The organism is Paraburkholderia sp. D15 (assembly GCF_029910215.1).
Lineage (GTDB): Bacteria > Pseudomonadota > Gammaproteobacteria > Burkholderiales > Burkholderiaceae > Paraburkholderia.
Window position 1 is genome coordinate 2,813,679 of record NZ_CP110395.1, and the last position, 57,671, is coordinate 2,871,349.

52 protein-coding genes (2 of these 52 cut by a window edge) are annotated in these 57,671 nt (G+C 64.8%); 12 read left to right on the forward strand and 40 right to left on the reverse strand.

The features are described 5' to 3' along the window. Together mutS and LFL96_RS12075 are read left to right on the forward strand one after the other, a co-directional pair. Positions 1–790, forward strand: the 3' end of a protein-coding gene (gene mutS / locus LFL96_RS12070) for a DNA mismatch repair protein MutS (RefSeq protein WP_280995473.1). 1,901 nt of this gene lie to the left of the window's left edge; 790 of the gene's 2,691 nt are visible here — the last part of the coding sequence; its start codon lies beyond the left edge, outside the window; it ends in the stop codon at positions 788–790. After that, positions 777–2,144, forward strand: coding sequence for a hypothetical protein (locus tag LFL96_RS12075; RefSeq protein WP_280995474.1), 1,368 nt, complete (start codon positions 777–779; stop codon positions 2,142–2,144). Before mutS ends, LFL96_RS12075 begins: the two co-directional genes overlap by 14 nt. 107 nt (positions 2,145–2,251) lie before the next feature. Here LFL96_RS12075 and LFL96_RS12080 read toward each other — a convergent pair whose 3' ends face one another. Beyond that, positions 2,252–2,794, reverse strand: a complete 543-nt coding sequence (locus LFL96_RS12080) for a peptidylprolyl isomerase (protein WP_280995475.1) — start codon at positions 2,792–2,794, stop codon at positions 2,252–2,254. A 32-nt stretch (positions 2,795–2,826) separates the two neighbouring features. Here LFL96_RS12080 and LFL96_RS12085 point away from each other — a divergent pair, with 32 nt between their 5' ends. Continuing rightward, positions 2,827–4,068 (forward strand): cupin domain-containing protein, encoded by a 1,242-nt coding sequence (locus tag LFL96_RS12085; protein ID WP_281000718.1) that lies wholly within the window; start codon positions 2,827–2,829, stop codon positions 4,066–4,068. Between the two features lie 244 nt (positions 4,069–4,312). Next, positions 4,313–4,588, forward strand: coding sequence for a hypothetical protein (locus tag LFL96_RS12090; protein ID WP_280995476.1), 276 nt, complete (start codon positions 4,313–4,315; stop codon positions 4,586–4,588). A 238-nt stretch (positions 4,589–4,826) separates the two neighbouring features. On the opposite strand, the gene LFL96_RS12095 is transcribed toward LFL96_RS12090, so the two are convergent. The 3 genes from LFL96_RS12095 to LFL96_RS12105 form a co-directional block, all read right to left on the reverse strand. Continuing rightward, positions 4,827–7,103: an ATP-dependent DNA helicase gene (locus tag LFL96_RS12095; protein ID WP_280995477.1), complete on the reverse strand. Its 2,277-nt coding sequence runs from the start codon at positions 7,101–7,103 to the stop codon at positions 4,827–4,829. Between the two features lie 63 nt (positions 7,104–7,166). Continuing rightward, positions 7,167–7,385 (reverse strand): DUF465 domain-containing protein, encoded by a 219-nt coding sequence (locus LFL96_RS12100; RefSeq protein ID WP_280995478.1) that lies wholly within the window; start codon positions 7,383–7,385, stop codon positions 7,167–7,169. A gap of 111 nt (positions 7,386–7,496) precedes the next feature. Further along, positions 7,497–8,495 (reverse strand): hypothetical protein, encoded by a 999-nt coding sequence (locus tag LFL96_RS12105; protein ID WP_280995479.1) that lies wholly within the window; start codon positions 8,493–8,495, stop codon positions 7,497–7,499. 287 nt (positions 8,496–8,782) lie between these two features. Between LFL96_RS12105 and LFL96_RS12110 the strand changes: the two genes are divergently transcribed. Continuing rightward, on the forward strand, positions 8,783–11,125 hold the full coding sequence (locus LFL96_RS12110; protein ID WP_280995480.1) for a Tex family protein: 2,343 nt from the start codon (positions 8,783–8,785) through the stop codon (positions 11,123–11,125). A gap of 178 nt (positions 11,126–11,303) precedes the next feature. Here the strand turns inward: LFL96_RS12110 and LFL96_RS12115 are convergent, their stop codons facing one another. From LFL96_RS12115 to ndk, 17 genes are all read right to left on the reverse strand, one after another. Further along, entirely contained in the window at positions 11,304–13,190 is a 1,887-nt protein-coding gene (locus LFL96_RS12115) for a potassium transporter Kup (protein ID WP_280995481.1), read from the reverse strand. A 259-nt stretch (positions 13,191–13,449) separates the two neighbouring features. Next, complete coding sequence (locus LFL96_RS12120) at positions 13,450–14,040, reverse strand: phosphoribosyltransferase (RefSeq protein ID WP_280995482.1); 591 nt, start codon at positions 14,038–14,040, stop codon at positions 13,450–13,452. Positions 14,041–14,043: 3 nt separating this feature from the next. Further along, entirely contained in the window at positions 14,044–15,390 is a 1,347-nt protein-coding gene (locus LFL96_RS12125) for an adenylosuccinate synthase (RefSeq protein ID WP_280995483.1), read from the reverse strand. Between the two features lie 204 nt (positions 15,391–15,594). Next, positions 15,595–16,746, reverse strand: coding sequence for an ATP phosphoribosyltransferase regulatory subunit (locus LFL96_RS12130; RefSeq protein WP_280995484.1), 1,152 nt, complete (start codon positions 16,744–16,746; stop codon positions 15,595–15,597). Between the two features lie 265 nt (positions 16,747–17,011). Further along, positions 17,012–17,203 (reverse strand): DUF2065 domain-containing protein, encoded by a 192-nt coding sequence (locus tag LFL96_RS12135; RefSeq protein ID WP_035546416.1) that lies wholly within the window; start codon positions 17,201–17,203, stop codon positions 17,012–17,014. Positions 17,204–17,246: 43 nt separating this feature from the next. After that, complete coding sequence (gene hflC, locus LFL96_RS12140; RefSeq protein WP_280995485.1) at positions 17,247–18,149, reverse strand: protease modulator HflC; 903 nt, start codon at positions 18,147–18,149, stop codon at positions 17,247–17,249. 12 nt (positions 18,150–18,161) lie between these two features. Next, a complete protein-coding gene (hflK, locus tag LFL96_RS12145; RefSeq protein ID WP_280995486.1) occupies positions 18,162–19,562 on the reverse strand; it encodes an FtsH protease activity modulator HflK in 1,401 nt (466 codons plus the stop codon). Positions 19,563–19,621: 59 nt separating this feature from the next. Continuing rightward, complete coding sequence (gene hflX, locus LFL96_RS12150; RefSeq protein ID WP_280995487.1) at positions 19,622–20,809, reverse strand: GTPase HflX; 1,188 nt, start codon at positions 20,807–20,809, stop codon at positions 19,622–19,624. Between the two features lie 58 nt (positions 20,810–20,867). Next, positions 20,868–21,104: an RNA chaperone Hfq gene (gene hfq / locus LFL96_RS12155; protein ID WP_006051315.1), complete on the reverse strand. Its 237-nt coding sequence runs from the start codon at positions 21,102–21,104 to the stop codon at positions 20,868–20,870. A gap of 164 nt (positions 21,105–21,268) precedes the next feature. Then, positions 21,269–22,606: a ribosome biogenesis GTPase Der gene (gene der / locus LFL96_RS12160; RefSeq protein WP_280995488.1), complete on the reverse strand. Its 1,338-nt coding sequence runs from the start codon at positions 22,604–22,606 to the stop codon at positions 21,269–21,271. Between the two features lie 528 nt (positions 22,607–23,134). After that, positions 23,135–24,280 (reverse strand): outer membrane protein assembly factor BamB, encoded by a 1,146-nt coding sequence (gene bamB, locus LFL96_RS12165; RefSeq protein WP_280995489.1) that lies wholly within the window; start codon positions 24,278–24,280, stop codon positions 23,135–23,137. 85 nt (positions 24,281–24,365) lie between these two features. Beyond that, positions 24,366–24,995 (reverse strand): tetratricopeptide repeat protein, encoded by a 630-nt coding sequence (locus tag LFL96_RS12170; RefSeq protein WP_280995490.1) that lies wholly within the window; start codon positions 24,993–24,995, stop codon positions 24,366–24,368. A gap of 92 nt (positions 24,996–25,087) precedes the next feature. Further along, positions 25,088–26,437: a histidine--tRNA ligase gene (gene hisS / locus LFL96_RS12175; RefSeq protein WP_280995491.1), complete on the reverse strand. Its 1,350-nt coding sequence runs from the start codon at positions 26,435–26,437 to the stop codon at positions 25,088–25,090. 20 nt (positions 26,438–26,457) lie between these two features. Beyond that, positions 26,458–27,777: a flavodoxin-dependent (E)-4-hydroxy-3-methylbut-2-enyl-diphosphate synthase gene (gene ispG / locus LFL96_RS12180; RefSeq protein ID WP_280995492.1), complete on the reverse strand. Its 1,320-nt coding sequence runs from the start codon at positions 27,775–27,777 to the stop codon at positions 26,458–26,460. 98 nt (positions 27,778–27,875) lie between these two features. Then, positions 27,876–28,991 (reverse strand): helix-turn-helix domain-containing protein, encoded by a 1,116-nt coding sequence (locus LFL96_RS12185; protein WP_280995493.1) that lies wholly within the window; start codon positions 28,989–28,991, stop codon positions 27,876–27,878. Positions 28,992–29,221: 230 nt separating this feature from the next. Further along, positions 29,222–30,373: a 23S rRNA (adenine(2503)-C(2))-methyltransferase RlmN gene (gene rlmN, locus LFL96_RS12190; protein ID WP_280995494.1), complete on the reverse strand. Its 1,152-nt coding sequence runs from the start codon at positions 30,371–30,373 to the stop codon at positions 29,222–29,224. Between the two features lie 173 nt (positions 30,374–30,546). Further along, positions 30,547–30,972 carry a nucleoside-diphosphate kinase gene (gene ndk, locus LFL96_RS12195; RefSeq protein ID WP_280995495.1) on the reverse strand — a complete coding sequence of 142 codons (426 nt, stop codon included), beginning with the start codon at positions 30,970–30,972 and terminating at the stop codon, positions 30,547–30,549. A gap of 362 nt (positions 30,973–31,334) precedes the next feature. Here ndk and LFL96_RS12200 point away from each other — a divergent pair, with 362 nt between their 5' ends. After that, the gene (locus LFL96_RS12200) at positions 31,335–32,033 is read left to right on the forward strand and encodes a Bax inhibitor-1/YccA family protein (RefSeq protein ID WP_280995496.1); all 699 of its coding nucleotides are present in this window, start codon (positions 31,335–31,337) and stop codon (positions 32,031–32,033) included. Positions 32,034–32,205: 172 nt separating this feature from the next. On the opposite strand, the gene LFL96_RS12205 is transcribed toward LFL96_RS12200, so the two are convergent. The 10 genes from LFL96_RS12205 to LFL96_RS12250 all read right to left on the reverse strand — a co-directional run bounded on the left by LFL96_RS12205 (position 32,206) and on the right by LFL96_RS12250 (position 41,505). After that, a complete protein-coding gene (locus LFL96_RS12205) occupies positions 32,206–32,979 on the reverse strand; it encodes an MBL fold metallo-hydrolase (protein WP_280995497.1) in 774 nt (257 codons plus the stop codon). Between the two features lie 7 nt (positions 32,980–32,986). Next, positions 32,987–34,126, reverse strand: a complete 1,140-nt coding sequence (gene bamC / locus LFL96_RS12210; RefSeq protein WP_280995498.1) for an outer membrane protein assembly factor BamC — start codon at positions 34,124–34,126, stop codon at positions 32,987–32,989. 127 nt (positions 34,127–34,253) lie between these two features. Further along, entirely contained in the window at positions 34,254–35,183 is a 930-nt protein-coding gene (gene dapA, locus LFL96_RS12215; RefSeq protein WP_280995499.1) for a 4-hydroxy-tetrahydrodipicolinate synthase, read from the reverse strand. 43 nt (positions 35,184–35,226) lie between these two features. Then, complete coding sequence (locus tag LFL96_RS12220) at positions 35,227–35,826, reverse strand: methyltransferase domain-containing protein (RefSeq protein WP_280995500.1); 600 nt, start codon at positions 35,824–35,826, stop codon at positions 35,227–35,229. A 117-nt stretch (positions 35,827–35,943) separates the two neighbouring features. After that, positions 35,944–37,146: a tryptophan--tRNA ligase gene (locus LFL96_RS12225; RefSeq protein ID WP_280995501.1), complete on the reverse strand. Its 1,203-nt coding sequence runs from the start codon at positions 37,144–37,146 to the stop codon at positions 35,944–35,946. A gap of 6 nt (positions 37,147–37,152) precedes the next feature. Beyond that, complete coding sequence (locus LFL96_RS12230; RefSeq protein ID WP_280995502.1) at positions 37,153–37,815, reverse strand: site-2 protease family protein; 663 nt, start codon at positions 37,813–37,815, stop codon at positions 37,153–37,155. Between the two features lie 47 nt (positions 37,816–37,862). Further along, positions 37,863–38,498: an L-threonylcarbamoyladenylate synthase gene (locus LFL96_RS12235; protein ID WP_280995503.1), complete on the reverse strand. Its 636-nt coding sequence runs from the start codon at positions 38,496–38,498 to the stop codon at positions 37,863–37,865. A 157-nt stretch (positions 38,499–38,655) separates the two neighbouring features. After that, the gene (locus LFL96_RS12240; protein WP_280995504.1) at positions 38,656–39,486 is read right to left on the reverse strand and encodes a 3',5'-nucleoside bisphosphate phosphatase; all 831 of its coding nucleotides are present in this window, start codon (positions 39,484–39,486) and stop codon (positions 38,656–38,658) included. Positions 39,487–39,645: 159 nt separating this feature from the next. After that, positions 39,646–40,530 (reverse strand): alpha/beta hydrolase, encoded by an 885-nt coding sequence (locus LFL96_RS12245; protein WP_280995505.1) that lies wholly within the window; start codon positions 40,528–40,530, stop codon positions 39,646–39,648. Positions 40,531–40,650: 120 nt separating this feature from the next. Then, positions 40,651–41,505: a ferritin-like domain-containing protein gene (locus LFL96_RS12250; protein WP_280995506.1), complete on the reverse strand. Its 855-nt coding sequence runs from the start codon at positions 41,503–41,505 to the stop codon at positions 40,651–40,653. Here LFL96_RS12250 and LFL96_RS12255 point away from each other — a divergent pair. The 4 genes from LFL96_RS12255 (at position 41,504) to LFL96_RS12270 (ending at position 43,990) form a co-directional block, all read left to right on the forward strand. Next, positions 41,504–41,680: a hypothetical protein gene (locus LFL96_RS12255; RefSeq protein ID WP_280995507.1), complete on the forward strand. Its 177-nt coding sequence runs from the start codon at positions 41,504–41,506 to the stop codon at positions 41,678–41,680. The genes LFL96_RS12250 and LFL96_RS12255 overlap by 2 nt on opposite strands. Before the next feature lie 232 nt (positions 41,681–41,912). Then, a complete protein-coding gene (locus LFL96_RS12260) occupies positions 41,913–42,437 on the forward strand; it encodes a gamma carbonic anhydrase family protein (protein WP_280995508.1) in 525 nt (174 codons plus the stop codon). A 64-nt stretch (positions 42,438–42,501) separates the two neighbouring features. Beyond that, positions 42,502–43,452, forward strand: coding sequence for an Hsp33 family molecular chaperone HslO (gene hslO, locus LFL96_RS12265; RefSeq protein WP_280995509.1), 951 nt, complete (start codon positions 42,502–42,504; stop codon positions 43,450–43,452). A 127-nt stretch (positions 43,453–43,579) separates the two neighbouring features. Beyond that, a complete protein-coding gene (locus tag LFL96_RS12270) occupies positions 43,580–43,990 on the forward strand; it encodes a hypothetical protein (protein ID WP_280995510.1) in 411 nt (136 codons plus the stop codon). 55 nt (positions 43,991–44,045) lie between these two features. Here the strand turns inward: LFL96_RS12270 and ftsB are convergent, their stop codons facing one another. From ftsB to LFL96_RS12315, 9 genes are all read right to left on the reverse strand, one after another. Continuing rightward, the gene (gene ftsB / locus LFL96_RS12275) at positions 44,046–44,480 is read right to left on the reverse strand and encodes a cell division protein FtsB (protein WP_280995511.1); all 435 of its coding nucleotides are present in this window, start codon (positions 44,478–44,480) and stop codon (positions 44,046–44,048) included. 82 nt (positions 44,481–44,562) lie between these two features. Beyond that, positions 44,563–45,846 (reverse strand): phosphopyruvate hydratase, encoded by a 1,284-nt coding sequence (gene eno, locus LFL96_RS12280; RefSeq protein ID WP_280995512.1) that lies wholly within the window; start codon positions 45,844–45,846, stop codon positions 44,563–44,565. A 240-nt stretch (positions 45,847–46,086) separates the two neighbouring features. Further along, positions 46,087–46,941: a 3-deoxy-8-phosphooctulonate synthase gene (kdsA, locus tag LFL96_RS12285; protein WP_280995513.1), complete on the reverse strand. Its 855-nt coding sequence runs from the start codon at positions 46,939–46,941 to the stop codon at positions 46,087–46,089. Then, positions 46,938–48,611, reverse strand: coding sequence for a CTP synthase (locus tag LFL96_RS12290; protein WP_280995514.1), 1,674 nt, complete (start codon positions 48,609–48,611; stop codon positions 46,938–46,940). The genes kdsA and LFL96_RS12290 overlap by 4 nt, the downstream gene beginning before the upstream one ends. A 232-nt stretch (positions 48,612–48,843) precedes the next feature. Further along, the gene (locus tag LFL96_RS12295; protein ID WP_280995515.1) at positions 48,844–49,647 is read right to left on the reverse strand and encodes an alpha/beta hydrolase; all 804 of its coding nucleotides are present in this window, start codon (positions 49,645–49,647) and stop codon (positions 48,844–48,846) included. A 129-nt stretch (positions 49,648–49,776) separates the two neighbouring features. Next, positions 49,777–52,551, reverse strand: coding sequence for a DNA internalization-related competence protein ComEC/Rec2 (locus tag LFL96_RS12300; protein WP_280995516.1), 2,775 nt, complete (start codon positions 52,549–52,551; stop codon positions 49,777–49,779). Positions 52,552–52,748: 197 nt separating this feature from the next. Then, entirely contained in the window at positions 52,749–53,537 is a 789-nt protein-coding gene (locus LFL96_RS12305; protein ID WP_280995517.1) for a TatD family hydrolase, read from the reverse strand. A 179-nt stretch (positions 53,538–53,716) separates the two neighbouring features. After that, a complete protein-coding gene (lolD, locus tag LFL96_RS12310; RefSeq protein WP_280995518.1) occupies positions 53,717–54,460 on the reverse strand; it encodes a lipoprotein-releasing ABC transporter ATP-binding protein LolD in 744 nt (247 codons plus the stop codon). Continuing rightward, the gene (locus tag LFL96_RS12315) at positions 54,453–55,706 is read right to left on the reverse strand and encodes a lipoprotein-releasing ABC transporter permease subunit (RefSeq protein WP_280995519.1); all 1,254 of its coding nucleotides are present in this window, start codon (positions 55,704–55,706) and stop codon (positions 54,453–54,455) included. The genes lolD and LFL96_RS12315 overlap by 8 nt, the downstream gene beginning before the upstream one ends. 215 nt (positions 55,707–55,921) lie before the next feature. Here LFL96_RS12315 and LFL96_RS12320 point away from each other — a divergent pair, with 215 nt between their 5' ends. Together LFL96_RS12320 and recJ are read left to right on the forward strand one after the other, a co-directional pair. Next, a complete protein-coding gene (locus LFL96_RS12320; protein ID WP_280995520.1) occupies positions 55,922–57,115 on the forward strand; it encodes a regulator in 1,194 nt (397 codons plus the stop codon). 28 nt (positions 57,116–57,143) lie between these two features. After that, a protein-coding gene (gene recJ, locus LFL96_RS12325) for a single-stranded-DNA-specific exonuclease RecJ (RefSeq protein ID WP_280995521.1) crosses the window boundary here: on the forward strand, positions 57,144–57,671 show its beginning. 1,179 nt of this gene lie beyond the right edge of the window; 528 of the gene's 1,707 nt are visible here — the first part of the coding sequence; it begins with the start codon at positions 57,144–57,146; its stop codon lies beyond the right edge, outside the window.

Here is a 57,671-nt window from a genome sequence, read left to right on the forward strand (position 1 = left end):
GAACATGGGTGGTAAATCGACCTTCATGCGGCAAACCGCGCTGATCGCGCTGCTCGCCTACGTCGGCAGCTACGTGCCGGCGAAGCGTGCGGCGTTCGGCCCGATCGACCGCATCTTCACGCGGATCGGCGCGGCGGACGACCTCGCGGGCGGCCGCTCGACCTTCATGGTGGAAATGACCGAGGCCGCCGCGATCCTCAACGACGCGACGCCGCAAAGCCTCGTGTTGATGGACGAAATCGGCCGCGGCACGTCGACTTTCGACGGTCTTGCGCTCGCGTGGGCGATCGCGCGTCATCTGCTGTCGCACAACGGCTGCCACACGCTGTTCGCCACGCACTACTTCGAACTCACGCAGTTGCCGGCGGAGTTTCCGCATGCGGCCAACGTGCATCTGTCGGCGGTCGAGCATGGGCACGGCATCGTGTTCCTGCATGCCGTCAGCGAAGGGCCGGCGAATCAGAGTTACGGGTTGCAGGTCGCCCAGCTGGCCGGCGTGCCGAACGCGGTGATTCGCGCGGCGCGCAAGCATCTCGCGCATCTCGAACAGCAGTCGGCCGCGCAACCCGCGCCGCAACTCGATCTGTTCGCGGCGCCCGCGCCGATGCAGCTCGAAGACGCGGACGACGACCGCTACGCCGAGCCGCAACCCGCCGCCTTGCCGCCCGCGATGCAGGCGCTCGCCGAGCGTCTGCGCGGTATCGATCCGAACGATCTGCGCCCGCGTGAAGCGCTCGATCTGCTGTACGAGCTGCACGAGCTGGCAAACGCGCCGGATGCGGATCATTGACTCGCATAGACCCTCGCGGCGTCCGCGCGCACGTCGCGCGGCGCTGACGCTCGCGCTCCTGCCGCGTCTCGGCAGACTGCTGCATTTGCCGCGCCTCGCTCGTTTGGCGATGCGCGGCCTCGTCCCGCTCGCGAGTCTCCTGCCGCTCGCGCAACCCGCGCACGCCCAGGCGCCGCGTTACGCGTTCGCGGTAATCGCCAACACCCTGCAAAACACCGCCGACGAAGCCGCGACCCAACGCCTGATCGACGCGATCAGCCGCGAACGCGACGTCGCCTTCATCGTCTACGACGGCAATCTGAAGGGCGCGAAAGAAGCCTGCCGCGATGCGCTCTACGAGCGGCGTCACACCTTGCTCGAAACGGCCCGGCCAGCGCTGTTCTTCATTCCCGGACAACACGACTGGGCCGATTGCGGCACGGCGCAAGCCGGCGCGTTCGATCCGATCGAACGCCTCGACCTGCTACGTCAGACGCTGTTCGCCGATCCGGTTTCGATGGGTCAGAACCCGATCACGCTGACGCGCGAAAGCGAAGTGTCGCGCTTTCGTCCTTATCGCGAGAACGTGCGTTGGCAGGTAGGCGATACGGTGTTCATCGGCATGAACGCGCCGAGCCCGAACAATCACTATCTGACCGCCGGCGGGCGCAATGGCGAATTCGAAGACCGCGTGATCGCCAATGCCTTCTGGCTCGAACATGCGGGCGAATATGCGAAACGTCGCGATGCGCGCGCGATCGTCGTCTTTATTCAAGGCGACTTCGATCCGGAGCGTTACGAACGGCCGGACCGCTTTGCGTGGCTGCGCTTTGCACGCAGCACGCGACGCGATGGTTTTCTGGAATTCAAACGCAGCCTCGTCAAACTCGCGCAGACGTTTCGCGGGCCGGTGCTCGTCATTCATTGCGACGACGAACGCGCGAGCGGCGGCTTCCTGATCGATCAGCCGTTACGCAATGACAAAGGGGCGCTGGTCGCGAATCTCACGCGCATCGCAATCGCGCCGCGTGACCGTCTGAACCAGTGGATTCGAATCGAAGCGGATCTCGGCAGAAAACCGCCGTTCCGTGTGAGTGTGCGTGATGTGCCGAGGCAGATTCCATTGCCCACCACGCCGCCGATATTGCAGCACGAGGAGCCGGCGGCGTCGATGCCCGCGGTGCCCGCGCTCGGTCCGGCTTCGGAGTTGCCGCCGCTGCTGCCGTCGCCCGGCGATGCGGCTTCGTCACCCGATCAACAGCCGCGACTGCCGGCGGACCAGGGTGGCGGCGACTATGGCCCCGCCATGTCGACGCCGCCTGCTTCCGCTACGCTGCCACGCGGCGCCTCGGGTTCAACGATGAACACGAACTAGAACCCGGGCCGGATGCAGACGGTGCAGACGGTGCAGACGGCGGCTGATCCAGCGGTGGGCCCGCAGGCGCCCCGGGTACGTCAGGCGCCCCGGGTGCCTCAGGCAATTCAGTGCAGCGTAGGCCCTGACTTGTCGTCTTCGTCCTCGTCTTCATCGTCGTCGAGAACTTCGAGGCCGTCCGCGCCGTGCGCGTGTTCGTGCTGGATTTCGTCTTCGGTAGCGGGACGCACGTCCCTCACGGTCAGCGCGAAACGCAGCGCCATGCCCGCGAGCGGATGATTGCCGTCGAGCACGACTTTGTCTTCCGCGACGTCGGTCACCACGTAGACCAGCGAATCGAGATCTTCGTCGCCTTCTTCCGGCGTGCCTTCGAATTGCATGCCGACTTCAAGCGGTTCAGGGAAGCGATCGCGCGGCTCGATCTTCACGAGGTCGGGATCGTACTCGCCGAACGCGTCTTGCGGTTCGAGCTGGATCTGGGTCTCGAAGCCGGCCTCGTGGCCGTCGAGCTCTTCCTCGATCTTGGGGAACGTGCCATCATAGCCGCCGTGCAGATAGACCATCGGCTCGTCGCTTTCCTCGATCAGGTTGCCCTGCGCATCCGACAGCTTGTAAGCGACCGACACGACGGTGTTCTTTGCGATTTTCATTCGATTCTCCAGAATACAACTCACATTATACGATGCCCAGGCGGCCCACTGACCACCCTGCCGATGCAGCTTCGGCACGGAATTCTTCGCCGGTCGCAAGGCCGGTTCTTCCGCCTTCGCCGGACACGCCCACAGCCTTGCTCGGCAATCTGACGCCGTCGCAATTCATGCGCCGGTACTGGCAAAAAAAGCCGCTGCTGATCCGTCAGGCGATCCCGAATGTCGAGGCGCCGCTGTCGCGCGACGAGTTTTTCGAGCTCGCCGATCGTGACGAAGTCGAAGCGCGTCTGATCACGCATTCGCGCAACAAGTGGCAACTCGAACACGGTCCCTTCGCCGCCGACGAACTGCCGTCGCTCAAGCAACGCGCATGGACTCTGCTCGTGCAGGGCGTCGATCTGTACGACGATCGCGCGCGCGCATTGCTCGACCGCTTCCGTTTCGTCCCGGACGCGCGACTCGACGACCTGATGATCTCCTACGCAAGTGACGGAGGCGGTGTCGGCCCCCACTTCGATTCCTACGATGTGTTTCTTTTGCAAGTAAAAGGTAAGCGCCGCTGGCGCATCAGTGCTCAGAAAGATCTGACACTGCAAGAAGGTTTGCCTTTGAAAGTTTTACAGAACTTCGAGCCGGAACAGGAGTGGGTGCTGGAGCCGGGCGACATGCTTTACCTGCCGCCGCACATCGCCCACGACGGGGTGGCCGAAGGCGAATGCATGACCTGCTCGATCGGCTTTCGCGCGCCCTCGGCAAGCGAGCTGACCGCGCAATTCCTCTACCATCTGGCCGAGCGCGGCGAGTCGGCGGGACAGCCCGGCGCGCTGTACCGCGATCCGCGACAGCCTGCCGTCGAGCGTCCGGCGGAGCTGCCGGCGGCGCTGGTCGAGCGGGTTGGCGCAATCCTTGCTCAGATCAAATGGAATGAGCAGGATATTGCGTCGTTCCTTGGCACGTACCTCAGCGAACCGAAGCCGAGCGTCGTCTTTGATCCGCCGCAACGGCCGCTCAACGAAGCCCGTTTCATCAGTCACGCATCGAAGTCAGGCATCAGGCTTAACCGCAAGACCAACCTGTTGTACAACCGCCGTTTTTTCTTCGTAAATGGAGAGGAAACGTTATTCGATGGCGCAAAAAAGTGGTTAATTGATCTCGCTGACCACCGGTGTATGAGTGCGAAACGCTTTGTAACACTCTCACACGATTCGTCGGTGACAGCATTGCTGCACGAGTGGTATTGTGCGGGCTGGATAGAAGTGGGCGAGCTTGCGTAAGCCTTTACGCAACTCTGTCCACCTGCTATACCGTACTTTGAAATTTTGTATGAGAAAGACAACGTATTGACCCCGGATTTATGGATTGTCAGTACGAAAGTGCATATAATTTCCGCCCAAGCCGTAGGGAAGATTCCAGCTCGTCGAAAGAGCGTCTCCACCAGCGGCCCAGGTCGGTGTTGGAGCACATTACCGGTTTTATTTTGCGCTGTTGCTTACCTTTAAACCATAAAAGGACGTGATCATGAAGAAATCCCTCCTCGTAGCATCCCTGTTGGCAGCTGTGGCACTGGCTGCATGCAACAAGAGCAACGACCAAGCCGCTGCCCCGGCTAGCGACGCAGCTGCTGCTTCGGCACCGGCTGCTGCAGCTTCGGATTCGGCTGCTGCTGCTTCGGGCGCTGCTGCTGCTGCGAGCGACGCTGCTGCATCGGCTACGGCTGCTGCATCGGACGCAGGCGCTGCTGCTTCGGACGCATCGGCTTCGGCTGCTGCTCCGGCTTCGGGCGCAAGCCAGTAAGCTGTCGCTTAGGGTTCGCCTCTGGGCGAAAACTGCACCGGGAGATCTTCTTGATTTCCCGGGCAGTAAAACAAAACGCCACGGATTCACATCCGTGGCGTTTTGTCGTTAACGGGGTGTTTTCCGTTAAGAGGTTGCCTGCTTTAGTCGGTAGTCTTTTTAGAGCCGCTATGCATTCGTCATTCAGGCGCCGTCTTTCACGACGGCGCCCATGCAAATCATCGACGCTTGAAGCGCATCATTCCGCCTGCGTCGCGCTCTCTTCGAAGAACTCGCGTACCACCTCGATCTCGCGTGTGCGCTTGAAAGGCGGCAGGCTCTGCCAGATACGGCGCCCATACGGTTTATCGACGAGACGGGTATCGCAGATCATCAGCACGCCACGATCGGTCTCCGCGCGAATCAGGCGCCCCGCGCCCTGCTTCAACGTGATGACGGCCTGCGGCAACTGATGCACCGCGAACGGACTGAGGCCCTTCTTCGTCAGCGCATCGAGACGTGCGGACAATACCGGGTCATCCGGCGGCGCGAACGGCAGCTTGTCGATCACCACCAGCGACAACGCATCGCCGCGCACATCGACGCCTTCCCAGAAACTCTGACTGCCCACCAGAATCGCATTGCCGTACGAGCGGAAACGGTCGAGCAATTCCGTGCGGCTCGCATCGCCCTGCACGAGCAGCGGATAGTCCCAGCCGCGCGCTTCGATCGTGTCGCGCAACTTCGCCGAGATCCGGTCGACCGCGCGCAGCGTCGTGCACAGCATGAACACGCCGCCGCCCGACGCTTCGATCGCGGGTAGCGCGGCGTCGAACACCGCGTCGGTGAACATCGGCGAGGACGGCTGCGGCAGATTGCGCGGCACGTACAGCAAGCCCTGCGTCGGGTAGTCGAACGGGCTCGGCAAGGTCATCGAGCGTTTGGCGTTCAGACCCATTTGCGCGGCGTAGTGCGTGAAGTCGCCGCGCACCGACAAGGTCGCCGACGTGAAGATCCACGCACGCGGCACGCCGGCGCGCTGCTTCGCGAAAATCGGCGCGACCGACAGCGGCGTTTCGTGCAACTGCACGGTGTGCGAGAAAACTTCGATCCAGCGCACCTTTTCGTTCGGATCGGCGCGTTCGCTCTTGCCATCGGCCGAGGCATGCTGCGTGCGATCGGCGGCCTCGCGTTCAGCCTCCGTGGGCGGCGTGGTCCAACCCGCGAGCACGCCTTGCAACTCGCGCGCGCGGCGCAGACACGCGCCGATCGACTCCGCGCGCTCCGCCTGGCCTGCAAGCGCGGATGCCAACGCATCGAGTTCGGTTTCGAGCGTTTCGAGCGCCGGAAACAGCGGATGGTCGTCGGGCAACTGGCCGATCGACAGACGCACCGAGTCTTCCTTGAACGCGAGCCGCACGTCGCGCGCCGCACGTTCGAGCGTCGAGCCGAGCTTCACCCAGTCGACGGTTTCGCGCGCATGCCCCAGTCCTTCCGCGACCGAGTCGCGCGCGAGTTCGAGAAACTGCGTGGTCGACAACGTCTCGCCGAAGAACAACGTGGCGGTCTCCGGCAACTGATGCGCTTCGTCGAAGATCACCGTATTCGCCGTGGGCAGCAATTCGGCCATGCCGGTATCGCGCAGCATGATGTCGGCGAAAAACAGATGGTGGTTCACCACCACGATATCGGCCTGCTGCGCCTCGCGGCGCGCCTGCATGACGAAGCAGTCCTTGTAGTGCGGACACTCCTGGCCAAGACAGTTTTCGCGCGTGGACGTCACCATCGACCACACCGCCGCCGTTTCCGGCACGCTCGCGAGTTCGGCCTTGTCGCCGGTGCGCGTGATCTTCGCGAAGCGCACGATGTCCTGCAGATACGAGGTTTCCTGGCGCGACGGCAAGCGGCCGTTGTCGGCCGTGCGTTGCAGATAGTAGTGACACAGGTAATTCGCGCGGCCCTTGAGCATGGCCACCGACACCGGCACCGCGAGCGCGTCGCGCACGGTCGGAATATCGCGCTGAAAGAGCTGGTCCTGCAGGTGCTTGGTACCCGTGGAGACGATCACCTTGCCGCCCCACAGCATGGCCGGCACGAGGTACGCATAGGTCTTGCCGGTGCCGGTGCCCGCTTCGACGATCAGCGTGTTCTCGGCGCCGTCGAGCGCGGCCGCTTCGTCGTTCTCCGCCGCGGCCGGCGCCTCGCCGCCCGCCTGCGCGCCGAGCTTGCGCGCCGGCCGCTTCTGCGCCTCGAACATCGCGGGCTCGGGCATCGCGCGGCCCGACGCTTCCATCGCGGCGGCGACCGCGCGCGACATCTCGATCTGCGACGCGCGCGAGCGATAACCGTCGATCTGACGCGCGAGCAAACCGTCGTCGGCGAAAATCTCGTTGAGTTCGGCGACGCGGCGCGGATTCAGCGACGCGCTCAACGCAGACGTGGACCCAGACGCACTCGCGCGCGGCGCCGGCATGCCGTTTCCTGATGCAGCGTCGCTAGCGGCGTCGCGGGATGAAGTGTCAAGCGGTGAATTCAAGGCAAGCGTTCCTGCAAAATCCGGCTCGCGCGGCGCGCGCCCGGCGCCTGCCAGGCCGCGAACTCAGGCGCGTACGTCCGGTTCGAGCTGCAATTGCAGCAAGATGATGGTGTCCTTGACTTTGAGTTTGCGCTTTTTCAGGCGCTGCAACTCGAAGTCGTCGATGCCGGGCTCATCCGACATCCGGTCGATCAAGCGATCGAGCCCACTATGCTCCGATTCCAGTTGCAGAATTCGGTCGCGAAGTGTGTTCGCGTCGATGACGTGACGTTGGTCGCGCATGCTCGCCTCCTCTCGTCGACGGCAGGAACCGCGAGTACGGCCCACTGCCTGAGGTTGCTGTCCGGCTTGAAACGCGTTACGGCGAGCGCGGTCCGTACCACCGCGATTCGCTTACTGTTGCTGCTGTTGCAGCTTCTGCTGCTGTTCGAGTTCCTGCTGCTGCTTCAACTGATCCTGGCGCTTCTGCTCGGCCTTGTCGGCGGCCTGCTTCTGGCGCGACTCGACGTCGACCTTATGCTGCGCGGCGTCGGCCTGCTTCTTCTCGAAGCTCTGCTGCTTCTGCACGCGCTCCTGCGCTTTTTGCGCGCCCTGCTGACGCGCCTCCTCCAGCTTACGCTGGAAGTCGCCCTGCTTCTGATCGTACGCCTGCTGGTTGGCCGCCGCCTGCGACGGACTCACGCCGCGCTGCGCCTGATCCAGCGCATGCTGGCGCTGCTTGTCCGCGTACGCCTGCGCATTGGCCGTGCGCTGCGGCGCCTCGGCGGCGCGCTGCGCCTGATCGAGCTGATGCTGACGCTGCTTGTCCTCGAAGGCCTGCGCGTTGCGCGCGTCGTCGGCGGCGCGCTGCGGTGCGCTCGCTTCGTCCTGCGCGCGTTTGATCGCGGCCTGCTCGTCGCGCTCGCGGGCACGTTGCGCGCGCTGCTCGCCGTCCAGCGCCAACTGTTCCTTGCGGATGTCCGCCTGCACCACGCGCATGCTGTCGCGCGCCTTGTTCAGGCAGTAGTTGACGAAGAACTTGCCGTAGCAGTCGTGTTCGGCGACCGCGTAACGGTAGTTGTTATCCGCGGCGCGCTGGTCGAGGACTTTCTGGCGCGCGTCGAAGGCGTTGTCCTGTGCAGCGTTGCTGGTTGCGCTGCCGGTTGCATCGGTAGCGCCGGCCGCGACGGTCTTGCCCACGTTGCCTTTGTCTTCGTCCGCGCTCGCATTGGCTGCTGCCGCACCGCTCGCCACAGCCGCCGGCGCCGATGCCTGCGCGACACGCTGCTGCGTTGCGTCCGGCGTCACGCCCTGCGCGGCCGCCGGCGCCGCCATGCCCAGTGCGGCAACGAAAACCGCCGCCGCGCACGACGCGGCAACGATGCCATCAAGGGCGAACACGGACTTGAACATGGCGCGCGTCACCTGCATGAACGGCGTGCGCGGCGTGCGCGGCGTGCGCGACATCATGTGCGGCGTACGCGAAAAAAGCGGCGAATGAGGCAAGCGAGAGACCAAGCGGAAGCCCAGGCGGTTGAGGGACAAGGAGGTTGGCAACGTCGTAGGAGGTCAGCGGAACATGCCCGAAATTCTATCACCGCGCGGTTGAGCCCTTTGGCATTTATGGCAAAATGCCCCGCTCCAGCAACCCGGCCGCCGCGCGCGGCCGTCGACAGAGTCCGCAGGAACATCAAGAGCTTATGACGGAAACCGTAGCACTCAAGATCGTACAGCGCATCGCCACCGAACTGTCCGTCCAGCCGCGCCAGGTCGCGGCCGCGGTGCAACTTCTCGACGAAGGAGCGACTGTTCCGTTCATCGCCCGCTACCGTAAGGAAGTGACCGACAATCTCGACGATACGCAACTGCGCAATCTCGAGGAACGCCTGCTGTATCTGCGCGAGCTGGAAGACCGGCGCGCCGCGATCATTTCCAGCATCGACGAACAGGGCAAGCTCACCGACGAGCTGCGCAACGCGATCGAAGGCGCGGACAGCAAACAGGTGCTGGAAGACCTGTATCTCCCGTACAAGCCGAAGCGCCGCACGCGCGCGCAGATCGCCCGCGAGGCCGGCCTGCAGCCGCTCGCCGACGCGCTGCTCGGCAATCCCCTGCTCGACCCGCAAACCGAAGCCGCCGCCTACGTGGACGCCGAGAAAGGCGTCGCCGACGTGAAGGCCGCGCTCGACGGCGCACGCGACATCCTGTCCGAGCAGTTCGGCGAAACCGCCGAGCTGCTGGGCAAGCTGCGCGATTACCTGTTCAACCAGGGCGTGGTGTCGTCGAAGGTGGTCGAGGGCAAGGAAAATGCCGAGGAAGAGAAATTCCGCGACTACTACGACTACGCGGAAACCATCCGGACCGTGCCGTCGCATCGCGCGCTGGCGCTGTTCCGCGGCCGCAACGCGGGCGTGCTGATGGTCAAGCTGGGCCTCGGCGAAGAGCTCGACGCGCAGGTGCCGCATCCGGGCGAAGCGCTGATCGCGCGTCACTTCGGCATCGCCAACCAGAATCGGCCGGCGGACAAGTGGCTGTCGGACGTGTGCCGCTGGTGCTGGCGCGTGAAGGTGCAGCCGCACATCGAAAACGAACTGCTGACCCATCTGCGCGACGAAGCCGAGCACGAGGCGATCCGCGTGTTCGCGCGCAATCTGAAGGACCTGCTGCTCGCCGCGCCCGCCGGCCCGAAGGCCGTGATCGGCCTCGATCCGGGCATGCGTACCGGCGTGAAGGTCGCCGTGGTCGATCGCACCGGCAAGGTGCTCGCCACCGACGTGATCTATCCGCACGAGCCGCGCCGCGACTGGGACGGCTCGATCGCGAAACTCGCGCGTATTTGCGCGCAGACACAGGCCGAGCTGATCAGCATCGGCAACGGCACGGCGTCGCGTGAAACGGACAAGCTCGCGAGCGATCTGATCGCGCGGCATCCGGAATTCAAGCTGCAGAAGATCGTCGTGTCGGAAGCGGGCGCGTCGGTGTACTCGGCGTCCGAACTCGCGGCGAAGGAATTCCCCGACATGGACGTGTCGCTGCGCGGCGCCGTGTCGATCGCGCGACGTCTGCAGGACCCGCTCGCGGAACTCGTGAAGATCGAGCCGAAGGCGATCGGCGTCGGGCAGTATCAGCACGACGTCAATCAGCGCGAACTCGCGCGTTCGCTGGATGCCGTCGTCGAAGACTGCGTGAACGCGGTCGGCGTGGACGCGAATACCGCGTCGGTCGCACTGCTCGCGCGCGTGTCCGGTTTGAACGCGACGCTGGCGCGCAATATCGTCGACTATCGCGACGCGAACGGTCCGTTCCCGTCGCGCGAGCATCTGCGCAAGGTGCCGCGCCTCGGCGACAAGACCTTCGAACAGGCCGCGGGTTTCCTGCGCATCAACAACGGCGAGAATCCGCTCGACCGCTCGTCGGTGCACCCGGAAGCGTATCCGGTCGTCGAACGGATGCTGGCGAAAATCAGCAAGCAGGTCGGCGAAGTGCTCGGCAATCGCGATGCATTGCGCGGCCTGTCGCCGGCTGAATTCGTCGACGATCGTTTTGGTTTGCCGACGGTGCGCGACATTCTGCTCGAACTCGAAAAGCCGGGTCGCGATCCGCGTCCGGAGTTCAAGACCGCGACCTTCCGCGAAGGCGTCGAGAAGGTCAGCGACCTGACGCCGGGCATGGTGCTCGAAGGCGTCGTCACGAACGTCGCGGCGTTCGGCGCGTTCATCGACGTGGGGGTGCATCAGGACGGTCTGGTGCACGTGTCGGCGATGTCGACCAAGTTCATCAAAGACCCGCACGAAGTCGTGAAGGCCGGCCAGATCGTCAAGGTCAAGGTGCTGGAAGTCGACGTCAAGCGTCAGCGTATCGCGCTGACCATGCGTCTTGACGACGAGTTCGGTGCGGCGGCCGCGCGCAGCGGCGGCGGCGCGCAACAGGATCGTGGCGGCGCGGGCCGCTCGGGCGGTGGACGCGGCGCGCCGCAGCGCTCGCGTGAACCGGAAGCCGGCGGCGCGATGGCGGCGGCATTCGCGAAGCTCAAGCAGAAGTAAGGTAGTGAGGTTGAACGTCTGACGACACGAACGAGGCGCGCGAGCGGTTCACGCGCCTCGCGATTCACGCAGGACGGCGCCTCAAATACGCAAAAGAGCAAATCAGCAAAAGAAAAAAGCCCACGCATTGCAAACGCGTGGGCTTTTTCTTTGCCTGCGCTGCGCAGGCAGCGCGCCATCAGATCTCGATCTTCGTCCCCAACTCCACCACCCGGTTGGCCGGAATGCTGAAGAAGTCCGTCGGCTTCGCGGCATTCTGATGCATCCACGCGAACACCCGTTCGCGCCACACCGACATGCCCGGCAATTGCGTCGGCACCACGGTTTCGCGCGCGAGGAAGAACGACGTGTCCATCAACTCGAACGTCATGTCGTGCGTACGGCCGACTTCGAGCAGCACCGCCTTCACGTCCGGCGTTTCGTTGAAGCCATAAGCCGCCTTCACGAGATACAGGCCGCCGTCGATATCCTTCACCGTCACGCGGTCCGCGTCGTTCACGTACGGAATGTCGCGCGTCACGAAGGTCAGGAAGATGGTCCGCTCGTGCAGCACCTTGTTGTGCTTGAGGTTGTGCAGCAGACTCACCGGCACCAGCGACTCGCTGCCGGTCAGATAGATCGCCGTGCCCGACACGCGATGCGGCGGATGCGCCAGCAGTCCCTGCAGGAACGGCATCAGCGGAATACCGTCGGCGGCCGTGCGTTCCTTGACGATCATCCTGCCCTTGAACCACGTCATCAGCAGGAAGAACAGCAGTGCGCCGATGCCGAGCGGCAGCCAGCCGCCCTCTTCGACCTTCAGCAGATTCGCGCCGAAGAAGCCGAGATCGACCGCCATGAACACGCCGATGATCAGCGCCACCAGCAGCTTGTTCCACTTCCACACGTTGACCATCACGACGCACGCGAGAATCGTGGTGATCACCATGGTTGCCGTCACCGCGATACCGTACGCGGCGGCGAGATTGTCCGAACTCTTGAACGCGATCACGATGCACAGAATGATGAACAGCAGCATCCAGTTCACCACCGGCACGTAGATCTGGCCAATCGCCAGTTCCGACGTGTGCAGGATCTTCATGCGCGGCACATAGCCGAGCTGGATCGCCTGGCTCGTCAGCGAATAGGCGCCCGAAATCACCGCCTGCGATGCGATCACGGTCGCCACCGTCGACAGCACCACCAGCGGCAGCAGCGCCCAGTCCGGCGCGAGCAGGAAGAACGGATTTTCGATCGCCTTCGGGTCGTGCATCAGCAGCGCGCCCTGGCCGAAGTAGTTCAGCACCAGCGACGGCATCACCAGCACGTACCACGCCATGCGGATCGGCTTCGCGCCGAAGTGCCCCATGTCCGCGTAGAGCGCTTCCGCGCCGGTCAACACCAGCACCACCGAGCCGAGCACCACGTAAGCCTGCAGCACGTGCGCGGCCATGAAGGTGTACGCGTAGTACGGATTCAGCGCGCGCACGACGCTCGGCGACTGCACGATATGCCACAGGCCGAGCGCGGCGAGCACGACGAACCACACGATCATGATCGGTCCGAACAGACGACCCACCATCGCGGTGCCGTGCCGCTGGATCCAGAACAGCAGCACGAGGATCACCATGGTGAGCGGCAGCACCAGATGCGACAGATTCGGCGCGGCAATCTCCAGACCTTCGACCGCCGAGATCACCGAGATGGCGGGGGTGATCACCGCATCGCCGTAGAACATGCAGGCGCCGAAGATGCCGAGCATCATCAGCAAGCCGGCCATTTTCGATTTCTGGTCGATGGAGCGCAACGCCAGCGCCATCAGCGCGAGCACGCCACCTTCGCCGTTATTGTCGGCGCGCATCACGAACAACACGTACTTGACGCCGACGACGATCACGATCGCCCAGAACAGCAGCGAGATCACGCCCAGGATGGATTGGTCGGTTAGCGGAATGCCATGCGAGGGGCTGAAGGCCTCTTTCAGCGAGTACAACGGGCTCGTGCCGATATCACCGAACACCACCCCGATCGCGGCAACCGCGAGGGATGGCAGGGACTGTTTGTGCACGTGATTGTTATCTGTCATAAACGCGAGGAAATCCGTTCCCTGAGCGGAAAAAACGAGCGCTATTCTAAACTGCCCGCCTAGCGCCGCCCGGTCTGTTGTGGATACACCACGTGGATGGTCCGCGCAGTTTAGCACTGCGGTATGGGCGCGTCTGCGACAGAAGGGGTTTCGTTCGAAGCGGCGCGACACGCCAATAAAAAACGGAGCCGCATGGACTCCGTTTTTCAGGTACGGCCAATTGCCGGTGCGCCGGTCAAAGCGCCGCGGCCCAGCAACTTCACTGCCCCGACGATTCCTGCGCCTGCGCCATGCCGCGCTTGATCCACGCGCCGAGGTTATGCGGACGCACCGTGTCCCATTCCTCGAACGGTTGATGAATCCACGGATTGGTCGGCAGATACTGCACGTGATAGTCGGGCTTCACCTTCGAGCAGCCCTTGTACCAGAGCACCGCCGAACGCACGGCCGTAATCGCCGGATAGCGGTCTTTCAGATGCTGCTGCACGCGCGCCAGCGTCACACCCGAGTCGACCAGATCGTCGACCAGCAGCACGTTGCCTTGCAGTTCGCCGCGCGTCATCGTGATGTATTGCGCGATGTCGAGCTCGCCCTGCTCCGTGCCGGCCGCTTCGCGATACGAGCTCGTGGCGAGAATGGCCAGCGGCAGATCGTAGATGCGCGAGAGCTGATCGCCCACGCGCAGACCACCGCGCGCGAGACACAGGATCTTGTCGAACTTCCAGCCCGACTCGTGCACCTGCAACGCCAGCAATTCGATCAGCCGGTGATATTCGTCCCAGCCGACCCACAGGTTACGGTCGTCGTTACGCGGGTCTTTCATCGCAATCATGGGTACACCTTGAACCATGGCTTAAACCTTGAACGGATGACGCAGCAGGATGGTTTCATCGCGATCCGGACCGGTCGACACCATGTCGATCGGAATGCCCGCGACTTCCTGCACGCGCGACAGATAAGCACGCGCATTGGCCGGCAAGTTGTCCCACGCGTTGATGCCGACGGTGCTTTCCTTCCAGCCGGGGAAGGTTTCGTACACCGGCTCGCAGCGCGCCACTTCGGCGGCGCCGCGCGGCAGCAGGTCGAGCGGTTGACCGTCGACCGTGTAGCCGACGCACAGCTTCACTTCGTCGAGACCATCGAGCACGTCGAGCTTGGTCATGCACAGACCCGACACGCCGTTGATCTGGATCGAGCGGCGCAGCGCGGCGACGTCGAGCCAGCCGGTACGGCGCGGACGGCCCGTGACCGAACCGAATTCCTTGCCGACGGTGGCCAGCTCCAGGCCGATCGCTTCCTGACGCGCGGCGTTGTCCGCATCGTACAGTTCGCTCGGGAACGGGCCCGAACCGACGCGCGTGCAATACGCCTTGGTGATGCCGAGAATGTAGTTCAGCTTTTGCGGACCGACGCCCGCGCCAGCCGTGGCGGCACCCGCGACGCAGTTGCTCGACGTGACGAACGGGTACGTGCCGTGATCGATGTCGAGCAGCGTGCCTTGCGCGCCTTCGAACAGCAGATTGCTGCCGGCCGCGTTCGCGTCGTACAGACGGCGCGACACGTCGGTCACCATCGGCTTCAGACGGTCGGCATAGCTGAGCATCGTGTCGAGCGTTTGCTGGAAGTCGACAGCCGCGACGCCCAGGTATTGCGTCAACACGAAGTTGTGATAGTCGAGGTTTTCGCGCAGACGTTCGGCGAACGTCACCGGATCGAACAGATCCTGCACGCGCAGACCGCGGCGTGCCACCTTGTCTTCGTACGCCGGGCCGATGCCGCGACCGGTGGTGCCGATCTTGGCCGTGCCGCGGCGTGCTTCACGACCCTGGTCGATGGCGATGTGGTACGGCAGGATCAGCGTGGTCGCTTCGGAAATGAAGAGGCGATTCTGAACGTCGACGCCGGCGGCTTCGAGCTCACCGATTTCCTTGAACAGCGCTTCCGGCGACAACACGACGCCATTGCCGATGTAGCACGCGACGCCGGGACGCATGATGCCCGACGGAATCAGACGCAAGATGGTTTTCTTGCCGCCGATGATAAGCGTGTGGCCGGCATTGTGACCGCCCTGGAAGCGAACGACGCCTTGGGCGTGGTCCGTCAGCCAGTCGACGATCTTGCCCTTGCCCTCATCACCCCACTGGGTACCCACGACGACGACGTTACGCCCGGGGTTCACATTCACTGCGCTGGCAGACATGTTGTTTCGTAAGCTGGTTAAAAACGTATTTTACCTAGGTTCGCGGAACGTTCCGAATTTTTCCGTTTCCGCTCAACGGTATGCACGTTATGGTGGGTATATCGAAAACAGCGCGGCGAGTGGCCGCGCCAGGGTCCGGCGTCAGGTTGGACGCCTTCGGATGCGCGCCGGGGCAAGCCTCCGGACGGGTGTGAAGGAACGCGCTCAGGCGCGCGGTTCAACCACCCAGGCGCCATTGCGTTCGACCAGAATGCGGTCGAACGCGAATTCGTCGAGATCGTGTTCGTGGCCAGGCAACGCCTGAATCACCACTTCGCCGGCATCGCGCAACGCAGCGACGCTCACGCGCAGCGAATCGTCGTGCTGCCACGGTGCGAGGATCGCGCTGCTGCGCGCCTCGACCGGCGAGATGCGCGCCACTTCGCGCAGATCGAGCGAGAAGCCGGTTGCCGCGCGGGCGCGGCCGTATGCCTGACCGACGTGGTCGTAACGGCCGCCGCGCGCTACCGCGTTCGGCACGCCGTCCACGTAGGCGGAGAACATCACGCCGCTGTGGTACGCGTAGCCGCGCAGATCCGCCAGATCGATCATCACCTCGGCGCCGTCGACCTGGCTTGCGAGGAACGCGAGATCGTCGAGCGCACGGGCGATGGCCGGCGCATTCGGCAGACGCGCGCGCGCCTCTTCCAGCACCGCTGCGTCGCCGTACAGCGTGGGCAACGCGCGCAATGCGTCGCGCGTGACGGGCGTTAGATTCGCGGTCAGCTCGACGAGGCGCGGCACGTCCTTGCCGGCCAACGCGTCATACAGCGACTGCCCGAGTTCCGCGGCGGCGGGTTCCGCTTCGATCAGCGCGGCCAGCACGCCCGCATGGCACAGGTCGAGCCGTACTTTCGCTAGGCCCGCGAGACGCAGCGCGTCGAGCATCAATTGCTGGATTTCGAGGTCGGCTTCGAGGCCCGCATGGCCATAGATTTCCGCGCCGATCTGGATCTGTTCGCGAGTGGCGTGCAGTCCACGCGGCCGCGTATGCGCGACGTTGCCCGCGTAGCACAGACGCGTCACGCCCTGCCGGTTCAGCAGATGCGCGTCGATCCGTGCGACCTGCGGCGTGATGTCGGCGCGCAGGCCGAGCGTGCGTCCGGACAACTGATCGACCAGCTTGAAGGTGCGCAGGTTCAGATCGTGGCCCCCGCCCGTCAGCAGCGACTCGATGTATTCGAGCAGCGGCGGCATGACCATTTCGTAGCCGTACGAACGGAAGCGATCCAGCAGACGGCGCCGCAGTTCTTCGATCTTGCGGGCTTCCGACGGCAGCACGTCGGCAATATTCTCGGGGAGTAACCAGGTCGACATCGATACAGTCCTACGACGTTGAACACGGCGGCTGGGTGCGCCGGTAAATAAGGGTGAATGGCGGGCGAAGGCTCGATTCTGTCGGCTTGCGCCGACGCGCGCGCAACCCGCGTCAGGTGTACTTCAAGCGCTTTGACGCCAGCGCCGGCGGAACCGGCAGATCTGACGGATACCCGGCGCCGCCATCGCATGTTCGCGTTTGCGCCGGCGTTTGCGTTTCATGCCGGCCACGCCGCTTCGGATCACGCGATTCAGATCACGCAGGTCAAGTCACGATAAACAACAGGATCAGCCCGAGCGCCATCACGATCAGTCCGCCGACGCGAATCTGATGCGGCGGGCGTTCCGCTATTTTACGGAACGTGTCGCGCCAGGCGCTGGGGAAAACGAAGGGAAACATCCCTTCGATAATCAGCATCAGCGCGATCGCGAGCAGTAACGAGCCGGCAATATCCATGCGAAAAAGAGGCCGCGATGCGGATGCCGCAGCCTTCCGGTTATCAGTGTTTGCGCGGAACCGCGGGAGCGTCCGGGGCAGCGCCGCCGGTCGGGCCACGCATGAAGCGGAAGAACTCGCTGCTGGGATCGACCACGATCACGTCGCCCGGCTTGAAGGTGTTCTTGTACGCCTGCATGCTTTGATAGAACTGGTAGAACTGCGGATCGGCGCTGTACGCGTCCGCCGCGATCTGCGCGGCCTTGGCGTCGCCTTCGCCCTTGATGGTTTGCGCCTGACGGTAGCCGTCGGCGAGCACCGCCTGTTGCTGACCGACCGCGTCCGCCTTGATCTGATCGGCTTCGGCGGCGCCCTTCGCGCGCTCGTCGGCGGCGATCTGCTCGCGCGCGGCGATCATCCGCTTGTAGACGGAATCCGCCATCGCCGCCGGGAAGTCGACACGCGTGAGTTGCACGTCGACGATCGACACGCCGAGCGATGCCGCGGCCTTGTCCATCGCGCCGCGCGCCTCGTCGGCGACGGCCTGCTGTTTGGCCAACGCGTCGGGCAGCGTGACCTTGCCGAACGCGTCGCCGAGCGCGCTGCGCGAGAGCAGCGCGAGACGGTCCGGCAGGCTCTGCGTATCGCCCTTCGTTTCGGCGATCAGCTTCAGCGGATCGGTGACGCGATATTTGACGACCGGGTTGGCCAGCAGATCGGTTTTGTCGGACGTGACGTAACGGTCTTCGTCCGGCGCGTCGAGCGACTGGATGCGGCTATCGACCAGCGTGACGGTTTGCAGCGGCGGCGGCAGCTTGACGTGCAGGCCCGGGCCGAGCAATGCCGGCGCGGTATCGCCATGCGACGACAGCACCGCCATGTGCCGCTGATCGACGACGAACACCGTCGACGACGCCGCGAACAGCACGATAACGATAGCGACGACGAGCGCAATGATCTTGTTCATGATGTGCGCCCCTTATTGAACGTCGTCTTCACGCATGCGGCTGCGGAAGGCATCGCGCGAACGCAGCGCGTCGCTGCTAGCGGCGGCCTGACTGGCCGGCGTGGCGGCGGCCGGCGCACTGCCCGGCACCACGGCGGCCGGCGCGGTGACCGACGCCGCCGCGGACTGCGCCGCGGCACTGCTCGCGGCTTGCGGCGCGGCCGCGCCCGCCGTTGCGCCCGACGCACCGGCGGCAGCCTCGGCCGCCCGCTGACGGGTCTGCTCGACCAGCTTGTCGAGCGGCAGATACAGCACGTTGCTGCCGCTCTTGCTGTCGACGTACACCTTGGTCGTATTCGAATAGATCTGCTGCATGGTGTCCAGATACATGCGCTCGCGAATCACCGCGGGCGCTTTCGAGTACTGCGCGTAGACCTGCTTGAAGCGATCGGCGTCGCCCTGTGCCTGCGCAACGGTTTTGTCGCTATAGGTCTTCGCCGCGTCGATTTCGCGCGCGACGTCGGCTTGCGCGCGCGGCAGCAGATCGGCCGCATAGGCCTGCGCGTCGCGCTTCGCGCGGTCGTTTTCCTGACGGACCTTGGCGGCGTCGTCGAACGCGGCCTGCACCTGATCGGGCACCTGCACGCCCTGGATCGTCACGCCAGTGACGGCGAGGCCGGACTGGTATTCGTCCAGCGATTGCTGGATCGACGCCACCAGTTGCTGACGGATCGTTTCGCGATCCTGATCGAGAATCTCGCTGGTGCTGCGCGCGCCGACGATGCTGCGCACCGCCGCCTGGGCGGCCTGCATCACGCTCTGATCGGGATCGGCGCCGCGGAACAGATAGTCGGTCGGCTTGCGCACCCGGTATTGCACGGCGAAACGCACGTCGACGATATCGCCGTCATGCGTGAGCATGGATGCGTCTTTCACGTTGGCGAGACGCACCACGTTGTTGCGGCCGATTTCCACCTGGCGGATCTGGCCGATATTGACGAGCTCGTGCGCCTCGAACGGATACGGCAAACGCCAGTGCACGCCCTGCCCGGCCGTGTAGCGATACTTGCCGAACTGCATGACAACGCCGGCCTGACCGTCCTGCACGACGAACACGCCGCTGCCGAGGTACACGGCGATCAGCACGCCGATCACGATACCCACGCCGATGCGCGCGCCACGGCCATTGTCCGGACGGCCGCCGCCAGCACCGCCGCCGCCCTTGCGTCCGAACACCCGGCTCAGGCGACGGTTGAAGTCGCGCCACATTTCGTCGAGATCGGGCGGGCCTTCGCCGTCCTTGTTCTGCGGACGCTTCGGTTCGTTCGGCCGTTGCCGGTCGCCATTGCCGTCGCCCCGGCCCCAGCGCGGATCGTTCAGTGAAAGCATGGCGCGCATGCGCAGCCAGATACTCCGCTCGTTGTAATCGTTCACCTGTGTTCGTTCACTAGAGTAGACAGCGGGTCAGTGCGGGTCAGCGCATTTGGAACGGGTCAGTGCCCGAGTTCTGGGACCTTGCGGTCGTCGCGTGGAGCTGCCGACCGGTCTTCTTCCGACAGATCGATCCGGGTGTCGGGAAGAGGTTCGGCAGTAGCGATCTCAGCGATGGCAGCGCGCAATGTATCCAGACCTTGCCCCGTGCGCGCGCTCAAAAAGACGCGCGAAATATTACCATACTCGTCCCGCTCGACCGCCTCGCCACGGGCCGCCAACTCGGGCACCGCGTCGATCTTGTTGAACACCAGCACCTGACGGACCGTGTCCGCGCCGATCGCGTGCAATACCTCGTTGACCTGATCGATCTGGTCGAGCCGCACCGCGCTCGACGCATCGACCACATGCAGCAGCAGGTCGGCGTGAATGGTTTCCTCGAGCGTGGCGCGGAACGCCGCCACCAGCTGGTGAGGCAGTTCGCGGATGAAGCCGACCGTGTCGGACACCACCACCTGCCCGGCTTCGTCGCCGAGATAGACGCGCCGCGAGGTCGTGTCGAGCGTGGCGAACAGCTGGTCGGCCGCGTACGCCTGCGCCTTGGTGAGCGCATTGAACAGCGTGGACTTGCCGGCGTTCGTATAGCCGACCAGCGACACCGACATGGTCTGGTTGCGGCTGCGCGCGCGACGCTGCGTGCCATGCTGCCGACGCAGCTTGTCGAGCCGGATCTTGAGCGCCTTGATGCGCTCGCCGATCAGCCGGCGGTCGGTTTCGAGCTGTGTTTCGCCAGGGCCGCGCAAGCCGATACCGCCTTTCTGCCGCTCAAGGTGGGTCCAGGCGCGGATCAGCCGGGTCGACAGATACTGCAGCTGCGCGAGCTCGACCTGCAGCTTGCCTTCGTGGCTGCGGGCGCGTTGCGCGAAGATGTCGAGGATCAGGCTGGTGCGGTCGACCACGCGCCGATTAAGCGCTCGCTCCAGATTGCGCTGCTGCGCAGGCGCCAGAGCGTGATTGAAAATGACGAGTTCGATGTCGTTCGCCTCGCACGCGAGCCGCAGTTCCTCGGCTTTGCCGCTGCCGACGAACATCTTCGCGTCCGGACTGGAACGACGCCCGGTGAGGGTGACTAAGGGATTCGCGCCCGCGCTTTGCGCGAGCAGGCTGAGTTCTTCCAGGCTGGCTTCGAAATCGATCTTACCGAAGTCGATGCCGACAAGCGCTGCGTTAATCAAATTGGAGGGTATCAAAATAGAAGCGGCCGGCAGTGATCGCCAACGGGCGACGCCATGCCGGCCGCGACGGGGGTTAGGACTGTTCGGAATCCGGGTGGAAATTCACCGGACGGGCAGGCACGACGGTGGAGATTGCGTGCTTGTAAACCATCTGGGTGACCGTATTCCGGAGCAACACGACGTACTGGTCGAACGATTCGATGTTCCCTTGAAGCTTGATGCCGTTGACCAGGTAGATCGACACCGGCACATGCTCTTTACGCAGTGCGTTCAAAAACGGGTCTTGTAACAATTGCCCTTTGTTGCTCATAGCAAACTCCGTATTTTTTTGCAGGTTGACTGAATTGACGACGAAGAAAAAGAGATCCGCCGTCAACCGCTACACTATAGCCGATTTTCATTTTTGCGCGAGGGACCTGGCCTGGCGGCCAAACCCAGCACACACGCGGGTTTCAGCCTGGGTCGATGCCCGACTTAGCCTTTATCCGCGTAAGGGTTCGTCGACGATCTGAACTCTATGCGCAATGGAGTCCCCGCCAGCTTGAAAGTTTCCCGGAAGCGGTTTTCGAGGTAGCGTTTGTACGTGTCGGTGATCGCGTCGAGCGCGTTGCCGTGAATCACGATGACCGGCGGATTCTGTCCGCCCTGGTGCGCATAGCGCAGCTTCGGACGCACCGGACCGCGACGCCGCGGTTGCTGGAACTCGACGGCTTCGATCAACGCGCGAGTCAACTTCGGCGTCGGCAGCTTCGACATGGCGGCCGCGTAGGCGTCGTCGACCGAACGCATCAGCGGGCCGATTCCAGTCTTTTCCGCAGCGGAAATGAAATGGAATTTGGCGAAGTCCAGAAATTTTAGTTTGCGCTCGAGGTCGGCCTTGGTGCGCTCGCGCACATGCGAATCGAGCCCGTCCCATTTGTTCACGCCCACCACCAGCGCGCGGCCCTGCTCCACCACGAAGCCGGCAATGTGCGCGTCCTGCTCCGAGATGTCCTGGCGCGCGTCGAGCAGCAGGATCACGACGTTGGCGTCGGAGATCGACTGCAGCGTCTTCACCACCGAGAACTTCTCGATCGCCTCGAACACCTTGCCGCGACGGCGCAGCCCGGCCGTGTCGATCAGCGTGTACGGCTTGCCCTGGCGTTCGAAATCGACGTAGATCGAATCGCGCGTGGTGCCCGGCATGTCGAACGCGATCACGCGCTCCTCGCCGACCAGCGCATTGATCAGCGTCGACTTGCCGACGTTCGGCCGGCCGACGATCGCGATCTTCGTGCCGCGCGCCTGCTTCTCGTCGTCGCTCTCTTCCGGCTGGCCGGCATACGCGACGCCGAGCGCCTCGTTGATCATTTCGGTCACGCCGTCGCCGTGCGCGGCCGAAATCGCGCGAGGGTCGCCGAGGCCGAGTTCGTAGAAGTCGGCGGCGACGTTGCTGTACTTCATCCCCTCCGCCTTGTTGACGACGAGGAAGATCGGCCGGCCGACCTTGCGCAGATAGTCGGCGATCGTCTTGTCCTGCGGCGCGAGACCATTCCGGCCGTCGACGATGAACACGACGATGTCGGCTTCCTCGACCGCCTGGCGCGTTTGCCGCGCCATTTCATGCAGGATGCCTTCCTTGGCGACCGGCTCGAAACCGCCGGTATCGACGACCAGATACGGCCGGTCGCCGGCGCGGCCTTCGCCGTAATGGCGATCGCGCGTCAGACCGGGCAGGTCGGCAACCAGCGCGTCGCGCGAACGCGTCAGGCGGTTGAATAGCGTGGATTTCCCCACATTGGGGCGCCCGACGAGGGCAATAACGGGTTTCATCTGATGTTGTTCACGGTGAAACGCGGGATCGAAATCGACCGCCCGCGTAGCGACGCCAGTTGGCCGCCACACGGCAGCGTTTGACGAAAATTATCACGAATTCGACCGGTCCCGGATGTGCGGTCAAGCTGCGCAACCGGGCGGACGGGGTTTGGCTGTCAGGGCGGCGCCAAGGGGCCGCCAGGATCAGGTACGGTTCGCTCGACGGCTGACGGGCCGGCAATGCTCCGCTAGTTTGACAAAGCGGTCCGTCCGGTCCGCGGAGCCAGGCGGCCGGTGACGCCGCAAGCTGCCACCGGTGAAGACACGGGCGCTGATCGTGCCGCGCGTGTGCTGCGAATCGATCGCTTTCCGCTTGTTGCTTTCCGCTTGTTGCTTTCCGATCGACTTGCCGGACCAGCCAGCCCGGCGCGATGGTATTGCCTACTCTCTTCGACGACCGATATTTCGCTGTACGACGCGAATCCTGCTAGAAAACGCGAGGCCGGCAAAGCCGGCCTGCGTGCTCGACGGCGCCGCGCCTCGCGCTTAACGCGGGCGGTAACCGTACAGATCGCCGTCGTGCGTCTGCACGACCAGCGTGTCGCCGGCCAGCACCGGCGCCGACGTGATCGGGCTGCCGTCGGTCTTCACACGGGCGACGAGCGTGCCGTCGTCGCGCGACAGGAAGTGCACGTAGCCCTGGTAGTCGCCCAGCACCGCCGCGCGGCCCAGCAGATACGGCACGCCGAGTTCGCGGTTCTTCAGCTTGTCGTTCTTCCACAGCGGCGCGCCGCTGGTGACGTCGAATGCGGAGACCACCGACCAGTCGTCCGCCGCGACGACCGCACGATCGTCCTGCGCGAGACCGCTCGTGCTCGAGAACGCTTTTTCCCACAGCGCACGGCCCGAGTTCGCGTCGAAGCAGCCAATCTGGCCCTGGAACGTCACCGCGCAGGTTTCCGAGCCGACCAGCGTGGGCGGACCGGTCACGTCGTTGATGCGCTCCACTTCCGTCACGCCCTTCGGATACGACACCGGCGTTTGCCAGTAGTTGTCGCCGGTCTGCACGTTGATCGCCGCGAACGCGCCGCCCGGGAAGCCGGCCAGCACTGCCGCGTCACCCGCGAACGTCATGCCCGACGACACGCGCAGATTCAGCGGCACCGCGCGATTGCGGTAGTTCCACTTCAACTCGCCGGTCTGCGAGTTGAACGCGACGATCTGACCGTCGACCGTACGCACCACCACGAGGCCATTGCCGACCAGCGGCGGCGAGATGATTTCGCCCGGCGCCTTCGCGGTCCACAGTTGCTTGCCGTCCGCGCCGAGCACGTAGACGTCGCCCTTCAGGCCGCCGACCGCGGTCAGCGTACCGTCGCTGCCGACACCGGCCGACAGGTCGTCGTGCAGCTTCACGCGCCAGATGTCCTTGCCGGTTTGCGCGTCGATCTTCGCAACCGAGCCGTTCGCGCCCGCCGCATACACCGCGTTGCCGACCGCGACCGGCGAGAACAGATAACGGCCGGCCTTGCCGACGCTCGCCTTCCACGCCTGCTGCACGTCGAGCACGGGTTTGAACTCGGTGAGCGGCGTCGGCACGCGGCGGTCGTCTTTCGCGGATGAGCAAGCCGCCAGGGTGAGCACGGTCATCGCGCAGGCAACGGGCACAGCGTAACGTTTCAGCAGATTCATCGGTGGACGAAGCATTCAGGAAATGATTTAAAAGAGACCGGTTGGTCGTTGCATGCGGCGCGACATAACGCGCCACGTGCGGCGATCAGCCGCCCAGCGCGTCCAGCTTGAACTGGATCAGCTGACGTGCGGAGCTATCGTTTTTCGACAGCGAGTCGAGCGCGAGCTTGTAGGCCGTGCGTGCATCGTCCCGCTTGCCTTGCGCGGCCAGCAGGTCGCCGCGGCCATTCGCCACGAGACCCTTGAACGCGTCGGATTGCGGTTCGGCGAGCAGCGCGAGACCCTGATCGTAGGCCTTGTCGTCGAGCAGCAGCGAGGCGAGGCGCAGTTTGGCGATCTGCTTGAACTCGTCGTCCTTCGCGTGATCGATGGTCCATTGCAACTGGGCCTTCGCACCGGCTTCGTCGCCGGCCGCGTACAGCGCCTTGGCCGCGCCCAGCGCGGTCATCTGCGCGTACGCGGTGCCGCTGAACTTGTCTTCCATGTCGGTCGCGACGCGCGTGACTTTCGCCTTGTCGCCCGACGCCTCCGCCTGCTGGACCTGGTCATACAGCACGGCGGCTTCCGCCGCCTGGCGCCGCTGCCAGAAATTCCAGCCGTTCCAGCCCGCGGCCGCCACCAGCACCACCAGCACGATCCACGTGGTTGCATTGCCCCACTGCGTCCACCATGCCTTCAGACTTTCAATCGATTCTTGTTCGTCGTGGTAACTCATCGCCCGGCGTTTTTCCTGTTTCTTGATACGTGTGTTTGTCGAGCCCTGACTGGATCAATCCGGTCGCCCGTCGAGGCTCGCCGACATCGCGATCAGTCGTCGCCGTCTTCGGCGGATGCAACCATCGCATTGATTAGATATTCGGTCAAGTTTTCGGCGGGCACGTTCTGTTGCTCGCTCTTACCACCGCTCGCCGCGTCATCGCCCGCCGCGCGCAGCGGCTTGACGCCGACCGTGCCGTTCGCGATCTCGTCCTCGCCGAGCACCACCGCGAAGGCGGCGCCGCTCGCGTCGGCACGCTTCATCTGCGACTTGAAGCTGGCGGTCTGACCGTCGGCGCTGCAATGCAGGATCACGTCGAGACCCGTATCGCGCAGCCGCTCGGCGATGATGAAAGCCTGTTCGCGCGCCGCCTCGCCCTGATGGACGACATACACGTCGCAACCCTCGTCTTCCGGCACGAGCTGGTCTTCCTTCAGCAATTCGAGAATGCGCTCGACGCCCATCGCCCAGCCGCACGCGCCGGTCGGCTTACCGCCCAGCTGTTCGATGAGCGGATCGTAGCGGCCGCCGGCGGCCACCGTGCCCTGCGCGCCGAGCTTGTCGGTCACCCATTCGAACACGGTCAGATTGTAATAATCGAGACCGCGCACGAGACGCGGATTGATCGTGAACGGAATGTTGTTCGCCTTCAGGATGCGTTGCAGCCCCTCGAAGTGCGCGCGCGATTCCTCGCCGAGAAAATCGATCAGCTTCGGCGCGTTCTGCGCGACTTCCTGCATGGCCGGATTCTTCGTGTCCAGCACGCGCAGCGGGTTCGTGTAGAGACGGCGCTTCGCTTCCTCGTCGAGCACGTCCATGTGCTTTTCGAGGTAGGCGATCAGCTCGACGCGATGCGCCGCGCGTTCGTGCGCGAGACCCAGCGAATTCAGTTCGAGCTTGATGCCCATCAGACCGAGGTCGTCCCACAGACGCTGGCACATCATGATGATTTCAGCGTCCGCGTCCGGACCGGCGAAGCCCAGCGCTTCCACGCCCACCTGATGGAACTGGCGGTAACGGCCGCGCTGCGGACGCTCGTGGCGGAACATCGGACCGATGTACCACAGGCGCTTCGGGCCGTCGTACAGCATGTTGTGCTCGATCGCCGCGCGCACCACGGCGGCGGTGTTTTCCGGACGCATGGTCAGGTTTTCACCGTTCAACGCGTCGGTGAAGCTGTACATCTCTTTCTCGACGATATCGGTCACTTCGCCGATGCCGCGCTTGAACAGCTGCGTATGCTCGACGATCGGCGTGCGGATATTCTGGTATCCGTACGAACGCAGCATCGACTTGACGGTCGCTTCGAAAAATTCCCACAGCCCGGCTTCCTGCGGAAGGATGTCGTTCATGCCCTTCACGCCGGACAACTTCTCGAGCTTTTTCTTCTGTTCAGTCATCTGTATCCGATAGCCGGTATTTAGTTGAGTGCCGCGGCGCTGGCTGCTTCCGTGCGGCCATAAGTGCGCTCGACGTAGTCACTCACGATTTGCTGGAATTCCTGCGCGATGTTCTCGCCGCGCAGCGTCTTGACCTTTTCGCCGTCGATGAACACCGGCGCCGCCGGATTCTCGCCCGACCCCGGCAAGCTGATGCCGATGTTGGCCTGCTTCGACTCGCCCGGACCATTGACGATGCAGCCCATCACCGCGACGTGCATCTTTTCGACGCCAGGATACGTATCGCGCCACACCGGCATCTGCGTGCGCAGATAGGTCTGGATCTGCGATGCGAGCTCCTGGAACAGCGTGCTGGTGGTACGGCCGCACCCCGGACACGCGATCACCATCGGCGTGAACGAACGCAGACCCATGGTCTGCAGAATTTCCTGACCGACGATCACTTCGCCCGTGCGCGACGCACCCGGTTCCGGCGTCAGCGAAATCCGGATCGTGTCGCCGATGCCTTGCTGAAGCAGCACCGACAACGCCGCCGTGGACGCGACGATCCCCTTCGACCCCATGCCCGCTTCGGTCAAGCCGAGATGCAGCGCAAAATCGCAGCGCCGCGCAAGCTCCTTGTACACGGCTATCAGGTCCTGCACGCCGCTGACCTTGCACGACAGGATGATCTTGTTGCGCGGCAGGCCGATTTCGACCGCGCGTTCGGCCGAGCCGATCGCCGACTGGATCAGCGCTTCGTACATCACGCTCTGCGCTTCCCACGGCGTGGAACGCGCCGCGTTTTCATCCATCATTTTTGCGAGCAGATCCTGGTCGAGGCTGCCCCAGTTCACGCCGATGCGCACCGGCTTGTCGTACTTCGCGGCCGCTTCGATCATCTGCGCGAACTGCGTGTCGCGCTTCGCACCGTGTCCGACGTTGCCCGGGTTGATCCGGTACTTGGACAGCGACTCCGCGCAGCCCGGATAGTCGCGCAGCAACAGATGGCCGTTGTAGTGGAAATCGCCGACCAGCGGCACCGACACGCCCATGCGGTCGAGCTGCTCGCGCACAGCCGGCACGGCCGCGGCCGCTTCCGGCGTGTTCACCGTGATCCGCACCAGTTCCGAACCGGCTTGCGCCAGCTCCTTGATCTGGATCGCGGTGCCGATCGCGTCCGCGGTGTCCGTGTTCGTCATGGACTGCACGCGCACCGGTGCGTCGCCGCCGATCGTGACGAGCTGGCCGCCCCAACGGACGTCGACCGCGTGCGACTTGCGCCGCGCCGCATGGCCGCCGAACACCGGTTCGGTCGAAACGATCTTGCTTGTGGATTGGGATTGAGCTTCGGATTGCATCGGAAAACCCGTTTACGCCGCACGCGCCACATCAAGACGTGGCGCCTGAATTGAAAAAGCGCCGCGGACCGGTCCGGCCGCGGCGCATACCGTATCTGTCAAGGCAGCGAGAAGCGCGCCACGTTGCCTTTTGCTGCCGAATATTTGGCCGCGTCGACCGGCTGGCCGTCGAGCGTCACCGACTCGAGACCGGCTTTGTTGCCGACCGTCACCTTGAACGGCGCGACACCCGTCACTTCCTTGGCGTCGCCCGCATGCACGAGGCCGGAGAACACTTCCTTGCCGTCCTTGCCACGCACACTGAACCAGCTGTCCTGCGTCACGCGCAGCGCGACGGTCGATTGGCCGGCGGCCGGCTCGGCCGTTGCTGCCGAGGCGTCGGCGACAACCGCCGCCGGCGCGCTCGCGGCCGGTGCCGTCATGGCCACCGCGGCCTGCGCTTGCGAAACCGCCTTCGGCGCAGCCGCGCTTGCGGTCACGGCCGGCGCTGCACCGTTGCCGGTGGCGAGCGGCGCCGGCATCGGCGTACCCGATGCCGCGCTATCCGTCGCAGCCTGCGTTTCCGGCGTGGACGCCGCTTCTTCGGCCGTGGCTTCGGAACCCGCGGCCGGTGCCTGCGCCACCGCGCCCGATGCACCGGTCGCGTTGCCCGTGGCGCCGTTCGCGCTCGCCTTCAGACGCGCGAGCCACGCCGACGAATCGCCACCATTGGTATGCCACATGCCCAGCGCGATCACCGCGACGATTACCGCCGCCACGCCCCACAACCATGAGCGGCTTTTCTGTCCGCTGCCGCCCAGCGACAGCGACACCTTGCCGCGCGGCAAATCTTTACCTGACGACGCTGGCATCGAAAGATCCGGCGCCGGCACGCCCTTCTCGCGGCGCAAGGCCTGGGTAAACGGCGTGGGATCGGCGCCCAGCATCTTCGCGTAGCTGCGCACCACGCCGAGCGCGAAGGTGGTGTCCGGCAAGTGGCTGATGTCGCCCGACTCGAGCGCGCGCAACTTGACGGCGGACACCTTCAGACGCGCGGAAACGTCCTCGATCGACCAACCCTTCGATTCACGCAACTGGGTCAAGCGCGCGCCAACTGCCGCCAACGAATCCATGCCCTGCTGTGCAACGGGCTGCACTACCGCCCGGGCGACCGGCGCCGGATGGCCTTCGTTCGTGTCTGTGTCCTGCGGCTGCGGGTGCTGCGGCTCACTCATCCCAAATCCTTTCGCGTCGATTCTTTTTAACTCGTGCCACCCGGACGGGCTCACGCCTCACGCCCGAATCGCAGACCGTTTATAACAAAATGCGCGGCCTTGTGTGCCGCTTCCGATCGCTTCTGCAAACTTTCTTTTCAACCGTGGGTGGCAAAGCCGTCTTTTCGCACGCCCGGCAGCGAGTTTGCCGAGCGCTTGCCGAGGCCATCGGCTCCCAGGCCACCCGACGGTTACACGGCGCGAACCTCGATAATCTTCGCCGCCTTCCCGGTGCGCTCAGCAAGACGCGTGCGGTCCTGCACCGCACCAGCCAGCTGACCACAGGCAGCGTCGATATCATCGCCGCGGGTTTTACGCACGGTGGTGACGACGCCCGCGTCCATCAGCACCTGTGCAAACCGCTTGATCTGTTCCGGCTTCGAGCGGATGAGGCCCGATTCGGGGAACGGATTGAACGGAATCAGATTGAACTTGCACGGCACGTCGCGCGTCACGGCGAGCAGTTCGCGCGCCTGCGCCTCGCTGTCGTTCACGCCGTCGAGCATGCAATATTCGAAGGTAATGAAATCGCGCGGCGCGACTTTCAGATAGCGCTGGCAAGCGGCCATCAGTTCGCGCAGCGGATACTTCTTGTTCAGCGGCACCAGCATGTCGCGCAGCGGATCGCTCGGCGCATGCAGCGACACCGCGAGCGCCACCGGCAGGTCCGCGCCGAGACGGTCCATCATCGGCACGACGCCCGAGGTGGACAGCGTGACGCGCCGGCGCGACAGGCCATACGCGTTGTCGTCGAGCATCAGGCGCATGGCGGGCACCACCGCGTCGTAGTTCAGCAGCGGCTCGCCCATGCCCATCATCACGACGTTCGTGACGACCCGGTCGCCCTTGCCGTCGCCACCCGTGGCGCGGCCACCGTCGCCGCCGCGCGTGGCGCGCAGCGCGAACTCGGCCATTCGCAGCTGGCCGATGATTTCACCGGTGGAAAGATTGCGGGAGAACCCCTGTTTGCCGGTCGAACAGAAACGGCAGTTGACCGCACAGCCGGCCTGCGACGACACGCACAACGTGCCGCGCGTTTCTTCCGGGATATAGACGGTCTCAACTGCGTTGCCGTTGCCGACGTCGATCAGCCACTTGCGTGTGCCGTCGGTCGAAATATGGTCGCTGACGATGCCCGGCATCGTGATCGCGGCACGCCCCTTGAGCTTTTCGCGCAAGGACTTCGCGAGATCGGTCATGCCGTCGAAGTCGGCAGCGTTGTACTGGTGAATCCAGCGCTGCAATTGCTTGGCGCGAAACGGTTTCTCGCCCAGGCTGTCGCAGTAGGCGACGAGCCCTTGGGCGTCGAGGTCGAGAAGGTTGACGGTGGAACTGCTCGTCATATCGAATCCTGCCATTTCAGTGCGAGACTGCGTTCATGCAACAAGCTGCATGAACGCAATGCCGTTCGCGCCCATTCCTGCTGCTTTTACCTTAGTACTTTGCCGGACGATTCGTGCGATAAATCAGATTCGGCTGCACGAACTACCGGCAAAATCAGGCGATAACGCGGGTCTTAACGCGAGTAAACGTTAACTTGCGGGAAGAAAAATGCGATTTCGACCGCAGCCGTTTCCGGAGCGTCCGAACCGTGCACTGCGTTAGCGTCGATGCTGTCGGCGAAGTCGGCGCGAATCGTGCCCTTCTCCGCCTTCTTCGGATCCGTTGCGCCCATCAGGTCACGGTGCTTCAGGATTGCGTTTTCGCCTTCCAGCGCTTGCACGACCACCGGGCCCGAGATCATGAATTCGACGAGGTCCTTGAAGAAAGGACGTGCCGCGTGAACAGCGTAGAACTTCTCAGCGTCGGCGCGCGACAGATGAACCATGCGCGATGCCACGATCTTCAGACCTGCGTTTTCGAAACGGCTGTAGATCTGGCCGATCACGTTCTTGGCCACTGCGTCCGGCTTGATAATGGACAGGGTGCGTTCGATCGCCATAAAAACTCCAAAAAATTAAGAGGTTACAGATTCAAATGAATCCGCTATTGTAGCATGTTCCCGTGTATGATTGCGATTGAACCCTTACAGCATTGAAAGACTCCAAGCAGGAGTTTCGGGAAGCTGGTAGCGTAGGTCGCGCGGTATTTCGAGGGCATTGAAACTCCCCGCCACCGCGCCAATCTTAGGGATGGGTACTGTACGATGCGACCGCTTCAAGTGATGTGACAATCGCGTCGAAAACCGCTTCGCAACCGGCTCGCTTTGGAGCCTGCTTTAGAGCCTGCTACAGAGCCTGCTACTACCCGCTTCATCACCGCTTCACCACCATACGCAACACGCTTTCGAGGTAAGGAGAGACCATGAACGATCATCCGTATAGCTTTGGCCGCAATGGCGCAGTCAGCACGGTCGAAACGCGTAATCGCGTGCTACGGAACACCTACTGGCTGCTGGCGCTATCCATGATTCCCACGGTGCTCGGCGCGTGGGTGGGCCTCGCCACCGGCTTCTCGCTGTTCGCCGCCACCAGTCCCGCCATGAGCATGCTGGCGTTCTTCGCGATCGCCTTCGGCTTCATGTTCGCGATCCAGAAGACCAAGGACAGCGCCGCTGGCGTGTTCGTGCTGCTCGGCTTCACGTTCTTCATGGGCCTGATGCTGTCGCGCATTCTGAGCTTCGTGCTCGGCTTTTCGAACGGACCGTCGCTGATCATGCTCGCCTTCGGCGGCACCGGCGTGATCTTCGCGGCCATGGCGACCATCGCCACGGTCAGCAAGCGCGACTTCTCGGGTCTCGGCAAGTGGCTGTTCATGGGCGTGATCGTGCTGCTGCTGGCTTCGGTCGCGAACATCTTCCTGCACCTGCCGGCGCTAATGCTCACCGTGTCGGTCATGGCCATCGTGATCTTCTCGGCGTACATGCTGTTCGACGTTCAGCGCGTCGTGAACGGCGGCGAAACGAACTACATCACCGCCACGCTCGCGATCTATCTGGATCTGTACAACGTGTTCGTCAACCTGCTCGCGCTGCTGGGCATCTTCGGCGGCAACCGCAATTAAGTCTGACTTCGGGCGAGGCGCGTAAAGCGTCCCGCCTGCAAAAAAGCCCGTCACGATCAACTCGTGACGGGCTTTTTCTTTTTCTTTGTCTCGGTGACCAGGCCTAACCGCCGCGACCGCAACCGACGAAATCGACAACTTCCGTCAGCGGCACGCCCACGCCAGACGCAGCCTACAAACTCAACCACGCAAAGCCTTCCTCCTGCGACGCGACGACCACCTCGGTGAGCGCCGCGCCCAGCACGCCGGCCATTGCCGCGCGCGCCAGGTCCGGCGTGTTGTTCTGCTGGCTCAGATGCGCCGCCACCAGATGCCGCAAACGCGACCGGTCCAGCGACGCCAGGATGTCGGCCGCCGCCTCGTTGTTCAAATGCCCATGATTGCCGCCGATGCGCGCCTTCAGCGACTGCGGATAACGGCTGCCGGCAAGCATCTGCACGTCATGGTTGCATTCGAGCACCAGCGCATCGCAGCCGCTCAGCACCGCGCTGATGTGCGGCGTGGACGTGCCGACATCGGTCAGCACGCCGAGCCGGCTCGCGCCGTTGGACAGCACGTATTGCAAGGGCTCGCGAGCGTCGTGGGGAACGGTGTAGGGAAGAATGCTGAGATCGCCGATCGCGACCGCTTCGTCGCCCCACAGCACCTGCAGATCGACGTCGGCTTCGTCGGCGCCGACTGCGCGGGCCGTGCCCCAGCTCATGTACAGCGGAATCGACCACTTGCGCGCCAGCGTTAGCGCGCTGCCGATGTGATCGCTATGTTCATGCGTGATCAGAATCGCGTCGAGACCTTCGGCGCTCGCGCCGAGCCGGTTCAGACGCCGCTCGACTTCCTTCGCGGAAAAACCGCAGTCGAGCAGCACGCGTGTGGTGGTCGCGCCGCTTTGCGCTTCCACCAGCAGCGCATTGCCTTCACTACCGCTGCCGAGACTCGCGAACCTCACGGCCCGCCTAGTTCAGCTGCGCGTGGAGCAGCGTCACGATACGCTGCGCATCGGACGAATTGTCCACCTGCCCGCTCGGATCCACCACGGCCACCTGCGTCACGGCGTCGCCCTTCGAACGCACATTGACGAGGAATTCCTGGCCCGGCTTCTTCGCCGAATTGCCGCTGTAGAACAGCTTGCCGAACAGGCCGTCCTTCTTCAGTTCCTGCATCGAGTCGGCGTAACGCACGTAGTAGATGCCCTTCGCGCGATCGCGGTTGTCGACGGTGAAGTTGGTGCGGTCGAGCGCGAGGCCCACGCGCAGCCATGCACGGTCGAACGACTCCTGCAGATCCAGCGTCGACGCACCCGCGGTCTGGTCGATCGTGGCCGGCGCGACGGCCGGACGCGCGTCGGTCAGCAGTTGCTTCGATTGCGCCTCGGTCAGACCGAATTTCTGCATCAGCTTGGTCAGGAACAGCGCCTCGAGCGCCGGATCGCGCGGACGCTCGACCCAACGCGACGACACTTTGTCCTGCCCCGTCATCACTTCTTCCATCGCGTTATGCGTGATCGAAATGTCCGTGGTGTCCGACGGTCCGCGCGACACCAATGTGCGGAAACTGTCGCGCGTACCCGACGAATAGGCGATGTCGATCACCTTGCCGACCGTGCGGCGGAACCAGTCGTCCGGAATGTTGGCGCGGTTTTCCGCCCAGTCGGTCGTCATGATGCCGGTAGCCGCCGCGTCCGTTTTCAGCGCGAAGCCGTTTTCCTGCCAGAACTCCTGCAGCTGCGGCCACAGTTGTTCCGGCGAGCGGCCGTCGACCACCAGCCAGCGGCGATCGCCGTCGCGTTCGATGTGCATGCCGAGCGGATCCTGCGCGTTCGGCTGACCTTCGGTGGCGTTGCCCGCCGCCGTGATCGCGCGTGTCGGCGCGCCGCCCAGCGCCAGATTGGTGGGCGGTGCGACGTAGCGCTCGTCGGTCTTGGTGGTGCTCAGATCGCTCGGCACGGCGAGCGGCGGCGCGCTGCCGGCACCCTTGTAGTTGACGCGGTCGGAAGCGAACCAGTCGTTCAGCGTGTCACAGCCGGCGAGCGTCGTCAGGGCAAGCGCCAGCGCCGCCATGCGGGTTGCGTGGAGGGAAAGTGCGGAACGTTTCATGAGGTCCTTCGTGATGCTGGAACGCGGTGCCGGTTCTGTGTGCGGGAACGTGGCTGGATCGACGTCGGTTAAGGGAATGCCGGTGGCAGGCTTTCGTTGGCGCTGATGGGTGCCGCGGTCAGCCCGCTTAGCCCAGCAGACCCGCTTCGCGCAACGCGCCGCGCACCACGTCGTGGTATTGCGCGTCGAGCGGCGTGAGCGGCAGGCGGATACCGCCCTGCACACGACCCAATTGCTGCAACGCCCATTTCGCCGGAATCGGATTCGATTCGATGAACAGGTTCTTATGCAGCGACAGGAGCTTCAGATGAATCTCACGTGCGGTTTTCGCGTCGGCGGCGAGCGCGGCCTTGCACAGTTCGCTCATCGCGCGCGGCGCGACGTTCGCGGTAACCGAGATATTGCCGTGGCCGCCGAGCAGCATCAACGCGATCGCGGTCGGATCGTCGCCGCTGTAGATGCCGAAATGCGCGGGCGCCGACTTGATCAGATGCGCGGCGCGGTCGATGTTGCCGGTCGCTTCCTTCACGCCGATGATGCCCGGCACCTGCGCGCAACGCAGAATGGTTTCGTTGCTCATGTCCGCGACGGTGCGGCCCGGCACGTTGTACAGGATCACCGGCAGATCGACGGTTTCGGCAATCGTCCTGAAATGGCGGTAGATGCCTTCCTGGGTCGGCTTGTTGTAGTACGGCACGACCTGCAGCGTGGCGTCCGCGCCGACCGCTTTGGCTTCCTTCGTCAGCTCGATGGCCTCGGTGGTCGAATTGCCGCCCGAGCCCGCGATCACCGGAATCCGGCCCGCCGTGTGCTCGACTGCGGTCTTGACCATCAGGATGTGTTCTTCGACCGACAGCGTGGCCGACTCGCCGCTCGTGCCGACCACGACGAGCGCATTCGTGCCCTCTTCGACGTGCCAGTCGATCAGTTTGCGAAACGCCGGCAGATCGAGACCGCCGTCTTCGAGCATCGGGGTAATGATGGCAGGAATGCTGCCGCGAATCTGCACGCTGCCGTGGGTGCCGCTCTGGTTGCCGCTTTGGGTGCCGTTAGTCATGAAACGCCATGAATTTGATCAGGTAAACCGCGATTGTAGCGGATTAGCCAGCCAACTCGTAACAAGGCGGGGGTGCCGCCTGCGCGGTGTCAGCCGAGCGCTCCGCCTCCAGAATCGCACAGATGCGCTGGACGTAAGCCGGGCGCGGCTGCGCGAGAAAACCATCCTGAAAAGCGACGACCCGCAAGCGCCCGCGCACAAGCTCGAGCAGCTCGCCGGGCGCGAGCAGGAACGCGGGATTAGAGGGCTTGCCGACGGTTTCGTTGCCTTGCGCGAAGGTCTCGTAAACCAGTACGCCGCCGGGCGCGAGCGCGTCCAGCAAATGCGGGAAAAGCGGGCGATGCAGGTAGTTCGTGACCACGACCGCGGCGAATTTCGCGTCGGCGGGCAACGGCCAGGCGGCGTTTTCGATGTCCGCGGCCAGCGGCGTGACGTGCGGCACGTCGCGCAGCGTGTCGAGCGCGGCGGCGTCACGGTCGACCGCCGTCACCGGATGCCCGAGCGATGCAAGATAGCGCGCATGCCGCCCTGCTCCCGACGCGACATCGAGCACCGCGCCGCCCGGCGCGATGAGATGCGCCCAATGACGCACCCAGCGGGAGGGTTCGCCCAATCCATGCATTGCAGCGGCGGAAGTGGTCATCGGTTCGAAATCCATGCGGCGGGTGGGAGGTTCAGTGAGCGACCAGCAATCTCGGGCGTTCACCTGGCGTCAGTCCGGCGCTCGATTGAAGCGCAACGAGCGCTCCGCATCAAGCGCTCAGTTATACGACAGCCCCATCGCCTCGCGAACGTCGCGCATGGTTTCCGTGGCGAAACGTCGCGCCTTGTCGCAGCCGTCGGCGACGATCGCGCGCAACAGCGACGGGTCGTCCATGTACTTCTGCGCACGCTCCAGCATCGGCTGCTGCTCGCGCAGAATGCCTTCGATCACCGGCTGCTTGCATTCGAGACACCCGATGCCCGCCGTCCGGCAACCCTGCTCCGCCCACTGGTGAGTGGCTTCGTCCGTATACACCTGATGCAGTTGCCACACCGGACATTTGTCCGGGTCGCCCGGGTCGGTGCGGCGCACGCGGGCCGGATCGGTCGGCATGGTGCGGACTTTTTTCGTGATGGTCTCCGCGTCTTCGCGCAGACCGATCGTGTTGCCGTACGACTTCGACATCTTCTGACCATCGAGGCCCGGCATGCGTGCCGCTTCCGTCAGCATGGCCTGCGGCTCGACCAGAATGATCTTGCGCGACCCCTCCAGATAGCCGAACAGCCGCTCGCGGTCGCTCAGCGACAGACTCTGCGACTCCTGCAACATCGCGCGGGCCTGCTCGAGCGCTTCGTCGTCGCCTTCCTGCTGATAGGCGTTACGCAGTTCGTGGTAGAGCTTCGCGCGCTTGCCGCCGAGCTTTTTGGCGGCGTCGGTGGCTTTCTGCTCGAAACCCGGCTCGCGGCCATACAGGTAGTTGAAGCGGCGGGCGATTTCGCGCGTCATTTCGACGTGCGGCACCTGGTCTTCGCCGACCGGCACCAGCGAGCCGCGATACAGCAGAATGTCCGCCGCCATCAGCACCGGATAGCCGAGAAAGCCGTACGTGGACAGGTCCTTGTCCTTCAGCTTTTCCTGCTGCTCCTTGTAGGTCGGCACGCGCTCGAGCCAGCCGAGCGGTGTGCTCATGCCGAGCAGCAGCGCGAGTTCCGCGTGCTCCGGCACCTTGCTCTGGATGAACAGCGTGGCCTGCGCGGGATCGATACCGGAAGCGAGCCAGTCGATCAGCACGTCCCACACGTTCTTTTCGATCACCTCGGGCGTTTCGTAGTGCGTGGTCAGCGCATGCCAGTCGACCACGCAGAAGAAACACGGATATTCCGATTGCAGCCGTACCCAGTTCTTCAGCACGCCGTGATAGTGGCCGAGGTGCAGCGAGCCGGTAGGCCGCATGCCGGAAAAGATACGGTCTGGGAACATGGTGTCTTAGAAAAGCGAAACGAGTGGGGACAGTATGGCCGTGATCGCACCGTAGCCGATATTCACGAGCGGATTCAGCCAGTAGCGCGACAGCGTGCCGGTCATCACCAGCGCCATCACGATGAAGAAGCCGTACGGCTCGATTCGCGACAACGCGATCGACTGGCGCGGCGGCAACAGCGCCATCAGCACGCGCCCGCCGTCGAGCGGGGGCAGCGGAAACAGGTTCAGCACGCCGAGCACGAGATTGAAGTAGACGCCCGCCTTCGCCATGCCGATGAAAAACGCTTCGTCGATATTCATGCCGAGCAGCGCGACGAACACGATGTACCACACGAGCGCCTGCACGAAATTGCAGGCCGGCCCCGCCGCCGCGACCCACAGGCTGCCCCAGCGCGGATTGCGCAGATTGCCGAAGGCGACCGGCACCGGCTTCGCGTAGCCGAACATGAACGCGCCGCTGGTGGCGAAATACAGCAGCAAGGGAATCGCGATGGTGCCGAGCGGATCGATATGCCGCATCGGATTGAGGGACACGCGGCCGAGCACGTAAGCGGTGTTGTCGCCGAGCCAGCGCGCGACGTAACCATGCGCGGCCTCATGCAACGTGATCGCGAAAATCACCGGCAGCGCGTACACCGCAATGGTTTGTATCAGGGAAGAATCCATAACTCGCTATTGTAACAACGCGCTGGCGGGCGTCTGTCCGCTTTCCATCATGCCGTTTCCTCGAGCCCGAACGGCGCGAGCGAACCGCGCCCCGGGCGCACCAGCACCGGCGCCGCGCCGGTCAGATCGATCACCGTCGACGGCTCGCAGAGACATGGTCCGCCGTCGATCACCAGATCCAGTTGCTTTTCCAGACGCTCGCGGATTTCCTCCGGATCGTTCAGCGGCTCGGTGTCGCCCGGCATGATCAGCGTGGAGCCGAGCAGCGGCTGGCCCAGTTCCTCGAGGATCGCCAGCGTGATCGCGTGATCCGGCACCCGCAGGCCGATGGTCTTGCGCGACGGATGCGACAGGCGCCGCGGCACTTCCTTGGTGGCCTGCAGCACGAACACGTAAGGACCGGGCGTGACCGACTTGATCAGCCGGTACTGGCGGTTGTCCACCATCGCGAAGTTCGCGAGTTCCGACAGATCGCGCACCAGCAGCGACAGCAACTGCTTCTCGTCGAGGCCGCGAATGCGCCGCAGACGTTCGACCGCGTTCTTGTCGTCGAGATGGCAGGCGAGCGCGTAGCTGGAGTCGGTCGGCAGCGCGACCACGCCGCCGTCGTTGATGATCTGCACCGCCTGTTTGACGAGGCGCGGCTGCGGATTGTCGGGATGAAGCCGGAAGTATTGGGACATGGTCGCTAACGGTGAGTACCAGGGATACACGCGAGCAGATAAGCGGTGACACACGCGGGATCAGCGGCGACGGCCCGGCCGCTGCACTGCTGTGTCTGGCGATGCTTCGGGACGGCGTGAGAACCTGCGGGCGCGGCGCGCAACACGCGGCGCGCGATCACAGCCAGCGTTCCCAGACAGGCTTGAGATCGGTGGGCAACGGCGGCAGCGTGCCGAGGTCGACGCGGCCCTCGCCCGGCGCGTGAAAGTCGGAACCGCGCGATGCCTCGAAGCCGAAGCGTCGCGCGACGTCCGCATACTCGCGGTATTGATCCGGCGTATGACTGCCCGTGACCACCTCGATCGCCTTGCCGCCAAGGTCGATGAATTCGGCGAAGAACGCGTCGAACTCGGTCTGCGTGTAGTCGTACCGGCCCGGATGCGCAATGATCGCCTCGCCGCCGGAAGCCTGGATCCAGCGCACCGCATCGGCCAGCCTGGCCCAGCGGTGGGCCACGTAGCCAGCCTTGCCGTCGCCGAGATAGCGGGTGAACACGTCCTGGGTGGAACTGCAGAAGCCGCTTTCCACCATGAAACGCGCGAAATGCGTGCGCGAGATCATGTCCGGGTTCGACACGTATTTGAGCGCGCCCTCGTAGGCGTCCGGGATGCCGAGCGTGGCCAGCTGCTCACCGATCGCTTCGGCGCGCGCCGCGCGGCCGTTGCGGGTGCGTTCGAGCCCTTCGATCAGGACCGGGCTGGCCGGGTCGATGCCGAGCCCGACGATATGCACGGTGCGCGACGCCCACGTCACCGAAATCTCGACGCCGCTCAGGTAGGCCATGCCGAGCGCCTCGGCGGCGCTGCGCGCTTCCTGCTGGCCGCCGACTTCGTCGTGATCGGTGAGCGCCCACAGCGTCACGCCGCCCGCGTGCGCGCGACGCGCGACGTCGGCCGGCGCGAACTGGCCGTCGGAAACGGTGGAGTGACAGTGGAGGTCGGCGTTCATCGTCGTCAGGAAAAAGGTCTGTGGCCATTTTACTGCAACGCAGTAAGCGGGCGCAGAGGTATCTCCCGGGCGGCGGCAGCGCGGCCTGGCCGTGGGTCGGCCGCAGGTCTGACGCGACCTTGCCTTGAGTGCGGTTACGTGCAGTTACGTGCAGAATTCCTAGGCGCAGAATCCCTCGATCAGCGCCGCGACCTGCTCCGGCTGATCGTGATGCACCATGTGCCCCGCTTCGTCGATGATCTTTTCCCGCCAGTTCGGAAACGCCTGAAAGCGGGCCTTGAACTCGTCGAGCGGGATCTCGCCGGCGATCTGCGCGAGCGTCGGCGAATTGACCGCCTCCACGTGCAACACCTTCGCGCTCACCTTGCGCCACACCGCCATCACCTCGTCGAGACGGTACAGGGTCGGGCCGTGCAGCTTGTGGGCCGGATCGGCGAGCAGCATGAAGCGCCCTTCGCCGTCCGGCTTCGACCAGTGTTGCGCGAGAAACTGCGCGCGCTGCGGCGCGAGACGCGGATTGGTCTTGATCAGGCGCGCGGCGACGTCGTCGAGCGACGCGTAGCGCTTCAGTTGCGGCGGATCGCGCAGGTCGTCGAGCCAGTTGCGCAGCCGCTTCGGCGCCTGCGCGGCATGCGACGGCGCGAGCCCGAACCCTTCCAGATCGACCACCCGCCGCACCCGCTCCGGCCGGATGCCGGCGTACAGGCTGACGATGTTCGCGCCCATGCTGTGACCGACCAGATTGACCTCGCCCTCCGGCGCATAGTGATCGAGCAGCGCGTCGAGATCGGCCAGATAATCCTGCACCCAGTAGTTGCCGCCGCCGCGTTCCGCGACCGGCCAGTCCGACAGGCCGAAACCGCGCATGTCCGGCGCGATCACCTGCCAGTCGCCGCCGAGCGCATCGACGACGAACTGGAACGACGCCGCCACGTCCATCCAGCCATGCAGCATGAACAGCACCGGCGCGTCCGGGTTGCCCCAGCGGCGCACGTGCAGACGGATGCCGCGCACGGCGACGAATTCGGACCGGGAGGTGTTCATCGGTGGATTTGCCTGAAAAAAGAATGGTCGTTCGATTATAACGAGATAGCGGGTCGATGCGTGATGGCTAACACGCATCCGGCAGGCGCGCGCCCCTTCCCCTTCTCCTTTAATCAGCCGCTAAAGTCCCGCCAGCGCGGTCAGTTCGGCCAGTTCCGCCTCGTCGAAGCCGGCTGCGCGGCGTGCCTCGAAATTGAACGGGCCGCGCAATTTCGGCGCGTGATACTGGTCGGCCAGACGCGTGTAAGTTTCGTGCGGATCGGCGCCGTTCGCGTCGCAGAGATGACGGAACCAGCGGTTGCCGATCAGCACGTGGCCGATTTCGTCGCGCAGGATCACGTCGAGGATCGCCGCGGACGCGTGATCGCCCGCCTGCTGCAGTCGCGCGCGGATCGGAGGCGACGCGTCGAGGCCACGCGCTTCGAGCGTGCGCGGGACCAGCGCCATGCGCGCCAGCACGTCGCCGCGCGTGCGCTCGCACATGTCCCACAGGCCGTCGTGCGCCGGGAAATCGCCGTATGCATGGCCGTATTCGGCGAGACGGGTGGTGAGCAACGTGAAGTGATAGGCCTCCTCGGCGGCGACTTTGAGCCAGTCGAGGTAAAACGCGGCCGGCATGCCGGAGAAGCGCCAGACGGCGTCGAGCGCGAGGTTGATGGCGTTGAATTCGATGTGCGCGAGTGCGTGCAGCAGCACGGCACGGCCTTGCGGGGACTGCATCCCGCGCCGCTTCAACTGGCGCGGGTCCACGAGTTCGGGTTGAACGGGACGGCCCGGCAAGCCGGCGGGTTCGGCCAGCGCCAGATCGGCGGTGAAGGTCGCGCGGCCTTCGAGCACGTCGGCATGCAGCGCACGGGCGGCCGACGCCTTGGCGGCCGGGTCGGCTTCGATTAAGGCGGCGAGCGCCGCGGCGCGGGCGCAGTACGGTGCCGACGAAAGCGCCGAAACCGTCGAAAGCGCCGCAACGGTGGACATGGGCGAAACAGCCGTGACAGGCGACATGGATGAAGCGGCAAAAATCATGGCAAACAAATCGGGCAAATCCAGCGAGTCGATCGGCGCGGCAAGCGGATGGAGAAATCGAAACGGCGACGGGCAGCAGCTTGAACGCCGCGATGCGCGTCAGCATCACGTCACGGCGACGTCATGACAAAGGTCCGCCAGGGCGACGCCTCCGACAACCGCCCCTGGCCTGGCGCGTCCGCCGGTACCTCGCCTCGCGCACACGCCAGCGCCGCAACCACACAACCGTTTACAATACTCGATTCGACTATCCGGCGGGCCTACCCCACCGGCGCGGCGGCATCGAGCGGACACTTCAGGCGTGCCGGACAGTTCGCGGCCCATTCAGCGCGCGCGGCGACCGACCAGAAGGAGACACCGTGACCATTTACAAGCTGGGCGAAGCCGCCCCGACCATCCATAAAAGCGTGTTCGTCGCGGATTCGGCGAACATCATCGGCAACGTGACGCTGGAGGAAAACGCCAGCGTCTGGTTCGGCGCGACGATCCGCGGCGACAACGAGCCGATCACGATCGGCGCGGGCAGCAACGTGCAGGAAAACGCGGTGCTGCACACCGACCCCGGCTTCCCGCTGACGATCGGGCAAAACGTCACGGTCGGCCACCAGGTCATGCTGCACGGCTGCACGATCCACGAAGGCTCGCTGATCGGAATTCAGGCGGTGGTCTTGAATGGCGCGGTCATCGGCCGCAATTGTCTGGTCGGCGCCGGCGCCATCGTGACCGAAGGCAAGGTGTTTCCGGACAATTCGCTGATTCTCGGCGCGCCCGCCAGGGTGGTGCGCCAGTTGAGCGAGGCGGACATCGCCAGCATGCAAGGCGGCACGGCAATGTACGCCGAGCGCCGCGAGTATTTCAAGGCGCAGCTCGTGCGCATCGGCTGACCAGCCGGAGCGCGCGGCGCGCGAGGCGCGGCATCAGGCCGCGTCATTAGACCGAGGAAAAGTTGTGAGCGATCAGTTGCAAAAATTCATGTTCAGCGCGGCGCCGGTGCGCGGCGAAATCGTTTCGCTGCGCAATACGTGGCAGGAAGTGCTGACGCGCCGCGATTATCCGGCGCCGGTGCGCACGATGCTGGGCGAAATGATGGCCGCGTGCGCGTTGCTGTCGGCGAACCTCAAGTTCGACGGCACGCTCATCATGCAGATTTTCGGCGACGGCCCGGTCAAGATGCTGGTGGTCCAATGCAGCTCGGACCTGTCGCTGCGCGCCACCGCCAAGCTGTCCGGCGAAACCGGCGACACGATCGGCGACACCACCAGCATGATCGACCTGATCAACGCGAGCGGCCATGGCCGCTGCGTGATCACGCTCGATCCGGCCGACAAGCAGCCGGGCCAGCAGCCGTATCAAAGTATCGTGCCGCTGTCGGGCGTGGACGGCCCGCTGAAATCGATGGCCGAAGTGCTCGAACACTACATGCACCACTCCGAGCAGCTCGATACGCGTCTGTGGCTCGCGGCGAACGCGGAGCGCGCGGTCGGCATGCTGTTGCAGAAGCTGCCGGGCGACGGCGGCATCGTCCCGCATCCGGGCGAGCTCGACGCCGACACGTGGGAGCGCGTCTGCACGCTCGGCGGGACGCTGTCGCAGGACGAGTTGCTGAAGGAAGAACCGGAGACCGTGTTCCGCCGCCTCTTCTGGCAGGAAAACGTGGCGCATTTCGAGCCGGCGCAGGCGCGTTTCGAATGCACCTGCTCGCGCGAAAAAGTTGGCGCGATGCTGAAGATGCTGGGCCGCGAGGAAGTGGACGGCGTGATCGAAGAGCGCGGCCACGTCGAGATTCATTGCGAGTTCTGCAACCAGCGCTATGAGTTCGATCCGGTCGACGTCGCGCAACTTTTTGTCGCCAGCGGGCTCTCGGAAGGCGTGACGCCGGCGGCGGAGCAGCGGCACTGAGTCCGGCTGGGGCGCGCGGTTTTCAGGTTTTTTCCTCGCGCGCCAGTGGCGCAACGGCAGGCCGGCTGTGTGTACGTGGGTCTTCAAATGCCCTGACCCGGCGGCATCCGGCTGATGGAGAGAGAACATGAATCGAACTGTTTCGTTGGTCCGCGATAGGTGCACGATTGCCTGCACGTCCGCGCGCACGTTCGCATTGCTGGGCGTCGTCGCCGGCGTGGCCGCGCTGAGTGGCTGCGTGATGGACCCGCCGGGTCCGTCGCCGATATACAGCCGTCTGCCGCCCGGCCAGTCGGGCGTGGCGGCCACCGCCCAGCCGCTCACACCTGAAGAGCGTCAACGCTACGACGCGATCGACCAGCAGGTGATGGCCGAGCAGAATCAGGCGATCGCGGCCGAGAATGCGGCGCAGGCGTGGTCGCGTTACTACGCGTCGCCGCAACCGGTCACGGTGTACGGCAGCTATTACGGCGGTGGCTGGGGACGAGGCTGGGGGACGGGCGTCGGCGTCGGGTATGCGCCGTATTGGGGCTGGTAAGCATCGTTGAGTGTTGTCGAACGGGCCGAGGCATGCGCACCGCGATCATCCGGGCTCAATGCGCGGGCTTCTTCTCCTTCCCCGCACCCTTGCCGCCATGCTTGCGATCCGGCTTCGCGCGCGACTCCGGATTCGGCACCACATGCAGCGGCGCGGCGGATACCTCGCCGCGCGTGGACGTCGTCACAGACGGCGTATTCGCAGCCGGCAACGGCGCGTTCGGCGACACGAACTGCACGAACACTTCGCCGTCCTTGACCATGCCCATTTCGTAGCGCGCCCGCTCTTCCACCGCAGCGGTGCCGTTCTGCAGATCCTGCACTTCGCCCTGAATCCGTTCGTTACGCAACTTCGAATCGGCGTTCTTCTGGAGTTGCTGCGCCAGTTGCTGCTGCAACTCGTGCACGCGCAACCAGCCGCCGTGTCCCCACCAGAGCGGGTACTGGATCAGCGCCAGCAGAACGATCAGGACAGCAGTGACAAGCCGCATGAAGTAAGCACAATAAATACGCGCCGCCCTGCGCTATACGCAGGGCGGCGAGGTCAATCAGAAACGAAGGGAAACCGGCACGTTAGCGCAGATTGTAGAACGCCGACTTGCCCGGGTAGCTTGCGATATCGCCGAGATCTTCCTCGATACGCAGCAACTGGTTGTACTTCGAGATACGGTCCGAACGCGACAACGAACCCGTCTTGATCTGACCGGCATTCAGGCCGACCGCGATGTCCGCGATCGTCGAATCTTCGGTTTCGCCCGAGCGGTGCGAGATCACGGCCGTGTAGCCGGCGCGCTTCGCCATTTCGATAGCCGCGAAAGTTTCCGTCAGCGTACCGATCTGGTTGATCTTGATCAGGATCGAGTTGGCGATGCCCTTGTCGATGCCTTCCTTCAGGATGCGCGTGTTGGTGACGAACAGATCGTCGCCGACCAGCTGCACCTTCTTGCCCAGCTTCTCGGTCAGCGTCTTCCAGCCCGCCCAGTCGCCTTCGTGCATGCCGTCTTCGATCGACACGATCGGGAACTTGTCGGCCAGGTTCGCGAGGTAGTCCGCGAATTCCGTCGACGACAGTTGCAGGCCTTCGCCGGCCAGCTGGTACTTGCCGTCGTGGTAGAACTCGCTCGCCGCGCAGTCCAGCGCGAGCAGCACGTCTTCACCAGCGCGGTAGCCTGCTTTCTCGATCGCTTGCAGGATGGTGGACAGGCATTCGTCGTTGCTGCCGAAGTTCGGCGCGAAGCCGCCTTCGTCGCCCACTGCCGTGCTCATGCCACGATCCGACAGGATCTTCTTCAGCGCGTGGAACACTTCGGCGCCGCAGCGCAGTGCTTCGCGGAAGGTCGGCTGGCTGACCGGCACGATCATGAATTCCTGGATGTCCAGGCTGTTGTTGGCGTGCGCGCCGCCGTTGACGATGTTCATCATCGGCACCGGCAGTTGCATCGCGCCCGAACCGCCGAAGTAGCGGTACAGCGGCAGGCCGGCTTCTTCAGCGGCGGCCTTCGCGACGGCCATCGACACGGCCAGCATCGCGTTCGCGCCCAGGCGCGACTTGTTGTCGGTGCCGTCGAGTTCCAGCAGGGTCTTGTCGAGGAAAGCCTGCTCGGAAGCGTCGAGGCCCATGATCGCTTCGGAGATTTCGGTGTTGATGTGCTCGACGGCCTTCAGCACGCCCTTGCCGCCGTAGCGGCCGGCTTCGCCGTCACGCAGTTCGATCGCTTCGCGCGAACCGGTCGACGCGCCCGACGGCACCGCGGCGCGGCCCATCGTGCCCGACTCGAGCAGCACGTCGCATTCGACGGTGGGGTTGCCTCGCGAATCGAGAATCTCTCGACCGATGATATCTACGATAGCACTCATGGTTTCCTCAAGAAATGACGTTGAATTCTTTACTGTGACACCGCACCGGGCGCAGTCGCCGATCGGGAATTCGCGCTGTCGCGCTGGCTCCAGATCCCTGCCGCGAGCCGGTCTCCCCAGCCCACCGCCTGCACGCCGATACGTTCGACGACCATTGCGCACATTCTCCGCGGATCGCCGACCGGGCTCATTATGCAGCCCGATCGTGACGCTTCCCGCCACCCGCGGCGAATGCCTGAATCAGTTGAAATTGCTTTCGAGGAACGGCGCGCGCTTGACGGCCTGATCGAGCGTGACGAGCGTCTCGAGCAGATCGCCCATGCGATGCAGCGGCACGGCGTTCGGACCATCCGATTTGGCTTGCGCCGGATCCGGATGCGTCTCCATGAAGAGGCCCGACACGCCGACCGCCACCGCGGCACGCGCCAATACCGGCACGAACTCGCGCTGACCGCCCGAGCTCGTACCCTGCCCGCCCGGCAACTGCACCGAGTGGGTTGCGTCGAACACGACCGGCGCGTTGGTTTCGCGCATGATCGCGAGCGAACGCATGTCCGACACGAGGTTGTTATACCCGAACGACACGCCGCGCTCGCACGCCATGAAACGGTCTTCCGAGAGCCCCGCTTCGCGCGCGGCGTCACGCGCCTTGTCGATCACGTTCTTCATGTCGCCCGGTGCGAGAAACTGGCCTTTCTTGATGTTGACCGGTTTGCCCGAACGCGCGCACGCATGAATGAAGTCCGTTTGACGGCACAGGAAAGCGGGCGTTTGCAGCACGTCGACCACCGACGCGACCTGCTCGATTTCGTGCTCGGCGTGCACGTCGGTCAGCACCGGCAGACCGAGCTGGCGCTTGACTTCCGACAGAATCCGCAAACCTTCGTCCATGCCCAGACCGCGGAACGACTTGCCGCTGCTGCGATTGGCTTTGTCGTACGACGATTTGTAGATGAACGGAATGTTCAGCTTCGCGCAGATTTCCTTCAGGCGGCCTGCCGTGTCGATCGTCATCTGTTCGGATTCGACGACACAGGTACCCGCGATCAGGAAAAACGGCTTGTCGAGCCCGATTTCGAAATCGCCCAGCTTCATGCTTTCTCCCCGACTGCGGCCGTCGCGCGCGACTGCTGATGCGCAAGCGCTGCCTCGACGAACGACTTGAACAGCGGATGGCCGTCGCGCGGCGTGGACGTGAATTCCGGGTGGAACTGCACGCCGACGAACCACGGGTGCATGCTGCGCGGCAATTCCATCATTTCCGGCAGGTCTTCACTCGGGGTACGGGCGCTGATGATAAGGCCGCCCGCTTCCAGCTGGGGCACGAAGCGGTTATTGACTTCATAACGGTGGCGGTGGCGTTCGTTCACGTCCTTGCCATAGATCTCCTCGGCCATCGTGCCGGGCTTGATCGGGCAACGTTGCGAACCGAGACGCATGGTGCCGCCCAGATCCGATTCCTCGGTGCGCTTCTCGACCTTGCCTTCGCGGTCGTACCACTCGGTGATCAACGCGACCACGCGGTTTTCCGTTTCCGGATCGAACTCGGTACTGTTCGCGTTTTTCAGACCGACCACGTCGCGCGCGAATTCGATCACGGCCAGCTGCATGCCGAGGCAGATGCCGAGATACGGCACCTTCGCTTCACGCGCATAGCGGATCGCGGCGATCTTGCCTTCGGTGCCGCGACGGCCGAAACCGCCCGGCACGAGCACCGCGTCCAGATGCTTCAGGCTCTCGACGCCCTGCGTCTCGATCTCTTCCGAGTCGATGTACTCGATGTTGACCTTGGTCGACGTATGCATGGACGCATGACGCAGCGCTTCGATCAGCGACTTGTACGACTCCGTCAGATCCACGTACTTGCCGACCATGCCGATCGTGACTTCGTGGCGCGGATTCTGCAGCTTGTCGACGAGGTCGGACCACATGGCGAGATCCGCGGCCTTCGGCGAGAGCTTGAGCTCTTCGCAGATGATCGCGTCCAGGCCCTGGTCGTGCAGCATTTGCGGAATCTTGTAGATGCTGTCGGCGTCCCACACGGAAATCACCGCGTCTTCCGGCACGTTCGAGAACATCGAGATCTTCGCGCGCTCGTCGTCCGGAATGCGGCGGTCGGCGCGGCACAGCAGCACGTGCGGCGAAATACCGATTTCGCGCAGCTTCTGCACGCTGTGCTGGGTGGGCTTGGTCTTCAGTTCGCCGGCCGTGGCGACCCAGGGCACCAGCGTGAGATGCACGAAGCACGCGCTGTTGCGGCCCATGCGCAGGCTCATCTGACGGGCGGCTTCGAGGAACGGCAGCGATTCGATATCGCCGACGGTACCGCCCACTTCGACGATCGCGACGTCCGGCTCGCCGCAGGTGGCCGACGCCGCGCCACGTTCGACGAACGCCTGGATTTCATTCGTGATGTGCGGAATGACCTGCACCGTCTTGCCGAGATAATCGCCGCGGCGTTCCTTGCGGATTACCGATTCGTAAATCTGGCCTGTGGTGAAGTTATTGGCCTTGCGCATCTTCGTGCTGATGAAGCGCTCGTAGTGGCCAAGGTCGAGATCGGTCTCCGCGCCGTCTTCCGTCACGAACACTTCGCCGTGCTGGAACGGGCTCATCGTGCCGGGGTCGACATTGATGTACGGATCGAGCTTGAGGAGGGTGACTTTAAGACCGCGCGATTCGAGGATCGCGGCGAGGGAAGCGGCGGCAATACCCTTGCCGAGGGAAGAAACTACGCCGCCGGTGACGAAAACATATTTGGTCATCGCTGGATGCTCGCGGGAAAAACGGATTATACCGTAAAGCAGGGTCTCAACCCAGCAAATTCCTGGCGACTTCCAACGTCAAGGGTGTTACCGCGACGACGCGCGCGTCGCGCCGATCATGCACCGATTTCCGGCGCGCGCCGCGCAAGTGCGGTAGTCGCACTGCACGTCGTATCGCAGGCTGCGCGCTGCATGGCCGGATGCCAGCGGCGGCCGGCGAGCATCTGTTCCATCAGACGCGCCGTTCCAGTTCGCGCAACATCCGCTGCACCGCGCGCGCGGTTTCGAGCGGTTTTTCCATCGGATACAGATGGCTGCCTTCGATCCATTCGAGGTGGCCGCCGGTCGCGCGGCGGGTCGCGTCGAGACCGGCCTGACGAATCTCCTTCGAGCGCGTGCCGGCGATGAAACCCACCGGCACCGGCGCGCCGCGCGCGAGCCGCGAGCCCAGCGTGTGCGGCAAGGTCTTGTAGATCCGGTACTCGGTGCGGCGGTCGAACGCGAGCGAGCGGGCGCCGTCGGCGGAACTTTGCGGAATGCCGAAGTCGATGTAATCGGACAGCATGCGCTCGTCCCAGCGCGCGAACGCAGGCTTCGAATGGAAGTGGCGCCATGCTTCCTCGCGGCTCGTCCACTCGGTGCGCCGCGTGCGGGTCGCGGCGGCAGGCGACAGGCGCTCGTCGAGACCGGTCCATTGCGACACCCGCAGCATGCTGCTGCGCCAACCGGCGATCACCGGCGAATCGAGCATCACCACGCCCTTCACCCACTGCGGTTTTTTCAGCGCGGCCATCAGCGACAGATAACCGCCGAGCGAATGCCCCACCAGCCACACCGGCCGTTCGTACGCGCGGCCGATGTCGTCGAGCAGTTGCTCGACCAGATGCGGCCAGTCCTGAGTGACCGGGTAACGCGCGTCGTGGCCGATGCGCTCGATGGAACGCAGTTCGTAGTCGTCGGAGAGTTCGGCGAAGATGGTCCGGTAGGTCGACGCCGGAAAACCGTTCGCGTGCGAGAAATGAATGATGTCCTTCAAGTGCGGCTGTCTCCGTTCTGTATTGCGTGCGGCCACGGCGGCGTGTGTTCGTGCGTGCTCGTGCTCGTGCTCGTGCTCGTGCGTTCGCGTGCTCGGGCGCATCTGGACTGACTCGCGCGCGCCGGATTGTCAGCGGTCCATCCAGTAGCGGCGTTCGACGTCGCGATAGCGTTCGAGCGTCAGCGTGGCGCCCCCTTGCGCACTTTGCCCGTCTCGCGTTTCGGCTGCCGCCATTTGCCGATCGCCACGCGCTTGCGCTTCGACCCGCACCGCGCCGTCCGTGTCGCTGCGTCCCAGCTCGATCCGCCGCGCGCGGTAGCGCTCGAACACGCCCGCATTCGGATGATGAAAACGGTTGCGATAGCCTACCTGAAATAGCGCGACCAGCGGCTCGATAGAGTCGAGGAACGGCTCGGTCGACGAGGTCTTGCTGCCGTGATGCGGGACGACCAGCACCTGCGCGCGCAGCGCATCGGGTGCACGCGCGAGCAGCAGCCGTTCGACCGGCGCCTCGATGTCCGCGGTCAGCAAGGCCGCGATGCGGGGCGGCGGCGTTTGAACCGCTTCCTGAACGTGCGGCGATGCCGGCGGCGATTGCCCGGGCGATGCCGGCGAGATAGGCGGCATGGACCGATCCGTCGTCATCGCCGCCGCGACCTCCCCGACCGCCGCCGGCGCGCTCACCCTCAACACGCAGCTATGCGCATTCGGTTTGCCCTGCAACGGTCCCGCATCCGGCCACAACATCGCGAACGCGACGCCGTCCCATTGCCAGCGTTGTCCGGCGGCGCAGCGCAAGGTATCCGCGCCATGCCCGCTCGCGTTCGTCCACAGCGGATGATCGGGCGCCAGCGACGCCACCATCTGTCGCACCGGCAACGCATCGAGCACGGCCGGCACCCCGCCCGCATGATCCGAATCCGCGTGACTGACGATCAACGTGTCGAGCACATCGACACCGTGCGCCTGCAGAAACGGCACGACCACGCGCTCGCCGGCATGCGTCGATTCGGGACCGGGCCCCGCATCGAACAGCAACGCGTGCCGGGCCGTTTCGATCAGCACCGAGGTGCCCTGCCCGACATCCAGCGCGGTCAGGCGAAAGTTGCCGGGCGCGGGTCCGGCGGGCGGCGGCCATAGCAGCGGCAACCACGTGAGCGGCGCGGCCCAGCGCAGCGGCCAGCCGCGCGGCGCGAGACACCAGAGCACGCCGGATGCCGCCGCGCCGAGCGCCCAGGCGTCCGGCCGCGGCAGATGCCATACGGTCCAAGCGGGACCGGCCAGCATCGTCAGCGCGCGCATCAGCAGATCGAGCAATGCGTGCGCGGCGTGGAACGAATACGCATCGAGCGGTGCAGGCAGGACGACGCCGGCCAGCACCGCCGGCGTGACGAGCACGCTCACCCACGGAATCGCAAACGCATTGGCCAGCGGTCCGATCAGCGGAATCTGCGCGAACCAGTAGACGGTAAGCGGCGCGAGCGCGACCGTCACCGCGAACTGCACATGGGCGCCACTGCGCAGCCGTTCGGCCAACTGCCCGGCAAGGCGATGCAATCCGGCACGCAACACAGCCCACAGCCGCGCCACACGCGACGGCGCGTCGCCATCATCGCCGTCATCGCCCTCCGCCTCGCGCCGCTGTTCGTGATCGACGACGCGCGGCTGCCCCGACATCGCGAACAGAATCGCCGCGACCGCGCAGAACGACAGCCAGAATCCCGCCGCCAGCACCGCCCACGGATCGATCAGCAGCACGAGACCCAAGGCCCACGCCAGCACGCTCGAACGCGCGATCTGGCGGCCGCCGACAAAAGCGAGTGCCAGCACGCCGGCCATCCACAGCGCGCGCTGCGCGGGCACGTTGAAGCCGGCCAGCGCCGCGTGCAAGACCGCGCATAGCGCACCGGCCGCCACCGCGACGAACTGCGCAGGCAACCGCAGCGGCCAGTCGCGGCCGATCCACGCCGAGCGCCGCCAGATCGCGCCCGCGAGCCAGCCCGCGAGTCCCGCGACGAAACCGATATGCAGACCCGAAATCGCGACCAGGTGACTCGTGCCGGTGCCGCGCATCAGCAGCCAGTCGGCGGCGCTCACGGCATCCTGCGCGCCGATCGCGAGCGCCGTCACGACGCCGCGATGCGGCGCCTGGGCGAGCACATCGTCGATACGCGCCCGCAAGGCCGCGCGCCAGCGATCGACGGTCACGCCGACGCCCTGCGCGCCGCCCGGTAGCCGCGTGGCGAAGGCCGGCGCACTGACGTAACCGGTCGCGCGGACGTTGCGTGCGAGCAGCGACGCCTCGGCATCGCGCACGCCGAAATTCGCGTTGCCGTGCGGGCGCTTGAGTCGCGCGGTGAGCCGCCATCGCTGGCCGGGGACGAGTTGCGGCGGCGGCGTATCTTCCGCGATCCACGACAGTTGAATCACGCGCGGGAATGTCGCGATCGGTGCATCGACCGACTCGACGTCGAACAGAAAGCGCGCGCTGTTTTCGTCGCGCGACGGCAGACCTTTGACGCTGCCGGTTACCACGATGTCCCGCCCTTCCCACTCGTGCGGCAGACTCATCGCGAGTCGTATTTCCGCGCGCCATGCGGCATAGCCGAAGCCGACGCACAGCGCCGTACACCAGACGCCGATCCACAACGCGAAGCGCCGCGAGCGCCGCGCCGAAAAACCGTCATCGTCGCTGTCGTCGCTGTCGTCGCTGTCGTCGCTGTCGTCGCTGTCGTCGCTGTCGTCGCTGCCGTCGCTGCCGTCGTTATACGCACCCCACACCGCCGCGCCCATCGCCGCGCCGCCGAGCATCGCGAGCCCAACCCACGCCCACTGTCCCGGCAAAGCCGCCTGCCGCTGCAGCATCGCCACGCCCAGCGCAAATCCACACCACCACGCCCGCATACCTCCTCCGTCCCGCGATGGCCAGGCGACGCGCGACACGTGTTCGCCACGCGCGACGCGTCTGCGCACCGGCGCAAGCCAACCCGCCGGACGCGATCGTGCGCCCGGCGTGAACGCTACGACCCGGACGAACCGGCCCAATCGGCCGAACAAGCCGAACAAGCCGAACAAGCCGAACAAGCCGAACAAGCGAGCGATTATGCAGAGGAAAGTGCCAGCCGCGGCAGCGCCGCGAGCGCGTTAGCCGTTGTGCCTAGGGCGGCTGCGTCGGCATCGATGCCGCGCAGTTGCGCGAGGCCGGCGCCGATGGCCGGAATCTGGTCCGGCGAGTTGCGCTGTTTATAGATCCACGACGGCGCGATGTCCGGCGCGTCGGTTTCGACGACCAGCGCATCGAACGGCAATTGCTCGGCGAGACGGCGAATCTGCCGCGCGCGCTCGAAGGTGAGATTGCCGCCGAAGCCGAGATGCAGCCCCTGGTCGAGATAGGCCTGAGCCTGCTGGAAACTGCCGTTGAACGCGTGCGCGATGCCGCGATGAATCTGATGCCGCCGCAGCCCCTTGATCACCTGGTCCTGCGATTTGCGCACGTGGCAGATCACCGGCAGATCGAATTCGCGCGCGAGCTGCAACTGGCCGTTGTAGAAGAATTGTTGACGCGCATCGTCGAGACCATCGACGAAATAATCGAGCCCGATTTCGCCGATGCCGACGAAAAGCGGATCGTCGAGACTCGCCTCGATCTCCATGCGCAGCAGGTCGAGATCGCTGTCCTGCGCGGCGGGGGTGAACAGCGGATGAATACCGAGCGCGTACGCGCCGCCGGCCACACGATGCGCCAACTCGCGCACCGTCGCGAAATTGTCGCGGCCGATCGCCGGAATCACGATCCGCCCGACGCCCGCGCGCCGTGCGGCGGCGGCGACCGCATCGCGGTCGGCGTCGAATTCGGCGGCATCGAGATGGCAGTGGGTGTCGATCCACATCGCGTAACGTGTCCTACCTGCAGATAGCGTGGCGTGAAGAAGCAAACCGCTCACCCGCCGCCGCGCGCGGGCCGCTCAATCGCCAGGCGGCTTAGCCGTTCGACCGCTTAGCCGTTCGACCGCTTAGCCGTTCGACTGCTTGGCTGTTCAACCGCTTAGCCGCCGGGATCGCTCGCCCCTCAAGCCGCCGGATGAACCTCTTCATGCAGCACGCCTTCGCGCAGCCGCATGATGCGATCGCAACGCGCGGCCAGTTCCGGATCGTGCGTGACGATCACGAAGCTGGTTTCCATCGTGCGCGACAGTTCGAGCATCAGGTTGAAGACGGTATCGGCGGTGCCGCCGTCGAGGTTGCCGGTCGGTTCATCGGCGAGCACGCAGGCCGGCTTCGTGACCAGCGCGCGCGCAATCGCGACGCGCTGACGCTCGCCGCCCGACAACTCGCCCGGCCGATGCTTCGCGCGATGCCCCATGCCGACCTGCTCCAGCACCGCGAGCGCTTCGCGCCGCGCCACCTCGGTCGTCACGCGGCGAATCCGCAGCGGCATCGCGACGTTGTCGAGCGCGGTGAATTCCGGCAGCAGATGGTGGAACTGATAGACGAAACCCAATGCGCGATTGCGCAGATCGTTGCGCTCGCGCTCGGAGAGTTGCGTGAACGGCTTGCCCATCACCGACACATGGCCGGCGCTCGGATCGTCCAGACCGCCGAGCACGTGCAGCAGCGTGCTCTTGCCCGAGCCCGACGCGCCGACGATCGCCAGCTTCTCGCCGCGCCGCACGGTGAGTTGCGTGTTGTTGAGTACCTGCACGTTCAAACCGCCCTGCACGAACGATTTGGAAATGCCGCTTGCTTCGAGCACGTACGGATACGGCGCGCTGTCCTGAGGGGTCATGGGTAAAGTCGCGGAACGGTCATTCATAGCGCAGCGCCTCCGCGGGCCGGACTTTCGCCCCGCGCCAGCTCGGGTACAGCGTGGCCAGCGCCGACATCAGGAATGCGATCACGCCGATCCGCGCGACGTCGGCGGGAATCAGCTCGGACGGCAATTCGTTGATGAAGTAGATGGACGGCGGCAGGAATTGCACGCCGATCAGATGCTCGATCATCGGCACGAGCCACGGAATGCTCCACGCGATCAGGCAGCCGAGCGCGACGCCGGTCGCGGTGCCGACGAAGCCGATCGTCACGCCCTGCACCACGAAGATCTTCATGATCGAGCCGGGCTGCGCGCCGAGCGTGCGCAGAATCGCGATATCCGCCTGCTTGTTGGTCACCGTCATCACCAGCGACGACACCAGGTTGAACGCCGCCACCGCGATGATCAGCGTGAGGATGATGAACATCATGCGTTTCTCGATCTGCACCGCCGAGAACCACGTCTTGTTCTGCTGGGTCCAGTCGCGGATGTAGAGGTCGCCGGACAAGGTGCGCGCGAGCTGATGCGCGACCTCGGGCGCGCGCTGCATGTCGGTCAGGCGCAGCCGCACGCCGGTGGGCGCGGGCAGCCGGAACAGCGCCTGCGCGTCCTTGATGTTGATCAGCGCGAGCGTGCTGTCGTATTCGTAATGGCCCGACTCGAAGATGCCCACCACCGTGAACTGCTTGAGCCGCGGCAACATGCCGGCCGGCGTGATGGTGCCTTCGGGCGCGACCAGGGTGATCTTGTCGTTGACCTGCACGCCGAGATTGGTAGCGAGATCCGCGCCGAGCACGATGCCGAAGTCACCCGGCACCAGCGCGTTCAGACTGCCGCCTTTCATTTCCTTACCGATGTCGGACACCTGCGGTTCGAGCGACGGTTCGACGCCGCGCAGCGCCACGCCGCTGACCGCGTCCTGACGCGTGAGCAGCGCCTGCGCCTCGACATACGGCGCCGCGCCGATCACTTCCTTGTTCTGGCGGGCTTCCTGGGCGGTGAGCTGCCAGTTGGGCATCGAGCCGGTCGGCGAAAAAATCTCGACGTGCGCGAGCACCGACAGCATGCGGTCGCGCACTTCCTTCTGGAACCCGTTCATCACCGACAGCACGACGATCAGCGCGGCGACGCCGAGCGCGATGCCGGACATCGACACCAGCGCGATGAAGGAAATGAAGCCGTTACCGGTCGTGCGTTTGCCGGCGCGGGTGTAGCGCCAGCCAATCTGCCATTCGTAGGGAAATTTCAAGCGAATCCTTTTCTGCGTTCTTCGGCTATGTGCCGCGCACGAAGGCGTGAAGCGCCTGTCGTGCGGCCCGAGCGTCGTGATCGTTGGTGTCGCGGCGATGCCGATGGTTCCGCCGCCAGTCCAGCCGCGAGTCCGCCGCCGGTATCGCTGCCGATGTCGTTACGGCCTCGCCGTGACGGTCGTCACCCCCGATCAAGCGCGAAGTTTGCCATACAATGCGCAGCATCATGCACGCCAACCGTCTCCACCTGCTCCTGCCCTTCGCGCTGCCCGCCGCGGCGGACGCCTCCACCGCACTCCACGGCATCCAGAGTCCCGCCCTCGACCGGCTGATCGCCCGCGCCACCCTGGTGGAACGCGTGATCGGCGAGGACTTCCAGCGCACGCTGCCGCACGAGCGCTGGGTCGCGCGCCAGTTCGGCGCGTTGCCGGGCGGCAGCTCCGCCGCCGACGAAGCGCCGCTCGCGCCGTACATGCTGCGCGCCGACGGCGGCGAACCCGGCGCCGCGACGTGGGCCTGCGTGCAGCCGGTGCACGTGCGCATCGCGCATGATCATCTGGTGCTGATCGACCCGGCCTCGCTCGAACTCTCCGACGACGAAGCCGGCGCGCTGCTGGCCGTCGCGCGGCCGCTGATCGAGGAACTCGGCGTGCGCATCGAGGCGCCGCGGCCGACGCGCTGGTATCTGTCCGGCGAGGGTTTCGGCACGCTTGCCGGCGCGTCGCCCTTGCGCGCGAGCGGCCGCAACATCGAAATCTGGCTGCCGCACGAGGCGCATTCCGGCGAACGTTCGCGCGCGTGGATGAAGCTGCAGAACGAAGTGCAGATGGCGTGGTTCGAGCATCCGGTCAACGAGGCCCGCGAAGCGCGCGGACTGCCGGCCGTCAACTCGATCTGGTTTCATGCGCAAGGCGCGGCGCAGGCCGTGCGCAGTCCGTTCGCCACAGTGCTGTCGGACGCGGCGGCCACGCGTGGCCTTGCGATCACGGCGGGCGTCGCGACCGGCGCGCCGCCGGCTTCGTTCGACGCGCTGCGGCGCATGGCTGTGGCCGGCGCGCCAGCGGCGGACCCACCGGCGAGCGCCGGCGGAACGGCCGCAACCCGCGCCTCGTCAACCTCAGCGCCCTCCCCGCGCAACGGCAACAGCGCAACCGACCTCACCCTGATCGAACTCGATCCGTTCTCCGCCCCCTACATCGAGCAGGACTGGGCGCGCTGGAACGACGCGTTCGCCGCGCTGCAAACCGACTGGTTCGCACCCGCGCTCGCCGCGCTGCAAAGCGGCGAACTCGCCGAACTCGGCCTCACGCTATGCGGCGACACCGGCTCGGTCACCCTCGACATCACGCGCGGCGATCTGCGCAAATTCTGGCGGCGGCGAGTGCTCGCGTCGCTGTTCATCGAATGATTGATTGCAAGATTCACGGCCTTTCCGAATGACTCGAATCGTTACCCGCGCGTGCTCTCCCGTCGACGCCGAAGTGCTCACCCGCCACGGCCTGCATCCGGTGCTCGCGCGGCTCTACGCGGCGCGCGGCGTATGCCTGCCCGATGAAATCGAAACCGGCCTCGCGCGGCTCGTGCCGCCCGCCGGTCTCAAGGGCTGCGAGGACGCCGCCGCGCTGCTCGCCGACGCGATCCAGCAGAACCGCCGCATGCTGGTGGTCGCCGACTACGACTGCGACGGCGCCACCGCCTGCGCGGTCGCGGTGCGCGGCCTGCGCATGTTCGGCGGCCAGATCGATTACCTGGTGCCGAACCGCTTCGAATACGGCTACGGCCTCACGCCGGAGATCGTCGCGCTGGCCGCGCGCGGCGCGGCGGGCAAGCCGGACCTGCTGATCACGGTCGACAACGGCATCGCCAGCGTCGACGGCGTGGAAGCCGCCAATGCGCTCGGCATCGACGTGCTCGTCACGGACCACCACCTGCCGGGCGACGAACTGCCGGCGGCCCGCGCGATC

What these genes read in the sequence shown, in the direction of transcription:
- LFL96_RS12185 (WP_280995493.1), bottom strand. Translation starts at nt 28,991, where the DNA reads ATGAGTGAGCCGCAGCACCCGCAGCCGCAGGACACAGACACGAACGAA.
- LFL96_RS12305 (WP_280995517.1), bottom strand. Translation starts at nt 53,537, where the DNA reads ATGTGGATCGACACCCACTGCCATCTCGATGCCGCCGAATTCGACGCC.
- hfq (WP_006051315.1), bottom strand. Translation starts at nt 21,104, where the DNA reads ATGAGCAACAAAGGGCAATTGTTACAAGACCCGTTTTTGAACGCACTG.
- LFL96_RS12135 (WP_035546416.1), bottom strand. Translation starts at nt 17,203, where the DNA reads ATGGATATTGCCGGCTCGTTACTGCTCGCGATCGCGCTGATGCTGATT.
- LFL96_RS12290 (WP_280995514.1), bottom strand. Translation starts at nt 48,611, where the DNA reads ATGACCAAATATGTTTTCGTCACCGGCGGCGTAGTTTCTTCCCTCGGC.
- LFL96_RS12235 (WP_280995503.1), bottom strand. Translation starts at nt 38,498, where the DNA reads ATGTCCCAATACTTCCGGCTTCATCCCGACAATCCGCAGCCGCGCCTC.
- LFL96_RS12225 (WP_280995501.1), bottom strand. Translation starts at nt 37,146, where the DNA reads ATGTTCCCAGACCGTATCTTTTCCGGCATGCGGCCTACCGGCTCGCTG.
- LFL96_RS12075 (WP_280995474.1), top strand. Translation starts at nt 777, where the DNA reads ATGCGGATCATTGACTCGCATAGACCCTCGCGGCGTCCGCGCGCACGT.
- LFL96_RS12110 (WP_280995480.1), top strand. Translation starts at nt 8,783, where the DNA reads ATGACGGAAACCGTAGCACTCAAGATCGTACAGCGCATCGCCACCGAA.
- LFL96_RS12100 (WP_280995478.1), bottom strand. Translation starts at nt 7,385, where the DNA reads ATGCGCGACCAACGTCACGTCATCGACGCGAACACACTTCGCGACCGA.
- LFL96_RS12320 (WP_280995520.1), top strand. Translation starts at nt 55,922, where the DNA reads ATGCGCAGCATCATGCACGCCAACCGTCTCCACCTGCTCCTGCCCTTC.
- bamB (WP_280995489.1), bottom strand. Translation starts at nt 24,280, where the DNA reads ATGAATCTGCTGAAACGTTACGCTGTGCCCGTTGCCTGCGCGATGACC.
- LFL96_RS12250 (WP_280995506.1), bottom strand. Translation starts at nt 41,505, where the DNA reads ATGTCCACCGTTGCGGCGCTTTCGACGGTTTCGGCGCTTTCGTCGGCA.
- LFL96_RS12120 (WP_280995482.1), bottom strand. Translation starts at nt 14,040, where the DNA reads ATGGTTCAAGGTGTACCCATGATTGCGATGAAAGACCCGCGTAACGAC.
- LFL96_RS12230 (WP_280995502.1), bottom strand. Translation starts at nt 37,815, where the DNA reads ATGGATTCTTCCCTGATACAAACCATTGCGGTGTACGCGCTGCCGGTG.
- LFL96_RS12115 (WP_280995481.1), bottom strand. Translation starts at nt 13,190, where the DNA reads ATGACAGATAACAATCACGTGCACAAACAGTCCCTGCCATCCCTCGCG.
- LFL96_RS12270 (WP_280995510.1), top strand. Translation starts at nt 43,580, where the DNA reads ATGAATCGAACTGTTTCGTTGGTCCGCGATAGGTGCACGATTGCCTGC.
- eno (WP_280995512.1), bottom strand. Translation starts at nt 45,846, where the DNA reads ATGAGTGCTATCGTAGATATCATCGGTCGAGAGATTCTCGATTCGCGA.
- LFL96_RS12080 (WP_280995475.1), bottom strand. Translation starts at nt 2,794, where the DNA reads ATGAAAATCGCAAAGAACACCGTCGTGTCGGTCGCTTACAAGCTGTCG.
- LFL96_RS12255 (WP_280995507.1), top strand. Translation starts at nt 41,504, where the DNA reads ATGGGCGAAACAGCCGTGACAGGCGACATGGATGAAGCGGCAAAAATC.
- LFL96_RS12300 (WP_280995516.1), bottom strand. Translation starts at nt 52,551, where the DNA reads ATGCGGGCGTGGTGGTGTGGATTTGCGCTGGGCGTGGCGATGCTGCAG.
- hflC (WP_280995485.1), bottom strand. Translation starts at nt 18,149, where the DNA reads ATGAACAAGATCATTGCGCTCGTCGTCGCTATCGTTATCGTGCTGTTC.
- LFL96_RS12090 (WP_280995476.1), top strand. Translation starts at nt 4,313, where the DNA reads ATGAAGAAATCCCTCCTCGTAGCATCCCTGTTGGCAGCTGTGGCACTG.
- LFL96_RS12220 (WP_280995500.1), bottom strand. Translation starts at nt 35,826, where the DNA reads ATGACCACTTCCGCCGCTGCAATGCATGGATTGGGCGAACCCTCCCGC.
- bamC (WP_280995498.1), bottom strand. Translation starts at nt 34,126, where the DNA reads ATGAAACGTTCCGCACTTTCCCTCCACGCAACCCGCATGGCGGCGCTG.
- LFL96_RS12105 (WP_280995479.1), bottom strand. Translation starts at nt 8,495, where the DNA reads ATGTTCAAGTCCGTGTTCGCCCTTGATGGCATCGTTGCCGCGTCGTGC.
- LFL96_RS12245 (WP_280995505.1), bottom strand. Translation starts at nt 40,530, where the DNA reads ATGAACACCTCCCGGTCCGAATTCGTCGCCGTGCGCGGCATCCGTCTG.
- ispG (WP_280995492.1), bottom strand. Translation starts at nt 27,777, where the DNA reads ATGCAATCCGAAGCTCAATCCCAATCCACAAGCAAGATCGTTTCGACC.
- LFL96_RS12125 (WP_280995483.1), bottom strand. Translation starts at nt 15,390, where the DNA reads ATGTCTGCCAGCGCAGTGAATGTGAACCCCGGGCGTAACGTCGTCGTC.
- LFL96_RS12200 (WP_280995496.1), top strand. Translation starts at nt 31,335, where the DNA reads ATGAACGATCATCCGTATAGCTTTGGCCGCAATGGCGCAGTCAGCACG.
- rlmN (WP_280995494.1), bottom strand. Translation starts at nt 30,373, where the DNA reads ATGACGAGCAGTTCCACCGTCAACCTTCTCGACCTCGACGCCCAAGGG.
- lolD (WP_280995518.1), bottom strand. Translation starts at nt 54,460, where the DNA reads ATGAATGACCGTTCCGCGACTTTACCCATGACCCCTCAGGACAGCGCG.
- kdsA (WP_280995513.1), bottom strand. Translation starts at nt 46,941, where the DNA reads ATGAAGCTGGGCGATTTCGAAATCGGGCTCGACAAGCCGTTTTTCCTG.
- ftsB (WP_280995511.1), bottom strand. Translation starts at nt 44,480, where the DNA reads ATGCGGCTTGTCACTGCTGTCCTGATCGTTCTGCTGGCGCTGATCCAG.
- LFL96_RS12130 (WP_280995484.1), bottom strand. Translation starts at nt 16,746, where the DNA reads ATGTCGACCTGGTTACTCCCCGAGAATATTGCCGACGTGCTGCCGTCG.
- hisS (WP_280995491.1), bottom strand. Translation starts at nt 26,437, where the DNA reads ATGACTGAACAGAAGAAAAAGCTCGAGAAGTTGTCCGGCGTGAAGGGC.
- LFL96_RS12240 (WP_280995504.1), bottom strand. Translation starts at nt 39,486, where the DNA reads ATGAACGCCGACCTCCACTGTCACTCCACCGTTTCCGACGGCCAGTTC.
- der (WP_280995488.1), bottom strand. Translation starts at nt 22,606, where the DNA reads ATGAAACCCGTTATTGCCCTCGTCGGGCGCCCCAATGTGGGGAAATCC.
- ndk (WP_280995495.1), bottom strand. Translation starts at nt 30,972, where the DNA reads ATGGCGATCGAACGCACCCTGTCCATTATCAAGCCGGACGCAGTGGCC.
- LFL96_RS12170 (WP_280995490.1), bottom strand. Translation starts at nt 24,995, where the DNA reads ATGAGTTACCACGACGAACAAGAATCGATTGAAAGTCTGAAGGCATGG.
- LFL96_RS12085 (WP_281000718.1), top strand. Translation starts at nt 2,827, where the DNA reads ATGCCCAGGCGGCCCACTGACCACCCTGCCGATGCAGCTTCGGCACGG.
- dapA (WP_280995499.1), bottom strand. Translation starts at nt 35,183, where the DNA reads ATGACTAACGGCACCCAAAGCGGCAACCAGAGCGGCACCCACGGCAGC.